The sequence below is a fragment of the Paracoccus aminophilus JCM 7686 genome (assembly GCF_000444995.1).
GTDB lineage: Bacteria > Pseudomonadota > Alphaproteobacteria > Rhodobacterales > Rhodobacteraceae > Paracoccus > Paracoccus aminophilus.
Genome location: NC_022041.1, coordinates 1,045,329 through 1,100,574 on the forward strand (window position 1 = coordinate 1,045,329; position 55,246 = coordinate 1,100,574).

At 64.5% G+C, this 55,246-nt stretch carries 52 protein-coding genes, 4 tRNA genes, 1 pseudogene and 1 riboswitch (2 of these 58 only partly in view); of the genes and pseudogenes, 33 read left to right on the top strand and 24 right to left on the bottom strand.

The window, feature by feature from the left end:
- From JCM7686_RS05200 to lpxB, 8 genes are all read left to right on the top strand, one after another.
- A protein-coding gene (locus tag JCM7686_RS05200; protein ID WP_020949812.1) for a DUF58 domain-containing protein crosses the window boundary here: on the top strand, nt 1–535 show its 3' portion. 338 nt of this gene lie to the left of the window's left edge; the window shows 535 of its 873 coding nt (coding positions 339–873); its start codon lies off the left edge, out of view; it ends in the stop codon at nt 533–535.
- Nucleotides 535–2,457 (top strand): BatA domain-containing protein, encoded by a 1,923-nt coding sequence (locus JCM7686_RS05205; protein WP_020949813.1) that lies wholly within the window; start codon nt 535–537, stop codon nt 2,455–2,457. Before JCM7686_RS05200 ends, JCM7686_RS05205 begins: the two co-directional genes overlap by 1 nt.
- 35 nt (nt 2,458–2,492) lie before the next feature.
- Nucleotides 2,493–3,347 (top strand): DUF4159 domain-containing protein, encoded by an 855-nt coding sequence (locus tag JCM7686_RS25110; protein WP_328286679.1) that lies wholly within the window; start codon nt 2,493–2,495, stop codon nt 3,345–3,347.
- Entirely contained in the window at nt 3,344–5,443 is a 2,100-nt protein-coding gene (locus JCM7686_RS05210; RefSeq protein WP_020949815.1) for a hypothetical protein, read from the top strand. The genes JCM7686_RS25110 and JCM7686_RS05210 overlap by 4 nt, the downstream gene beginning before the upstream one ends.
- Before the next feature lie 115 nt (nt 5,444–5,558).
- Nucleotides 5,559–6,038 (top strand): 3-hydroxyacyl-ACP dehydratase FabZ, encoded by a 480-nt coding sequence (fabZ, locus tag JCM7686_RS05215; RefSeq protein WP_020949816.1) that lies wholly within the window; start codon nt 5,559–5,561, stop codon nt 6,036–6,038.
- Entirely contained in the window at nt 6,031–6,816 is a 786-nt protein-coding gene (lpxA, locus tag JCM7686_RS05220) for an acyl-ACP--UDP-N-acetylglucosamine O-acyltransferase (RefSeq protein WP_020949817.1), read from the top strand. Before fabZ ends, lpxA begins: the two co-directional genes overlap by 8 nt.
- Nucleotides 6,813–7,610 carry an LpxI family protein gene (locus JCM7686_RS05225; RefSeq protein WP_020949818.1) on the top strand — a complete coding sequence of 266 codons (798 nt, stop codon included), beginning with the start codon at nt 6,813–6,815 and terminating at the stop codon, nt 7,608–7,610. The genes lpxA and JCM7686_RS05225 overlap by 4 nt, the downstream gene beginning before the upstream one ends.
- 103 nt (nt 7,611–7,713) lie before the next feature.
- Entirely contained in the window at nt 7,714–8,868 is a 1,155-nt protein-coding gene (gene lpxB, locus JCM7686_RS05230; RefSeq protein WP_041527614.1) for a lipid-A-disaccharide synthase, read from the top strand.
- On the opposite strand, the gene JCM7686_RS05235 is transcribed toward lpxB, so the two are convergent.
- Both JCM7686_RS05235 and JCM7686_RS05240 read right to left on the bottom strand, forming a co-directional pair.
- On the bottom strand, nt 8,852–9,202 hold the full coding sequence (locus JCM7686_RS05235) for a RidA family protein (RefSeq protein WP_020949820.1): 351 nt from the start codon (nt 9,200–9,202) through the stop codon (nt 8,852–8,854). The genes lpxB and JCM7686_RS05235 overlap by 17 nt on opposite strands.
- A gap of 115 nt (nt 9,203–9,317) precedes the next feature.
- A complete protein-coding gene (locus tag JCM7686_RS05240; protein WP_020949821.1) occupies nt 9,318–9,878 on the bottom strand; it encodes a HutD/Ves family protein in 561 nt (186 codons plus the stop codon).
- A gap of 139 nt (nt 9,879–10,017) precedes the next feature.
- Between JCM7686_RS05240 and JCM7686_RS05245 the strand changes: the two genes are divergently transcribed.
- On the top strand, nt 10,018–10,347 hold the full coding sequence (locus tag JCM7686_RS05245; RefSeq protein ID WP_020949822.1) for a DnaJ family domain-containing protein: 330 nt from the start codon (nt 10,018–10,020) through the stop codon (nt 10,345–10,347).
- A 56-nt stretch (nt 10,348–10,403) separates the two neighbouring features.
- On the opposite strand, the gene JCM7686_RS05250 is transcribed toward JCM7686_RS05245, so the two are convergent.
- Nucleotides 10,404–10,477, bottom strand: a tRNA-Gly gene (locus JCM7686_RS05250).
- Between the two features lie 60 nt (nt 10,478–10,537).
- The gene (locus tag JCM7686_RS05255) at nt 10,538–10,960 is read right to left on the bottom strand and encodes a DUF1489 family protein (RefSeq protein WP_041527615.1); all 423 of its coding nucleotides are present in this window, start codon (nt 10,958–10,960) and stop codon (nt 10,538–10,540) included.
- Here JCM7686_RS05255 and JCM7686_RS05260 point away from each other — a divergent pair.
- Nucleotides 10,856–12,376, top strand: a complete 1,521-nt coding sequence (locus JCM7686_RS05260) for a multidrug effflux MFS transporter (RefSeq protein ID WP_268935165.1) — start codon at nt 10,856–10,858, stop codon at nt 12,374–12,376. The genes JCM7686_RS05255 and JCM7686_RS05260 overlap by 105 nt on opposite strands.
- Nucleotides 12,377–12,533: 157 nt before the next feature.
- Here the strand turns inward: JCM7686_RS05260 and JCM7686_RS05265 are convergent.
- From JCM7686_RS05265 to JCM7686_RS05285, 5 genes are all read right to left on the bottom strand, one after another.
- A tRNA-Glu gene (locus JCM7686_RS05265) sits at nt 12,534–12,608 on the bottom strand.
- A gap of 224 nt (nt 12,609–12,832) precedes the next feature.
- Nucleotides 12,833–12,907, bottom strand: a tRNA-Glu gene (locus JCM7686_RS05270).
- A gap of 112 nt (nt 12,908–13,019) precedes the next feature.
- A complete protein-coding gene (gene recJ, locus JCM7686_RS05275; protein ID WP_041527143.1) occupies nt 13,020–14,771 on the bottom strand; it encodes a single-stranded-DNA-specific exonuclease RecJ in 1,752 nt (583 codons plus the stop codon).
- Nucleotides 14,772–14,904: 133 nt separating this feature from the next.
- Nucleotides 14,905–15,867, bottom strand: a complete 963-nt coding sequence (glpX, locus tag JCM7686_RS05280) for a class II fructose-bisphosphatase (RefSeq protein WP_020949826.1) — start codon at nt 15,865–15,867, stop codon at nt 14,905–14,907.
- A gap of 84 nt (nt 15,868–15,951) precedes the next feature.
- Nucleotides 15,952–16,203 carry a BolA family protein gene (locus JCM7686_RS05285; RefSeq protein ID WP_020949827.1) on the bottom strand — a complete coding sequence of 84 codons (252 nt, stop codon included), beginning with the start codon at nt 16,201–16,203 and terminating at the stop codon, nt 15,952–15,954.
- Between the two features lie 69 nt (nt 16,204–16,272).
- Here JCM7686_RS05285 and JCM7686_RS05290 point away from each other — a divergent pair, with 69 nt between their 5' ends.
- The gene (locus JCM7686_RS05290) at nt 16,273–16,902 is read left to right on the top strand and encodes a DnaJ domain-containing protein (protein WP_041527145.1); all 630 of its coding nucleotides are present in this window, start codon (nt 16,273–16,275) and stop codon (nt 16,900–16,902) included.
- 147 nt (nt 16,903–17,049) lie between these two features.
- Here JCM7686_RS05290 and metK read toward each other — a convergent pair whose 3' ends face one another.
- The 3 genes and pseudogenes from metK to JCM7686_RS05310 all read right to left on the bottom strand — a co-directional run.
- The gene (gene metK / locus JCM7686_RS05295; protein WP_020949829.1) at nt 17,050–18,216 is read right to left on the bottom strand and encodes a methionine adenosyltransferase; all 1,167 of its coding nucleotides are present in this window, start codon (nt 18,214–18,216) and stop codon (nt 17,050–17,052) included.
- 4 nt (nt 18,217–18,220) lie between these two features.
- Nucleotides 18,221–18,268: riboswitch (SAM-SAH riboswitch) on the bottom strand.
- Nucleotides 18,269–18,299: 31 nt separating this feature from the next.
- Complete coding sequence (lnt, locus tag JCM7686_RS05300; RefSeq protein WP_020949830.1) at nt 18,300–19,865, bottom strand: apolipoprotein N-acyltransferase; 1,566 nt, start codon at nt 19,863–19,865, stop codon at nt 18,300–18,302.
- A gap of 981 nt (nt 19,866–20,846) precedes the next feature.
- Nucleotides 20,847–22,190 (bottom strand): annotated as a pseudogene (locus tag JCM7686_RS05310) (DEAD/DEAH box helicase); the annotation flags it as partial.
- A 416-nt stretch (nt 22,191–22,606) separates the two neighbouring features.
- Between JCM7686_RS05310 and argS the strand changes: the two are divergent.
- The 6 genes from argS (at nt 22,607) to JCM7686_RS05340 (ending at nt 28,510) form a co-directional block, all read left to right on the top strand.
- The gene (gene argS, locus JCM7686_RS05315) at nt 22,607–24,352 is read left to right on the top strand and encodes an arginine--tRNA ligase (protein ID WP_041527146.1); all 1,746 of its coding nucleotides are present in this window, start codon (nt 22,607–22,609) and stop codon (nt 24,350–24,352) included.
- A 69-nt stretch (nt 24,353–24,421) separates the two neighbouring features.
- Entirely contained in the window at nt 24,422–25,573 is a 1,152-nt protein-coding gene (locus JCM7686_RS05320) for an SPOR domain-containing protein (RefSeq protein ID WP_020949833.1), read from the top strand.
- Between the two features lie 17 nt (nt 25,574–25,590).
- Nucleotides 25,591–26,574: a glycoside hydrolase family 3 N-terminal domain-containing protein gene (locus tag JCM7686_RS05325; RefSeq protein ID WP_041527618.1), complete on the top strand. Its 984-nt coding sequence runs from the start codon at nt 25,591–25,593 to the stop codon at nt 26,572–26,574.
- A gap of 141 nt (nt 26,575–26,715) precedes the next feature.
- Complete coding sequence (locus JCM7686_RS05330; protein ID WP_020949835.1) at nt 26,716–27,579, top strand: segregation and condensation protein A; 864 nt, start codon at nt 26,716–26,718, stop codon at nt 27,577–27,579.
- A complete protein-coding gene (scpB, locus tag JCM7686_RS05335) occupies nt 27,576–28,271 on the top strand; it encodes an SMC-Scp complex subunit ScpB (RefSeq protein WP_020949836.1) in 696 nt (231 codons plus the stop codon). The genes JCM7686_RS05330 and scpB overlap by 4 nt, the downstream gene beginning before the upstream one ends.
- Nucleotides 28,272–28,288: 17 nt before the next feature.
- Nucleotides 28,289–28,510: a hypothetical protein gene (locus JCM7686_RS05340; protein ID WP_041527147.1), complete on the top strand. Its 222-nt coding sequence runs from the start codon at nt 28,289–28,291 to the stop codon at nt 28,508–28,510.
- Nucleotides 28,511–28,558: 48 nt separating this feature from the next.
- Here the strand turns inward: JCM7686_RS05340 and JCM7686_RS05345 are convergent, their stop codons facing one another.
- From JCM7686_RS05345 to ihfA, 4 genes are all read right to left on the bottom strand, one after another.
- Complete coding sequence (locus JCM7686_RS05345; RefSeq protein ID WP_020949838.1) at nt 28,559–29,626, bottom strand: 2'-deoxycytidine 5'-triphosphate deaminase; 1,068 nt, start codon at nt 29,624–29,626, stop codon at nt 28,559–28,561.
- Nucleotides 29,627–29,683: 57 nt separating this feature from the next.
- Nucleotides 29,684–29,761 (bottom strand) — tRNA-Pro (locus JCM7686_RS05350).
- A gap of 114 nt (nt 29,762–29,875) precedes the next feature.
- Nucleotides 29,876–30,487 (bottom strand): MerR family transcriptional regulator, encoded by a 612-nt coding sequence (locus JCM7686_RS05355; protein ID WP_020949839.1) that lies wholly within the window; start codon nt 30,485–30,487, stop codon nt 29,876–29,878.
- A gap of 6 nt (nt 30,488–30,493) precedes the next feature.
- A complete protein-coding gene (ihfA, locus tag JCM7686_RS05360; RefSeq protein ID WP_020949840.1) occupies nt 30,494–30,796 on the bottom strand; it encodes an integration host factor subunit alpha in 303 nt (100 codons plus the stop codon).
- A gap of 298 nt (nt 30,797–31,094) precedes the next feature.
- On the opposite strand from ihfA, the gene JCM7686_RS05365 reads away from it, so the two are divergent.
- Complete coding sequence (locus JCM7686_RS05365; protein ID WP_020949841.1) at nt 31,095–31,367, top strand: DksA/TraR family C4-type zinc finger protein; 273 nt, start codon at nt 31,095–31,097, stop codon at nt 31,365–31,367.
- A gap of 3 nt (nt 31,368–31,370) precedes the next feature.
- On the opposite strand, the gene JCM7686_RS05370 is transcribed toward JCM7686_RS05365, so the two are convergent.
- The 4 genes from JCM7686_RS05370 to JCM7686_RS05380 all read right to left on the bottom strand — a co-directional run bounded on the left by JCM7686_RS05370 (nt 31,371) and on the right by JCM7686_RS05380 (nt 34,788).
- The gene (locus tag JCM7686_RS05370) at nt 31,371–32,345 is read right to left on the bottom strand and encodes a beta-ketoacyl-ACP synthase III (protein WP_020949842.1); all 975 of its coding nucleotides are present in this window, start codon (nt 32,343–32,345) and stop codon (nt 31,371–31,373) included.
- Entirely contained in the window at nt 32,342–33,484 is a 1,143-nt protein-coding gene (gene plsX, locus JCM7686_RS05375) for a phosphate acyltransferase PlsX (RefSeq protein ID WP_020949843.1), read from the bottom strand. The genes JCM7686_RS05370 and plsX overlap by 4 nt, the downstream gene beginning before the upstream one ends.
- Before the next feature lie 17 nt (nt 33,485–33,501).
- The gene (rpmF, locus tag JCM7686_RS23865) at nt 33,502–33,708 is read right to left on the bottom strand and encodes a 50S ribosomal protein L32 (protein ID WP_020949844.1); all 207 of its coding nucleotides are present in this window, start codon (nt 33,706–33,708) and stop codon (nt 33,502–33,504) included.
- Nucleotides 33,709–33,969: 261 nt separating this feature from the next.
- On the bottom strand, nt 33,970–34,788 hold the full coding sequence (locus JCM7686_RS05380) for a sulfotransferase family protein (protein ID WP_020949845.1): 819 nt from the start codon (nt 34,786–34,788) through the stop codon (nt 33,970–33,972).
- A 150-nt stretch (nt 34,789–34,938) separates the two neighbouring features.
- On the opposite strand from JCM7686_RS05380, the gene JCM7686_RS05385 reads away from it, so the two are divergent.
- On the top strand, nt 34,939–36,516 hold the full coding sequence (locus tag JCM7686_RS05385; RefSeq protein WP_020949846.1) for a DUF5928 domain-containing protein: 1,578 nt from the start codon (nt 34,939–34,941) through the stop codon (nt 36,514–36,516).
- Nucleotides 36,517–36,529: 13 nt separating this feature from the next.
- Nucleotides 36,530–36,910: an HIT domain-containing protein gene (locus tag JCM7686_RS05390; RefSeq protein WP_020949847.1), complete on the top strand. Its 381-nt coding sequence runs from the start codon at nt 36,530–36,532 to the stop codon at nt 36,908–36,910.
- Nucleotides 36,911–36,959: 49 nt separating this feature from the next.
- Here the strand turns inward: JCM7686_RS05390 and JCM7686_RS05395 are convergent, their stop codons facing one another.
- On the bottom strand, nt 36,960–37,913 hold the full coding sequence (locus JCM7686_RS05395) for an ABC transporter ATP-binding protein (RefSeq protein ID WP_020949848.1): 954 nt from the start codon (nt 37,911–37,913) through the stop codon (nt 36,960–36,962).
- Between the two features lie 69 nt (nt 37,914–37,982).
- On the opposite strand from JCM7686_RS05395, the gene JCM7686_RS05400 reads away from it, so the two are divergent.
- The 3 genes from JCM7686_RS05400 to JCM7686_RS05410 all read left to right on the top strand — a co-directional run bounded on the left by JCM7686_RS05400 (nt 37,983) and on the right by JCM7686_RS05410 (nt 41,605).
- Nucleotides 37,983–38,171, top strand: coding sequence for a zinc-finger domain-containing protein (locus JCM7686_RS05400; protein WP_020949849.1), 189 nt, complete (start codon nt 37,983–37,985; stop codon nt 38,169–38,171).
- Nucleotides 38,172–38,304: 133 nt separating this feature from the next.
- Nucleotides 38,305–41,133 (top strand): DNA polymerase I, encoded by a 2,829-nt coding sequence (gene polA / locus JCM7686_RS05405; RefSeq protein WP_020949850.1) that lies wholly within the window; start codon nt 38,305–38,307, stop codon nt 41,131–41,133.
- Between the two features lie 25 nt (nt 41,134–41,158).
- The gene (locus tag JCM7686_RS05410) at nt 41,159–41,605 is read left to right on the top strand and encodes a DUF2306 domain-containing protein (RefSeq protein WP_020949851.1); all 447 of its coding nucleotides are present in this window, start codon (nt 41,159–41,161) and stop codon (nt 41,603–41,605) included.
- Here JCM7686_RS05410 and hemN read toward each other — a convergent pair.
- On the bottom strand, nt 41,602–42,957 hold the full coding sequence (hemN, locus tag JCM7686_RS05415) for an oxygen-independent coproporphyrinogen III oxidase (RefSeq protein WP_020949852.1): 1,356 nt from the start codon (nt 42,955–42,957) through the stop codon (nt 41,602–41,604). The two genes, JCM7686_RS05410 and hemN, sit on opposite strands and share 4 nt — an antisense overlap.
- 53 nt (nt 42,958–43,010) lie before the next feature.
- On the opposite strand from hemN, the gene fnrL reads away from it, so the two are divergent.
- Nucleotides 43,011–43,760, top strand: a complete 750-nt coding sequence (gene fnrL / locus JCM7686_RS05420) for a transcriptional regulator FnrL (RefSeq protein ID WP_020949853.1) — start codon at nt 43,011–43,013, stop codon at nt 43,758–43,760.
- A gap of 40 nt (nt 43,761–43,800) precedes the next feature.
- Here the strand turns inward: fnrL and JCM7686_RS05425 are convergent, their stop codons facing one another.
- A complete protein-coding gene (locus JCM7686_RS05425) occupies nt 43,801–44,634 on the bottom strand; it encodes a universal stress protein (RefSeq protein WP_020949854.1) in 834 nt (277 codons plus the stop codon).
- 236 nt (nt 44,635–44,870) lie between these two features.
- Between JCM7686_RS05425 and ccoN the strand changes: the two genes are divergently transcribed.
- The 8 genes from ccoN to ccoS all read left to right on the top strand — a co-directional run bounded on the left by ccoN (nt 44,871) and on the right by ccoS (nt 52,969).
- Nucleotides 44,871–46,490, top strand: a complete 1,620-nt coding sequence (ccoN, locus tag JCM7686_RS05430) for a cytochrome-c oxidase, cbb3-type subunit I (protein ID WP_020949855.1) — start codon at nt 44,871–44,873, stop codon at nt 46,488–46,490.
- A gap of 12 nt (nt 46,491–46,502) precedes the next feature.
- Nucleotides 46,503–47,228 carry a cytochrome-c oxidase, cbb3-type subunit II gene (ccoO, locus tag JCM7686_RS05435; protein ID WP_020949856.1) on the top strand — a complete coding sequence of 242 codons (726 nt, stop codon included), beginning with the start codon at nt 46,503–46,505 and terminating at the stop codon, nt 47,226–47,228.
- A gap of 10 nt (nt 47,229–47,238) precedes the next feature.
- A complete protein-coding gene (locus tag JCM7686_RS05440; RefSeq protein WP_020949857.1) occupies nt 47,239–47,427 on the top strand; it encodes a CcoQ/FixQ family Cbb3-type cytochrome c oxidase assembly chaperone in 189 nt (62 codons plus the stop codon).
- Nucleotides 47,427–48,359 (top strand): cytochrome-c oxidase, cbb3-type subunit III, encoded by a 933-nt coding sequence (ccoP, locus tag JCM7686_RS05445; protein ID WP_020949858.1) that lies wholly within the window; start codon nt 47,427–47,429, stop codon nt 48,357–48,359. Before JCM7686_RS05440 ends, ccoP begins: the two co-directional genes overlap by 1 nt.
- A gap of 305 nt (nt 48,360–48,664) precedes the next feature.
- Complete coding sequence (ccoG, locus tag JCM7686_RS05450) at nt 48,665–50,140, top strand: cytochrome c oxidase accessory protein CcoG (protein ID WP_020949859.1); 1,476 nt, start codon at nt 48,665–48,667, stop codon at nt 50,138–50,140.
- On the top strand, nt 50,137–50,601 hold the full coding sequence (locus JCM7686_RS05455) for a FixH family protein (RefSeq protein ID WP_020949860.1): 465 nt from the start codon (nt 50,137–50,139) through the stop codon (nt 50,599–50,601). The genes ccoG and JCM7686_RS05455 overlap by 4 nt, the downstream gene beginning before the upstream one ends.
- Nucleotides 50,601–52,799 (top strand): heavy metal translocating P-type ATPase, encoded by a 2,199-nt coding sequence (locus tag JCM7686_RS05460; RefSeq protein WP_020949861.1) that lies wholly within the window; start codon nt 50,601–50,603, stop codon nt 52,797–52,799. Before JCM7686_RS05455 ends, JCM7686_RS05460 begins: the two co-directional genes overlap by 1 nt.
- A gap of 8 nt (nt 52,800–52,807) precedes the next feature.
- Nucleotides 52,808–52,969: a cbb3-type cytochrome oxidase assembly protein CcoS gene (gene ccoS / locus JCM7686_RS05465; protein ID WP_020949862.1), complete on the top strand. Its 162-nt coding sequence runs from the start codon at nt 52,808–52,810 to the stop codon at nt 52,967–52,969.
- An 88-nt stretch (nt 52,970–53,057) separates the two neighbouring features.
- On the opposite strand, the gene JCM7686_RS05470 is transcribed toward ccoS, so the two are convergent.
- The gene (locus tag JCM7686_RS05470) at nt 53,058–54,779 is read right to left on the bottom strand and encodes a D-alanyl-D-alanine carboxypeptidase family protein (RefSeq protein WP_020949863.1); all 1,722 of its coding nucleotides are present in this window, start codon (nt 54,777–54,779) and stop codon (nt 53,058–53,060) included.
- A 235-nt stretch (nt 54,780–55,014) separates the two neighbouring features.
- Between JCM7686_RS05470 and clpS the strand changes: the two genes are divergently transcribed.
- Nucleotides 55,015–55,246, top strand: partial view of an ATP-dependent Clp protease adapter ClpS gene (gene clpS, locus JCM7686_RS05475; RefSeq protein WP_020949864.1) — the 5' portion only. 86 nt of this gene lie beyond the right edge of the window; the window shows 232 of its 318 coding nt (coding positions 1–232); the start codon lies at nt 55,015–55,017; its stop codon lies off the right edge, out of view.

The window sequence follows — 55,246 nt, forward strand, 5'->3', positions numbered from 1 at the left end:
CGAGATTCTCGCGCTGGCCCTGACCATGGCCTTGCTGCGCGGCGGCGAGCGCGTGGCGCTTCTGGGCGAGGTCCCGCGTCCGGGCAGGCTTCAGGCCGAGCGGATCGCGCAAAGCCTGCTCGAGCCCACGCCCGCCGCGATCGGCGATGACGAGGACCCGCCTGCCGCGCTGATCCGTCCGGGCCAGCAGATCGTGCTGATCTCGGATTTCCTCGGCGATCCCGAACCGGTGATCGGCTTTCTCACCCGCGCGGCCGCGATGGGCGTCAAAGGGGCGCTGTTGCAGGTGCTCGACCCCGATGAGGAAAGCTTCCCCTTCGAGGGCGCAGTGCTCTTCCGTTCCGCCGCCGGTGGCGCCAGCCATGACACGCGCGACGCCAAGGGCCTGCGCGCGGCCTATCTCGACCGGCTGGCAGAGCGCAAAAGCCTGCTCACCCGCGCCGCGACCGAGGCAGGCTGGCATTTCAGCAGCCATGACACCTTAAGCCCGCCCTCTGCCGCGCTCTTGTGGCTTTCCGCCGTGCTGGAGGGCTGATGCTGATCCTTGGTCCCTTGGGTTTTACCGCGCCCTGGCTCTTGCTGGCGCTGGCCGCTCTGCCGGTCCTTTGGGTCATCCTGCGCGCCCTGCCGCCTGCGCCGAAGCTTCTGCGCTTCCCCGGCACGCGGCTGCTCGCCGGGCTGAAGGATCCCCATCCGGTGGCGCAGCGCACGCCGTGGTGGCTGCTCATCTTGCGCTTGGCGGCGCTTGCCGCGCTGATCCTCGCCTTCGCCGGTCCGCTCTGGAAGCCGCGCCCGGATGCGGCGGGGACGGGACCGCTGCTGGTCATGGTCGATGGCGGCTGGGCTGCGGCGCCGGGCTGGTCCGAGGTCCAGACCCGTGCCGCGCGCGAATTCGACCGCGCCGCCTCGGCGGGCCGGGCAGCGGCGCTGATCCTCGCCGATGGCCGGACCGAAGACATCGTGCCCTTCGCGGCGGGCGATGCGCTGGCCGCCCGGATCCGCGCGGCGCAACCCCAGCCCTGGGCCACGCGCTATCCCCCCGATCCCGAGGCGGCGCTGGCGGCGGTGCCTCAAGGCCAACTGCGCACCCTCTGGCTCAGCGACGGGCTCGATCATCCGGGCCGCGAGATCTGGCTCGAGGCTTTGCGCAAACGCGGCCCGGTCACCGTGGTGATGCCGGAGGCCCCGGTCCAGTCCTTGGCGCTGGCACCGGGCGATCAGCCCGTGCTCACCCACCGCGCCACCGCCACCGGTCCAGCGCCGGTGATCCGCGCGGTCGGCCCCGACCCGCAGGGCGTGCTGCGCGAATTGGCGGTGCTGACGCCCGGAGAACCCGTGACCGAGGCCGGCGTCACCCGCCGCCTCGTCCCGGTCGATCTGCCCGCCGAGCTGCGCAACCGCATCCAACGCTTTGAAATCGAAGGCCAACCGGCGGCCGGAACCGTGGTGCTCGCCGATGACCGCATCCGTCGCCGCAAGGTCGCTCTGGTCGGCGATGATCGCGCCAGCGAGGGGCAGGAGCTGCTCTCGCCGCTCCATTACCTGCGCGAGGCGATCGCGCCGAATTCCGATCTCATCGAGGGCAGCCTCGCCGAGGTGCTGCAAGCCGCGCCCGATGTCGTCATCCTCGTCGACCAGACCGGCCTCCCGGGCATGGCGGGGCTTGCTGATTGGGTCGAGCAGGGCGGCCTCCTGATCCGCTTCGCCGGTCCGCGCATGGCCGCCTCCGACCGGCTGGCTGAAGAAGAACTCCTGCCGGTGCGCCTGCGTCCGGGCGGGCGCGACATCGGTGGCGCGCTCAGCTGGGGCGAGCCGCGCCGTCTTGCCGCCTTCGACAGCACCGGCCCCTTCGCCGGGCTCAGCGCCCCCGAAGATGTCACCATCCGCGCCCAGCTCCTGCCAGAGCCCGCGCCCGATCTGCAAAGCCTGACGCTGGTCCAGCTCTCCGACCGCACGCCGCTGGTCACGCGCGAACGCTTGGGCGAGGGTCAGGTCGTCCTCTTCCACACGACGGCCAATGCGGAATGGAGCAATCTGCCGCTCTCGCTCCTCTTCCCACAAATGCTCGACCGCCTGATCCAATCGGCGCGCAGCAGCCAAACTTCCGGCGAAAGCGATGCGGCCGAACAGCCGTTCTGGACTGCGCAATCCTTGCTCGACGGCTTTGGCCGCGCCATGCCCGCGGGCGATCTCGCCCCAGTCGCGGCAGGCGATTTCGCGCAAGGCCCCAGCCCGATCGCCCCGGCGGGCATCTATGCCGCAGGCGAACGTCGCGCGGCGCTCAATGCCGGGGGCGAGCTCATCCCGGCGCGCTGGGACGGCGTCACCGTTGAGACCCGCGACATCGCGCCGGGCGTCGACCTCAAAGGCTGGCTGCTCGCGCTGGCCGCGCTCCTCCTCGTCCTTGATGCGCTGGCCAGCGCCATGCTCTCGCGTGGCAGAAAGGCGGCGGCGTGATGCGTCTTTCATGGTTAAATATCTCCGCCGGAGGCATGCTGAGGCTGCTCGCTCTGGTGATGCTGACGGCTCTCGCCCCCCTTCTTGCCCCCGCACTTGCCTCCGCGCAAAGCCTCGATCCCGACAGCCGCTTGATGCGCGCGGCCAATGCCGATGCTCTGGCCTATGTCATCACCGGTGACGCCGAGATTGACCGCGCCTCCGAGGCCGGGCTCAAGGGGCTCTCGCAGGTGCTGGCCGAACGTACGACGGTGCGGCCGGGTGCGCCGATCGGCATCGATCTCGATCAGGATGATCCGGCGCTTTTGACCTTCCTTTACTGGCCGGTCACCGACAGCCAGCCGCTACCCTCGCCTGCGGCCTATGCCCGGCTCAACCATTTCCTGCGCTCGGGCGGCATGATCCTCTTTGACACGCGCGATGGCGATATTGCGGGTCTCGGCGGGCCTGATGGCACGGCGGCGCTGAAGGCCTTGGCCGCACCGCTCGACATTCCGCCGCTCGCGCCGGTGCCCCATGACCATGTCCTGACCCGGACCTTCTATCTGCTTCAGGACTTCCCCGGGCGCTATGCGGGCAATCCGATCTGGGCCGAGGCGCCGAGTTCCGATGCCGCCGCCGCCGAAGGCGTGCCCTTCCGCAATCTCAATGACGGGGTCTCGCCGGTGATCATCGGGCCGAATGCCTGGGCCGAGGCCTGGGCCGTCGATGACCGCGGCCTGCCGCTTTACGCGGTCGGCACCGGCTTTGAGGGCGAGCATCAGCGCGAGATGGCCTATCGCTTCGGCGTCAATCTGATCATGTATGCGCTGACCGGGAATTATAAATCCGATCAGGTCCATGTCCCGGCGCTGCTCGATCGCCTCAAGGTCGAGGAGGTGCCGCAATGACCGGTCTTGGCTTCGACCCGCTTCTGCCCTGGCCGATTGTCGCGGCGCTCGCCCTGATGGCGGTGCTGGTCGCGCTTTGGGCGCTCTGGAGCGGGCTGCGCGGCTGGATCTGGCGCGGGCTTGCCGGGCTGGTCGCGGCTCTGGCCTTGGCCGGGCCGTTGATCGAGGCGGGGGTGCGCAGCGGGCTTTCCGATATCGTCATCCTGATCGACGATCGCAGCGACAGCCAGACCTTGCTCGGGCGCAGCGCCCAGACCGATCAGGCGGTGACCGAGCTGACCCAGAAGCTTCAGGCCCTGCCGAATACCGAAATCCGCCGCATCACCGTCGGCAATGACCGCGAAGGCACCCTGCTTGGCTCGGCGATCACCCGCGCGCTTGCGGCAGAGCCCGAGGCTCGGGTTGCGGGCGTCATTGCCGTGACGGACGGGCGGCTCCACGATGAGGCGATGCTTCCCGCCACTGCGCCCGCGCCGGTCCATGTGCTCCTCACCGGCAATCCCAGCGATTGGGACCGGCGTCTGGTCATCGAAGAGGCCCCGGCCTTCGCGCTGATCGGCCAGCCCGCGACCATTCGGCTGCGCATCGAGGATCAGGGCAATGTGCCCGCCTCGGTCGCCGCGCAGCCCGCCACCATCCGCCTCTCGGTCGATGGTGGCGAAAGCCAAAGCGCAGCGATCCCGCCGGGCGTGCCCTTCGAGCTGAAGGTCACTCCCGATCATGCGGGCCAAAACGTCGTCTCGATCGGCTTTGACACGCCGCAATCCGAGGTGCCGGAGCTGACCACGCGCAACAATTCCGCCGCGATCCAGATCGAGGGCGTGCGCGACCGCCTGCGCGTCCTGCTGGTCTCGGGTGAGCCCCATGCCGGAGAGCGGACATGGCGCAACCTGTTGAAATCGGATGCGAATGTCGATCTGATCCATTTCACCATCCTGCGCTCGCCCGACAACAGCGACCCGGTGCCGGTCGATGAGATGTCGTTGATCGCTTTCCCGACCCGCGAGCTCTTCATGGAGCGGATCAAGGATTTCGATCTCATCATCTTCGACCGCTATTCGGTGCGCGGCATCCTGCCCCCCGAATATTACGACAATATCGTGCGCTATGTGCAGGACGGCGGCGCGGTTCTGGTCGCGGCCGGGCCGGAAATGGCCACGGTCGAAAGCCTCAACCTCTCGCCTCTGGGCCAGATCCTGCCGGGAAAACCCACCGGGCGGCTCTTCGAGCAGCCCTTCCTGCCGCGCCTGACGCCCGAAGGCGAACGCCATCCGGTGACGGCGGGGCTTCCGGGCGCGCCGGGGCCCGAGGATAAAGGTCCGCATTGGGGGCGCTGGCTGCGCATGTCGCAGATGCAGCCCGTGCCCGGCGCCGAGGTCGTACTCAAGGGCGCCGAGGACCAGCCGCTTCTGGTCCTGAACCGCGTCGGCAAGGGCCGGGTGGCGCTGCTGTCCTCGGATCAGGTCTGGCTCTGGGGGCGTGGCTTTGAAGGCGGCGGGCCGCAGCTCGAATTGCTGCGCCGGATTGCCCATTGGACGATGAAAGAGCCCGAGCTCGAGGAAGAGACATTGCTGGCCGATGTCGGGCGCGAGCTGCGCGTGACGGTGACGCGGCGGACGATGAAGGATCAGGCCGGGCCGGTCAAAATCACCGGACCCGAGGGCTACAGCCAGGATCTGCCCCTGACCGCCGCCGGTCCCGGCGTCTTCAGCGCGGTCTGGCAGGCACCGGGCGAGGGGCTTTACCGGCTCAGCGACGGCGAGATCACCCGCGTCGTGGCGCTCGGCCCCGCCGTACCGCGTGAATTTGAGCAAACCGTCGCCAGCGGCGAGGGCTTTACCAAGCTCACCGAGGCGACACAGGGCGGGATCCTGCATCTCTCGGACGGGGTCCCGGCCTTGCGCACGGTCCGGCCGGGGCGCTCGGCCCATGGTCAGGGCGTTACGGGCGAGTGGATCGCGATCACCCCGCGCGAGGCCGCGACGGTGACCGGGCGCACCCATTATCCGCTGCTGCCGGGCTGGGCCTGGCTTGCGCTGATCGCGGGGCTGGTGCTCATCGGCTGGCTGCGTGAGGGCCGCGCCCGCGCGCTCTGAGCGCGCCTGGAACCGGGGTTTGGCAGAAAATCCTTTGCCTGCGCCGATGTCTGGGAAACTTGCCAAGGCCTCAGCCCGTTGCTAGGCAGACGAAAACGACCCGAGAGGAATGCCGATGGCCACCGAAGACAGCAGCTACGTTCCCCCGACCGAGGTGGATATCGCGATGATCAAGCGGCTTATTCCGCATCGCTATCCCTTCCTCTTGGTCGACAAGGTCAAGGACATCGTCGCGGGCGAAAGCTGCGTCGGCGTCAAGAATGTGACCTCGAACGAGCCCCATTTCGAAGGCCATTTCCCGCAAGAGCCGGTGATGCCGGGCGTGCTCATCATCGAGGCCATGGCGCAGGCGGCGGCGGTTCTGGTCGGCGCGACGCTCGATCTCGCCGACAAGGGCATGGGCACCTATTTCATGTCGATCGACAAATGCCGCTTCCGCAACAAGGTCGTGCCGGGAGATGTGCTTGAATTGCATATGAAAACCCTGCGTGGCGGCGGCAAGATCTGGAAATTCGAGGGTCGCGCCATCGTCAATGGCGTGCTGTGCGCCGAGGCCGAGGTCATGGCCATGCTGAACCGGACCGACAATGGCTGAGACCCGCATCCATCCCAGCGCGATCATCGAACCCGGCGCCGAGATCGGCCCGGGTTGCGAGATCGGTCCGTTCTGCATCGTCGGACCCGAGGTGCGTCTGGGCGCGGGGGTGACCTTGCAATCCCATGTCGTGCTGACCGGCGCGACGACCATCGGCGATGAGACCGCGATTTTCCCCTTCGCCTCGATCGGGCAGGCGCCGCAGGATCTGAAATTCAAGGGCGAGAAGACGCAGCTGATCATCGGCAAGCGCAACCGCATCCGCGAATATGTGACGATGAACCCCGGCACCGAAGGCGGCGGCGGGATCACGCAGGTTGGCGATGACGGGCTCTTCATGGCGGGCGCTCATGTCGCCCATGATTGCCGGATCGGCGACCGGGTCATTCTGGTCAACCACGTCTCGGTCGCGGGCCATTGCGTGCTTGAAGACGATGTCATCGTCGGAGGGCTCTCGGGCGTTCATCAATTCGTGCGCATCGGCCATGGCGCGATGATCGGCGCCCTGAGCATGGTCACCGCCGATGTCATCCCCTTCGGTCTGGTGCAGGGGCCGCGCGCTCATCTTGACGGGCTGAACCTCGTCGGGCTGAAGCGGCGCGGCGCCTCGCGCGATGAAATCCACGCGTTGCGCGATCTGCTGGGCAAGCTCGGCGGCGGCGCCTTCCGCGACACCGCGCGCCATATGGCCGAGGAGGAGCATCCCGCCAAGATCCGCGAAGTGCTCGATTTCATCCTCGGGCCCTCGGATCGCAGCTTTCTGGCGCCCCATCCATGAGCCGCATTGCCATTATCGCAGGCGAGGGGGAGCTCGCCCCCGCCATCGTGGCCGAGCTGGACGCGCCGCTGATCTATGCGCTCGCCGGGCTCTCGCCCAAGGTCGCGGCCGAGCCCTTCCGGCTCGAACGGCTGATCCCCTTCCTCGACCATCTCTTGGATCACGACGTGTCCGAAGTGGTCTTTGCCGGAGCGATCCGGCGGCCGAAGCTTGAGCCCGATCTGTTCGATCCGCGCACGCTGCAAATCGTGCCGCGCATCATCGCGGCGATGCAAACCGGCGATGATGCCGCCTTGCGCGAGGTGTTGGCGGTCTTCGAGGAAAGCGGGCTTGCAGTGCGCTCGGTCGAAGAGATCGCGCCGGGGCTGGTGCCGGGCGCGGGGCTGCTCGCAGGCGCGCCCTCGGACCGCGACCGCAAGGATGCCGAGGAAGCCGCGCGCATCGTCTCGGGGCTTGGCGGCTATGACATCGGGCAGGGCGCGATCGTCGCTCAGGGCCTGTGCATGGCGGTCGAGGCGCTTCCGGGCACCGATGCGATGTTGGAGTTCGCCGCGAAGTTCCGCGATCTGCGCCCCAATCCGAAAGGCGCGAAAGGCGTGCTCTACAAGGCGCCGAAGCCCGGACAGGACCGCCGCATCGACCTGCCGACGCTCGGCCCGGAAACCGTGCGCCGCGCCGCCGAGGCCGATCTGGCCGGGATCGCCTGGGAAGCGGGCGGGGTCATCTTGCTCGACCGCGCCCGCACAATTGCCGATGCCGAAGCGGCGGGGCTTTTCCTTTGGGCGCGCGACTGACACGGGCCGGATCGGGCGAGCCTCGCCCGGTCAAGCGGGCCGGATGCCCTCAACGACCCGCGCGCGGCCCGCGCCGCGGGGGTGGATGCCGCAGGAGTGGATCATGCGCTATTTCCTGATTGCCGGAGAGCCCTCGGGCGACAATCTCGGCGCGGCCCTGATGGCGGGGCTGCGCGCGCTTGACCCCGAGGCGGAATTCGCGGGCGTCGGCGGGCGCGCGATGATGGCGCAGGGGATGGAGAGCCTCTTTCCGATGGAAGAGCTCTCGATCATGGGCATTGCCGAGGTGCTGCCCAAATATTTCCACCTCAAGCGCCGCATTGCCGAAACCGCGCGCGCGGTCGCGGAATTCGCGCCCGATGCGCTGATCACCATCGACAGTCCGGATTTCTGCCTGCGCGTCGCCAAATCGGCCCGCGCGCTGAACCCGGGGCTGCGCACCATCCATTATGTCGCGCCCTCGGTCTGGGCCTGGCGCGCGGGGCGGGCGGCAAAAATGGCGAAGGTGATCGACCATGTGCTGGCGATCCTGCCGTTCGAGCCGCCGCTGATGGAGGCCGCGGGGATGAGCTGCGATTTCGTCGGCCATCCGATCGCGGCGGAAGCGCAGGCGGGCCCCGGTGAGGCCGCGGCCTTCCGCGCGGCGCAAGGCATTGCCCCGGACGCGCCGCTGCTTCTGTGCCTGCCGGGCTCGCGCCGGACCGAGGTTGGCCGTCTCGGCCCGCGCTTTGGCGAGGCGCTGCGCCTGCTTGGCGCGCAAATGCCCGCGCTGCGCGTCGTCATTCCGACCGTGCCGAATGTCGCGGCTCTGGTGCGCGAGATGACCGCCGACTGGCCAAGCGCGCCGGTCGTCATCGAGGACAGCGCGGCCAAGAAAGCGGCCTTCGCGGCGGCGGATGTCGCGCTGGCGGCTTCGGGGACGGTGAGCCTCGATCTGGCCGCCAATGGCGTGCCGATGGTGATTGGCTATGACGTCGCGCCGCTCAGCCGCCTGCTGATGGGGCTGCTTTTGAAAACCGATACGGTGACGCTGGTCAATCTGGTCAGCGAGACCCGCGCGGTGCCGGAATTTCTGGGGAAGGCCTGTCAGCCCGGCCCGCTTGCCGGGGCTCTGGCCGATCTGTGGAACGACCCCGAGGCTCGGGATCGCCAGGTGGCCGCGATGGATCTGACCATGGCGCGGCTGGGGCGCGGCGGCGAGGCTCCGGGCCTGCGCGCCGCGCGGTCTGTCCTCGACGCGATCAGAGCGCGGCGGTGACGATGACCTCGACCTTATAATCCGGGGTCGCCAGAGCCGCTTCGCCGGTGGCGCGAGCGGGCGTATGGCCTGCCGGAACCCAAGCGTCCCAGACCGCATTCATCGCCGCGAAATCGGCGTTGATATCGGCCAGCCAGATCTGCGCCTTGAGGATGCGCGTCTTGTCGGTTCCGGCGGCTGCCAGCAGACGGTCGACTTCGGCGAGGCAGGTTTTGGTCTGCTCGGTCACGGAATCGCCGGCATTGCCGACCTGACCGGCCAGATAGACGGTGCCGTTGTGCACGACGGCTCCGCTCATACGTGCGCCGACGTCGATACGCTTGATCTCCGACATGGGTAGTCCTCTCTTTGAGATGGCCGGGCCGGGGCCGCGACCGGATGAATAATGCTGTCATGCCAAAGCACGGCGCCGCGATCAATGCCGCGATCAACCTGCCGCGCGACCCGGCTTAAACCGGATCGAAGCTGACGAGATAAAGCGTGCCGGTGCCGCGGGCTTGCAGCGCGGCCTCGGGTCGTTCGAGCCGCAGGCAGTCGAGCTTGCCAAGCGCGGTCCCCGCAACCTCAACTCGACCGGTGCCGCAAAAGATCAGGCAGGTCTCGCCCGAGACCGGCAGGCTAATCTCTCCGGCGATTTCATGGCGCGTCAGGCGATGGGTGACGCGCCCGCGCCGGGACATGGCGTTGAGATCGGTGATCTCCGACCCGATCAGCCGGGCCGAGGTCGGTGCATCGGCCGGGAAGGAGAAGGGCGCGGTGTCCTGACGCAGCTCGGTCTCGCCAAGGCCTTCGACCGCAAGCAGGATGCCGTCGCCCTCAAGCACGGACAGGCTGCGGTCGATGCCCGGGAAGACCGAGAACGGCCCGTCGGTTGCGACGCTCGCCGTGCTTAGGCGCCAATCGAAATCATCGGTGCTGGCGCCTTCGGGGTGAATGGCAATCTCGATGGTGATGCCTTTGCCGTTCTTCCACGGCATACGGCGGTGATCTTCGGCGCGGAGGAGGGTCATCTTCGTCCTGTTGCTGCGATCCGGCGGGCAAACCCCGCGTCAACTGCGATCTAGCCCGCTTGGCGCGTCAAGGTCCAGTGCTGGACGCGACGGCGCATCGGACCTAGATTCGGCGCGTGGCAGCAGGGAGCACCGCCGGATGGGCTGGCTCGACCGAATCGCAGAACGGCTGATGCTCAAGGCGCGTGCCGAGGGGAAGTTGTCCGGCCTTGCCGGCGAGGGCAAACCCTTGCCCGCCCATCCCGAAGAGGCGATGATCGACACCGGCACCGCGCTTGGCTATCGCATCATGGCCGAGGCGGGCGTCCTGCCCACCGAAATCGTCATCAAGAAAGAGATCGACGCGCTGCGGCTTGCACTCGCGGATCTGCCCGAAGGCGAGGACCGCCGCGCGGCGCTGGCCCGTTTGGCCGATCTGGAAATGCGCCATGCCATGGCCCAAGAAGCCCGCCGCGCCTTCATGCGTTGAAACGCGAAGGATATGAGCCCGCGAGGAAGAATGGATTCGGATATGTCGGGAAGATCTGGAGCGGGTGAAGGGAATCGAACCCTCGTATTCAGCTTGGGAAGCTGCTGCTCTACCATTGAGCTACACCCGCGACCCGGCCCGAGTAGCGCGCCCGGCGCGGCGCGTCAAGACGGGTTCGCAGGTGGGGCGGTCAGCGCAGACCCATTTCCGCCAAAGCATCGGCGATGGCGGTGGGCAGAGAGGGCTCTTCCTCGCGGCCTTGCGGCAGGTCGGGCGGGCTTTCCTCGCCCTTGAGATAGCGCCAGCCCTGGAAGGGGCGGCGCGGGGTGGCTGCGACGCGGACAAGCTCGGGGTCGAGGACAAGAGCGCAGCGCGCGATCCCGTCTTCGCCGATCCGCTCTTCAAGCCCGATCAGCCGCTGACGCGCCAGCATCACGCCCTTGAAGACCCAATAGATCGAGCCGCCATCGAGCAGCTCGGCCTCGCGCTTGGGCCACATCCGCGTGACATGGCAGGGGGATTCGCCCTGCCAGCGTTGCTGCTGCCAGGCGGCGAGCTCGGTCGGGGAATCGCAGCCGACGCAGAGTTTGATGAGATTGAGTGGTGCGGTCATGGCCGAAGACATAGGCCCGGCCGAGAGCCGCCGCAAGCGCCTGCGCTGAATGTGACGAGGCGGGACCTAGGCCAAGCCCACACCAAGCCGCTATCAGACCGACAGCAAACCGACGCCAAACCGACACCAAACGGACGCGGGGACGGGGTTGCACCTCTGAGGCGGCGGGTTTACCGCTGGCAGGTAAGACAGGAAAACCTCATGACAACGCACGCCCCCCATCCGGTCCGCCGGCTGCCTCTGCCTGAATTCGTGGCAATGATGGCGCTGGTGTCGGCCGTCGTCGCCTTTTCGATCGACTCGATGCTGCCCGCGCTGCCCGAAATCGCGCTGGAGCTGACCCCCGGCGACCTGAACCGCGCCCAGCTGGTGCTGACCGCCTTCATGGCGGGCATGGGATTCGGCACCTTCTTCTCGGGGCCGCTCTCTGATGCGATCGGGCGCAAACCCGCGATCACCTTTGGCTTCGCGCTTTATGCCGTGGCGGCGCTGGCGGCCTCGCAGGCGCAATCGCTGGAGTTCCTGCTGGCCGCGCGTTTCGTCATGGGGCTGGGGGCCTCGGCGCCGCGAATTTCCAGCATGGCGCTGGTGCGCGATCTCTATCAGGGCCGCGAGATGGCGCGGATCACCAGCTTTGTCTCGATGGTCTTCATCCTGATCCCGGCGGTGGCACCGCTGCTCGGGCGTCAGGTCATCCATCTGTTTGGCTGGCATGGGGTCTTCGGGTCGTTCGTCGTGCTGGCGGTGATCGGGGCAACTTGGGTCAACCTGCGCCAAGCCGAGACCCTCCCGCGCGAGATGCGGCGCGGCTTCAGTGCGAAATCGCTGGTCTCGGGCATTATCGAGGTCGCGTCGAACCGGCAGGTCATGCTGATCACCGTGGTGCTGGCGCTTGGCTTTGGTCAGATGTTCGCGCTGCTGAGCTCGGCCGAACAGATCTTCCGCGTCATCTATGACCGCGGCGAGAGCTTCCCCTATTGGTTCGCGATCATGGCGCTCTTTGCCGGTTCGGCGAGCCTCCTCAACGCCAAGATGGTCTTCCGCTACGGCATGAAGCGCATGGCGCGCGAGGCCTATGTGATGCAATCGGTGATCTCGCTGGTGATGGTGGTGCTGATCTATGGCGATCTGCTGCCCGAAGTGCTGCGCTTCCCGGTCTTCTTCTTCTGGGCGGTGACGGTCTTTGCCATGGCGGGGGTGACTTTCGGCAATCTCAACGCGCTGGCGCTGCAGAAGATGGGCCATATCGCGGGCACGACGGCCTCGGTGGTCTCGGCCTTCTCGACCTTCGGCGCGGTGGCGATCGCGGCGCCGATCGGGCTGCTCTTTGACGGCACCTTGCGCCCGATGGTGGCGGCGACGCTGATCTGCTCTTGCCTCGCCACGGTGCTGATGAGCCGGATCCGCGAGGGCTGAGCCTGCGCGCAGAGCAGCGATCTTAGGCGGCGACCGCAAGGCGCCGCCTTTTTCATGGGCGCAGGCCCGCGCATTTAGACGGCAGGCGGGGCGGGCGATTTCGGGCAAAATAAAAGGCCCCGCGAGGGGCCTGAAGGTCCGGTCGATCCGGAAGGAATGGCAGCCCGTAGGGGAGTCGAACCCCTCTTTTCAGGTTGAAAACCTGACGTCCTAACCGATAGACGAACGGGCCATTCCAATCCCGTGCGGTGTAACCCGCGCGGTGTGAGGCGGTGTTTAGGCCAGCCCGAAGATGGCCGCAAGGGGGGAACTGAGCTTTTCCGACATTCCTGCGAAGATTATATGTCGCCGCGCGATTTCAAAGGCTTTCGCGCGAAGAATGTGGGAATTTTCAGGATTTTCGGCAAAATAAAAGGCCCCGCGAGGGGCCTGAAGGTCCGGTTGATCCGGAAGGAATGGCAGCCCGTAGGGGAGTCGAACCCCTCTTTTCAGGTTGAAAACCTGACGTCCTAACCGATAGACGAACGGGCCATTCCAGTCCCGTGCGGTTCAACCCGCGCGGTGTGGAGCGGTGTTTAGGGCAGGGTGCGAAAGCTCGCAAGAGGAAAAGTCACCTCGCGCGAAAATAGTTCGCACCCGCCGGTCATGCCACTTCGGCGGCATCGTCGAGACGCAGCCGCACGCGCTCTTTGCCGCCCCAAAGCGAAAGTTCGAGCTTGCCCGCCAGATGGAAGCGCCGCCCCTTGGCGCCCAGCATCCCGGGGCCAAGCGGCCCGTTCATCGCGCCCCAGGCGACGGCCTCGACCGGCTGCGAGCCGGGGCTGCGGAAGCGCAGGCGCAGGTGGCTGTCGCCCATCGTGGTGACGTTCTCGACCAGCTGCTCGGCAAAGGCAAAGCGCGGGGCGGGAGCGGCCTGCCCGAAGGGGCCAGCGCGTTCGAGCAGATGCATCATCTCGACCGAGGCACCCTGCGGATCCAAAAGGCCCGAGATCCGCAGATCATTGACGCCCGAGCGCTCGGCCATTTCGCGCGACAAGAGCTCGGCGAGACGCGCCATCGCCTGCGGGATCAGCTCTTCGGCGACGGTCAGCCCGGCCGCCATGGCATGTCCGCCGCCCTTGATCAGCAGGCCCTCGCTGGCAAGGCGCTGGATCGCACGGCCGAGATCGACGCCCGGCACCGAGCGGGCCGAGCCCTTGCCGATACCGCGCTCGACGCCGATGACGACCGAGGGCAGGTTCACCGCCTCTTTCACCCGCGCTGCGACAATGCCGACAACGCCGGGATGCCAACCCTCGCCCGCCGCCCAGGCGAGCGGGCCGGGCGCGGCGGCAAGATGAGCCTCGACCTGAGCCAGAGCCTCGTCGCGGACAGCGGCCTCAATGGCGCGGCGGTCGCGGTTGAGCTCATCGAGCTGCTTGGCCAAGGCCTCGGCGCGGCGCGGATCGGTGGTGGAAAGGCAAAGCGCGCCCAGATCGGCCCGACCGACCCGGCCACCGGCATTGATGCGCGGCCCGAGGAGAAAGCCGAGATGAAAGGCGCTCGGCGCCGAATCAAGCCGCGCGACATCCGAAAGCGCCGAGAGGCCGACACGCTCGCGCCGGGCCATGACCACTAGCCCCTGCCGGACAAAGGCGCGGTTGACGCCAATCAGCGGCGCGACATCGGCCACAGTCGCCAAGGCGACCAGATCGAGCATCGCGATCAGATCGGGCTGGGCGCGCCCGGATTCGCGCAGAAGCTTGTTCGCCTGAACCAGCGTCAGAAAGACCACGCCCGCCGCACAAAGATGGCCCAAGGAGCCGTCTTCATCCTGCCGGTTCGGGTTCACCACGGCCAGCGCCGGGGGCAGGGTTTCGCCACCCTGATGGTGGTCGAGCACAATCACATCGGTGTCCTTGGCCGCCGCTAAGGCGTCATGGCTCAGCGTGCCACAATCGACGCAGATGATCAGATCATGGGCACTGGCGAGCTGGCTGATCGCGGGCGCATTCGGGCCATAGCCCTCGTCAATCCGGTCGGGAATATAAAGCGTGGTCTCGCGCCCCTGCGCGCGGAACCAGTCGATCAGCAGCGCCGCCGAAGAACCGCCATCGACATCGTAATCAGCAAAGATCGCGACGCGCTGGCCGCTGTTCGCCGCCGCGACAATACGCTCGGCCGCGGGCGCCATATCGCGCAGGCGCAGCGGATTGGGCAGCAGATCGCGCAATTTGGGCTCTAGATAGCCCTGCGCATCGGCGGCAGTGACCTCGCGCGAGGCCAGCACACGGGCGATTGGCAAGGGCAGGGCGGACTCTTGCGCCAAGGCCTCAGCCGCGCGCTCGAGCGCAGGGTCAGGGGAAAGCCAGCGGCGGCCGGTCAGGGAGTTTTCGACATTCAGAAAAGCGCTCATGCTTGGGTTTCTGCGCCAGTCGCGGCAGGCTTGCAAGCCCGGCGGCTTGGGGGCGCGGACCGCCGCACGAAAGCCGCATGAAAAAGGCGGCATGCCCTGCGACATGCCGCCCTTGAAACGCCTACAGCGCCGATCAGCGGATCGGGTTGCGATAGATCATGCGGCGGATCGAGCCGGTTTTAGAACGCATGAGAATGGTCTCGGTCTGGAGGTAATGAGGCTGACGCTTGACGCCCTGCACGATCGAGCCATTGGTCACGCCGGTCGCGGCAAAGATCACATCGGCCGTCACCAGCTCATCGCGCGAATAGATGCGGTTGAGATCGGTGATGCCCGCCTTATGGGCGCGGCCGCGCTCATCATCGTTACGGAACAGAAGCCGCCCCCACATCTGCCCGCCCATGCATTTGAGCGCCGAGGCCGCCAGAACGCCCTCAGGAGCGCCGCCCGAGCCCATATACATGTCGATCCCAGTCAGCTCGGCCTCGGCGACATGGATCACGCCCGCGACATCGCCATCGGTGATCAGACGGATCCCCGCGCCGGTCGAACGCACTTCCTCGACCAGATCTTCGTGGCGCGGACGTTCGAGAATGCAGCAGGTGATGTCGCTGGCAGCAACGCCGCGCGCTTTGGCCAAAGCATGAACGCGCTCGGAGGGCGTCATTTCAAGGTTGACGATGTCCTTGGGATAGCCCGGGCCGATGGCGAGCTTGTCCATATAGACGTCGGGCGCGTGCAGCAGCGTGCCGCGCGGCGCCATGGCGATCACGGTCAGCGCATTCGGCATGTCCTTGGCGGTCAGCGTCGTGCCTTCCAGCGGATCCAGCGCGATATCAACCTCGGGGCCATTGCCCGAGCCGACCTCTTCGCCAATGTAAAGCATCGGCGCCTCGTCGCGCTCGCCCTCGCCAATGACGACGACGCCCTTGATGTCGAGCAGGTTGAGCTGTTCGCGCATCGCATTGACGGCCGCCTGATCGGCCGCCTTTTCATCGCCTCGCCCGATCAGGCGGGCCGAGGCATGAGCAGCAGCCTCACTGACACGGGCAAGCCCGAGAGAGAGCATCCGGTCATTGAAATCGGTGGAGGGCATCGCAATATTCCTTAGGCAATATGCTGGTTTGCCGGGGTTCTAAGCCCGAGGAGGGGGTGCAGCAAGTCTGTGTGCGCTAACGGCTCAGATTTCATGGAGTTCAAGCGCGAGGGCATGGATTCGCGGCACGATATCACCAAGCGTCTCATGGATCAGCCGGTGTCGTGCAATCCGGCTTAACCCGGCAAAACGCGGGCTCGAGATACGGATGCGGAAATGGCTCTCACCGCCGTCGCGAAAGCCGGAGTGCCCGCGATGCCCCTCGCTTTCATCAATGATTTCCAGTATTTGCGGATCGAGCGCCGATAGCCGTGCCCGCATCTCGTCGGCAATCATCCCGACCCCCCTTTTCTCAGACGTGAAATAGCCTAAACTACTGCTCCCGAATAAGACAAGGCAGGTAAAATGAGCAAGAGCGACCCGTTCGCCTTCGATATTTCGGCCGCTTCCGACAAGAAGCGCCGGGCGAAAGGACGCCGTGGCATGTCAGGTGCTTTCGAGACCTCGACACGCCGCTGCGACAAGGCAGGCTGTGAAGAGCCAGGGCAATACCGCGCCCCGAAATCCCCGCGGAACCTCGAAGATTTCTTCTGGTTCTGCAAAGAGCATGTCCGTGAATACAATCTCAACTGGAACTATTTTCAGGGCCAGTCGGAAGAGGAATTCCAGGAATTCCTCGACAATGCCACCGTTTGGGACCGCCCGACGAAACCCTTCGGCCGCGCTGCGCAGGACCAGAAATGGGCGCGCCACGGCATCGACGACCCGCTGGAGATTCTCGGCGCCAACGGCACCAACCCCGAGGTGCGCGCCAAGATGAACCTGCGTAAACTTCCGCCAACTGAGCGCAAGGCGCTGGAAATTCTCGAAGCCAAGGACAGCTGGACCCGCGCCGAGATCCGGAAACAATACAAATCCTTGGTGAAAGACCTCCACCCGGACATGAACGGCGGCGACCGTTCGGACGAGGACCGCCTGCAAGAGGTCGTCTGGGCCTGGGATCAAATCAAGGAAAGCCGCAGCTTTCGCGACTAAAAGGGCGCGCTGCCCCCGCGCGTGCCGCGCTCCCCCGGGGTATTTTTGTGATAAAGAAAGCCCGGGCCGCATTTGGCGCTCCGGGCTTTGTCTTTCATGTAAAAATATCCTGCGGGGGTTCGGGGGCGCAAAGCCCCCGATGATCGCTCAGAGCGCGGCCTTGAGGGCTTCTGCGAGATCGGTGCGCTCCCAGGAGAAGCCGCCGTCGGCTTCAGGGGCGCGGCCGAAATGGCCGTAGGCCGCCGTCCGGCGATAGATCGGGCGGTTCAGTTGCAGGTGCTCGCGGATGCCGCGCGGGGTGAGATCCATAGCTTTGGTGACGGCCTTTTCGATCTCGGCCTCAGGAACCGTGCCGGTGCCGAAGGTATCGGCATAGATCGAGAGCGGCTTGGCCACGCCGATCGCATAGCTCACCTGAATGACGCAGCGCTGCGCGAGGCCGGCCGCCACGACGTTTTTGGCGAGATAGCGCGCGGCATAGGCTGCCGAGCGGTCGACTTTGGTCGGGTCCTTGCCCGAGAATGCGCCGCCGCCATGGGGGGCGGCTCCGCCATAGGTGTCGACGATGATCTTGCGCCCGGTCAGGCCCGCGTCGCCGTCGGGTCCGCCGATGACGAAGGTGCCGGTCGGGTTGACCCACCATTCAGTCTCTTCGCTGATCCAGCCTTCGGGCAGGATTTCGCGGATATAGGGCTCGACGATCTGACGGATATCGGCAGAGGTCTGGCTTTCGAATTTATGCTGGGTCGAGAGCACGATCGAGCTGACGCCGACCGGCTTGCCATTCTCATAGCGCACCGAGAGCTGTGATTTCGCATCCGGCCCGAGGGTCGGCTCTGCGCCCGATTTCCGGACTTCGGCCAAGCGGCGCAGGATGGCATGGCTATAGAGCAGTGGTGCGGGCATCAGCTCGGGCGTTTCATCCGTCGCATAGCCGAACATGATGCCCTGATCGCCCGCGCCGTCTTTGTCGACGCCCTGGCTGATATGGGCCGATTGTTCATGCAGGACGTTCTTCACCTTGCAGGTTGCCCAGTGGAACTTTTCCTGTTCATAGCCGATGTCACGGATGACACCGCGAGCGATTTGCTCAATGTTTTCCATCTCTTGATGGAGGCGGCCCTTGTTTTCCAGACCGATCTCGCCGCCGATGACCACGAGATTGGTTGTCGCGAAGGTCTCGCAGGCGACGCGGGCGTTGGGTTCGTCAGTCAGCAGTGCGTCGAGCACGGCATCGGAAATCTGATCGCAAACCTTGTCGGGGTGGCCTTCGGAAACCGATTCCGAAGTGAAGACGAAATTTTGTCTGGACATGAAATGCTCCGTTCGATGTCATCGTCACGCCAGGAAGCCGTTGTGACGATCCCCTTCACCGTTAGGCCCTTGATCGCGTGAGGTCAACCAGCGGATTTCCGGCTTTTTCCGCGCTTTTGAAGGACTGCCCCGAGAAAAAGCGCAAGCGCTGCGAGGACGGCGGGCCAGTCTCCGGTCCGGCTCCAGAGCGTTGGCGGCAGATGAGCGGGCAGCCGGGCATCCAGGCGGCCTTCGACATTCATGTCGATTTCCTGGCGGATGTTGCCATGGGCGTCGATGACCGCCGAGACCCCGGTATTGGCGACGCGGATCATCGGCAGGCCTGATTCGATGGCGCGCAGCCGGGTCTGGGCCAGATGCTGCCACGGCCCGGACACCGTGCCGAACCAGGCGTCATTGGTGATTTGCAGCAGCCATTCCGGGCGCTCGGGGCCCGAGCGGATGACATGGCGCGAGAAAATCGCCTCGTAGCAGATCAGGACCTGAACCGGGGGCAGGCCATCGCCAAGCCCGTGGAGCGTGCGGGGGCCCACGCCGGGCGTATAGCCATTGCCATAGCGCGCCGCGAAAGCCGAGATCCCGAGCCGCGACAGCGCGTCGCCCCAAGGGGTATATTCGCCGAAGGGCACGAGGTGGAACTTGTCGTAGGTCTGGCCGATTTGGCCGTCGCGGCGGAACTCGACGAAGCTGTTGAAATAGCGCTCATCCTCGCGGCGCTGGATGCCCAGAAGCACCGGCGCATTGGCAAGGCGGGTCAGATCGGCGGGGGCAGAGCCCGCGTCTTCGAGCAGGAAGTTCACCGCAGTTTCCGGCCAGATCACGGCGGCGGGCGCGCTGCCATCTGCGGTCGGACCGGCCGAAAGATCGACCAGCCGCTGAAAAAAGACCTGGCTCCAATAGGGATCCCATTTCAGCCGCTGCTCGGCATTGGGCTGGACCAGACGCAGCACCTCGGGGCGGTCGGGGGGCAGTGGCGCGGCAAGGCGCGTGGTGCCGTAAAACCAGGCGCTGGCGATGAGGAGGGCGGAGAGGATGGTGCCGCGCACGGCTCCGGCCGGGGCACGCGCCTTACCGCGCCACAGCGCGACTGGCAAAGCGGCGGCGAGCATGGTCAGGGCCGACAGGCCCGTGCTGCCAAAGAGCGCGGCGGTTTGCGCGGCGGGCGTGTCGATCCAGATATGGCCGGTCAGCGCCCAAGGCAGGCCGGTGAAAAGCCAGCCCCGGCACCAATCGGAAAGCACGATGACGGCGGCAAAGGCCACGCCGCGCGCGCGCCAGCCCGAGGTCAGACGCGCCGCAAGCCAGCTCGGCACCGCCCAGAAGAGCGCGCCGCCCAGAGCCATGAAGAACAGCGCGAAAGGTGCCATCCAGCCATAGATCTCTGGCTCGACGAGAAAAGGCTCGACGATCCAGGACATGGCCAGCGCGAAATAGCCAAAGCCTGCGGTCAGTGCCCGGAAGCTTGCAATTCGTGGGGTTGCAGCATGTCCGACACGCCAGGTGATCCCGGCGAGGCCCAGAACCGCGAGCGGCCAGAGCCCCCAAGGGGCCTGGCCAAACGCGCCCGCGACCCCAAGGAGGAGGTCAAGCCCGATCAGCGCAATCCGGCGCTGACGCGAGGGCCGCGACGTGGCGGGCTGGTCCTGCATGGCCGGGCCTCTGGATCAGGCCTCGCTCGCCGTCGGATCGACGGCGGCCGCTGCTTCTGCCTCGGCTTCTGCCGCTTTGGCCGCAGCAGTCTTGCGGGGCGCGCGCTTGCGCACGGGCTTGGCCGGAACGTCCACCGCTGCCGCCTCGGGGGCTGCATCGGTTGCCGCAGCGACCGGCTCGGCCTTTTTGGCGCGGCTGCGCGGTTTGCGGGCAGGCTTGGCTTCGGCGACGGGGGCCTCAGCGGGCTCTGCCGCGGCGAGAGCTGCGGTTTCGGCCTCGGCTGCGCTCGGGCTTTCTGCCGGAGCGGCTGCGGCTTTGGCCGGTTTGCGGGGCGCACGTTTGCGCGGCGCTTTGACTGGAGCGGCAGGCTCGGCCACGACCTCAGCCGGGGTAGCGGTGGTCGGGGCTGCGGTTGCCTCGGACACAGGCGCCGTGGCGGCGACAGGTGCAATCGGCTCGGCACTTGCGGCCGGGCTTGCTGCGGCCTCAGTGGTCGGGCGGTCGGCAGCTTGCGGTGCCGCAGGCGCTGCGGCGCGCGGGGTGGCTGCCGGGGTCTTGATCGGGATGATCTCGACCTTTTCGGAGCGCGCCGGTGCTTCGCTGGTGTGATCGCTCGATTCGCTCAGCAGGATCGAGGGGCGGAAGCTGCGCAGCATGAAGTCCGGGACATGGTCGCCCATGCCGAGAACCGGATTGCGATCATCGCGACGGTTGTCACGTCCGCGCTCGCCGCGCTCATGGCGATGCTCGCCACGGGTCTCGCGCCGGTCTTCACGGTTGTCACGATTGTCGCGCCGATCTTCGCGGCCACGACCACGGTTCTGCTCGGAGCGGGCGTTATCGCGGCCTTGCTCGTGCCGGCCTTGCTCGTTGCGGGACTGATCCTGACGACCTTGCTCGTTGCGGTTCTGCTCGTGACGACCCTGATCTTGGCGGCCCTGATCGTTCCGCACCTGCTCATGGCGGGGCTGGTCGGCCGGGCGCTCGTCACGCGGTGCCGGAGCTTCTGCCACCGGGGCGACATCGGCAATCGGCGCCATCGCGGCGACATGCTCGTGCTCATGATCGCGATCGCGGCTGCGGCCACGGCGGCCACGTTCGCGCTCTTTGCCCTTGCGCTCATGGCGACCATTCGCCTGACGCGGCGCATCTTGCGCGGCTGCCGACAGGTGGAAATTGTCCGGGATCGAGGTGCGGGGCAGGGTCTGCTTCACCAGGCTTTCGATTGCGGAAAGGTATTTCTCATCCATCGGCGTCGAGATCGAAATCGCGGTGCCAAGACGGCCCGCGCGACCGGTGCGGCCGATGCGGTGGACGTAATCCTCGGCATGGCTCGGCAGGTCGAAGTTGAAGACGTGGCTGACCGCCGGAATGTCGAGACCGCGCGCGGCGACATCCGAAGCGATCAGGAAGCGCAACCGCCCGTCGCGGAAATCGTCGAGCGTTTTCATCCGCTGGCTTTGATCGAGGTCGCCATGGATCGGCGCCGCATCATAGCCATGCACTTTCAGCGATTTGGCAACGATATCGACATCGGTCTTGCGGTTGCAGAAGATGATCGCGTTGTTGAGCGCCTCGCCTTCGCTGTCGATCAGCGCGCGCAAAAGCTCGCGCTTTTGCTTGGCGCTTTGATCTTTGCGGGTGGGCGTGATCTCGACCAGACGCTGGGTGATGGTTTCCGAAGTCGTCGCCTGACGCGCCACTTCGATCCGCTCGGGCGAGTGCAGGAAGGTGTTGGTGATGCGCTCGATCTCGGGCGCCATCGTCGCCGAGAAGAACAGCGTCTGGCGCGTGAAGGGCGTCAATTGGAAGATGCGCTCGATATCCGGGATAAAGCCCATGTCGAGCATCCGGTCGGCCTCATCGACAACCATGATCTGGACGCCGGTCAGCAAGAGTTTGCCCCGCTCGAAATGGTCGAGCAGGCGGCCGGGCGTTGCAATCAGCACGTCGACACCACGGTCGATGAGCTTGTCTTGCTCGGCGAACGAGACGCCACCGATCAGGAGCGCCTTGGTCAGTTTGGTGTGCTTGGCATAAACGTCGAAGTTCTCGGCGACCTGCGCGGCGAGTTCGCGCGTCGGAGCCAGAACGAGGCTGCGCGGCATACGTGCGCGGGCGCGGCCGCGGCCAAGCAGGGTAATCATCGGAAGCGTGAAGCTTGCTGTCTTGCCGGTGCCGGTCTGGGCGATGCCAAGCACGTCACGGCCTTCGAGGGCCGGAGGGATCGCACCCGCCTGAATCGGCGTCGGGCTGTCATAGCCCGCTTCGGAGATGGCTTTGAGGACCTTCGGGTCCAGCTTCAGGTCGGAAAATTTGGTCATATGGGCTTTCGTTCGGAAATCAGGCGTCCAACCAGCGTGTCCAGCCCCGCGCCAGATCGCCATTTTCGGGACGCATGTTTCAAACGCCCCAGTTTCCCGCCGGATGCAGGTAGGTGCGGCCTATCTCAAAGCCGCGCTTTCGTCAATTGTCTGTGGGAATTAGCGCTTCGCCGATCAAGATAATCTTCGCACGAGCGGTCCGTCTGATGCAAAGAAAACAACGAGGCTTGTGGGTTTTCAGGAAAATTTCTGCGTGAACGGCGCGTGATCCGCTTAAGCGGTTTGCGCGACGACATCTGCGAATTGCCGCAAAAACCATGGAAAAAGCGCGCGCTCTGTGGCTGGATCTTGGGCGCGCAGGTTGACTGTTCCTTACCCGGAAGGCTAATCCCGCAGGTAATCACTGGATGGAACCCATGAACCTGTTTTCGGAAATTCGCGCGCTTGTCCTTGAGGCGCTGAACAAGATGGTGGCCAGGGGCGATCTGCCCGAGGGGCTCGATATGGCGGCGGTCGCGGTCGAACCCCCCCGAGATCCGGCGCATGGGGATATGGCCACCAATGCGGCGATGGTGCTGGCCAAGCCTGCCGCCAAAAAGCCGCGCGACATTGCCGAGGCTCTGGCCGCGCTTTTGGCTGAAGATCCGCGCATCACCTCGGCCGAAGTTGCGGGCCCGGGCTTTCTGAACCTGCGCCTTGCCGCCGCCGAATGGCAGGGCGTGGTGCGTGCCGCTTTGCAAGAGGGTCGCGATTTCGGTCGCTCGACGCTTGGCGCCGGCCAGAAGGTCAACGTCGAATTCGTCTCGGCCAACCCGACCGGCCCGATGCATGTCGGCCATACGCGCGGTGCGGTTTTTGGCGATGCGCTTTCGGCGCTTCTGGATTTCGCGGGCTATGACGTGACGCGCGAATATTACATCAATGACGGCGGCGCGCAGGTCGATGTTTTGGCGCGCTCTGCCTATGAGCGTTACCGCGAGGCCAATGGCCTTGATCCGGTCATTGCCGAGGGCCTTTATCCCGGCGATTACCTGATCCCGGTCGGTGAAAAGCTCAAAGAGAAATACGGCGCAAGCCTGCTCGATCAGCCCGAATCCGAATGGCTGGCCGAGATCCGCGAATTCGCCACCGCTGAAATGATGGCGATGATCCGCGAGGATCTCGATCTCCTTGGCATCAAGATGGATGTCTATTCCTCGGAAAAGGCGCTTTACGGCACCGGCCGGATCGAGGCCGCGATTGCGCGCCTTCAGGACGCCGGGCTGATCTATGACGGTGTGCTTGAGCCGCCGAAGGGCAAAACCCCCGAGGATTGGGAGCCGCGCGAGCAGACGCTCTTCCGCTCGACCCTGCATGGCGATGATGTGGACCGCCCGGTCAAGAAATCCGACGGCAGCTGGACCTATTTCGCCCCCGATATCGCCTATCACTGGGACAAGATCGACCGCGGCTTCGACCTGCTGATCGACGTTTTCGGCGCCGATCACGGCGGCTATGTCAAACGGATGACCGCCGCCGTGAAGGCTTTGTCGGACGGGCGCGTGCCGCTGGACGTGAAGCTGATCCAGCTCGTGAAGCTCTTCAAGAACGGCGAGCCCTTCAAGATGTCGAAGCGGGCCGGGACCTTCGTCACCCTGCGCGATGTCGTCGAGCAGGCGGGCGCGGATGTGACGCGCTTCCATATGCTCACGCGCAAGAACGACGCCGCGCTCGATTTCGATTTCGACAAGGTGCTCGAGCAGTCCAAGGACAATCCGGTCTGGTATGTGCAATATGCCAGTGCCCGGGTGAACTCGGTTCTGAAACGCGCGGCCGAGATGGGCGTCGACACCTCTGACGCGGCGCTTGCCGGGGCGGATCTTGCGAAACTCGACCATGCCGCCGAGCTGGAGCTTGCCAAGAAAGTTGCAGAATGGCCACGCATCGTCGAGATCGCGGCCCGCGCGAACGAGCCCCATCGCATTGCATTCTTCCTATATGACCTCGCTTCCGACCTGCATTCCTTGTGGAACCGCGGCAACGAAGACCTCTCGCTGCGCTTCATTCAAGAGGGCGATCAGGCAGCCACGGCGGCGAAAATTGCGCTGGTCCGTTCTGTCAGCGTTGTCATTTCGGCAGGTCTTGGTATTCTTGGGGTGACGCCTGCCACGGAAATGCGCTGAGACAAGGCGCCCGGTCAGGTGTTGAGCAGTCAACGATTCAGGCCGGGTTAACCGGCAGGCAGGCAGGACATGGCAGTGGTTGATTTCCGCTCGGGCGGTTATGCTGGTGCGCAGCCCCGGCAGGCGCGCGACTATTCTCAAGATCAAAACGCGCAACAGCGCGACGACTCCGACGATTGGTCGCAGAGCGGTCATTGGGACGAATCCCGCTACCATACCGATGCCGATCACGGGCTTCTTGCCGGTGATGCCTCGGTCGCGGGCAAGATGCGACGGCTGACGCAATATGTCGGCGCGCTGGTCTCGGTCGCGCTGATGCTGATGCTCGCGGTCTGGGGCTACAAGCTCGTGGTGCGCGATGTCTCGGGCGTTCCGATCATCCGCGCGATCCAGGGCGAGGCCCGCACCGCACCCGAAGATCCGGGCGGAGAGCTGACCCGCAACACCGGCCTTGCCGTCAATGCGGTGGCTGGTGGCGCGCGCGAACGTCCCGCCTCGCAAGTCGCGATCGCACCGGGCGCCACGGCGCTTGGCAGCGAGGATGTCGCCATGGGCGATCTTGGCGCGACCGCGCGGCGTCCGTCGCGGGAAACCGAGCTGCCGGTGACGGCGCCGCTCAACCCGGTGATCGCGCGCCCCGATTCCGAAGTGCGCGCGGCCCAGATCGAAGACACCACCGAGCCGACCGGCCAAAGCGGGCTCGAAGCGCCGGGCAATGAAGCGGTCACCGATCTCGCCGGGGCCGCGGCCGCAACCGGCGACATCAATGCTGCGCTGACCGAAGCGGCGGCTGCCGCTGCCCCGCCGCCGGCGACGATCGTCGCCTCAACCCGGCCCGCACCGCGTCCGCGTCGCGCCGTGGCCGCTCCGGCCCCGGTCCAGCAACCGGCGCAGGTGACCGAAGTTGCCGCAGCTCCGGCTGCACCTGCCGCCGCACCGACCCAGAAGGTTGCCCCTTCGGCAATCGCCTCGGGCGCGGCCATGGTCCAGATCGGCGCTTTCGACAGCAACGCGCTGGCGGATGGCGAATGGAAGCGCGTTTCTGGCAAATTCGGCTCGCTCTTCTCGGGCAAGGCGCAGGTCATCCAGAAAGCCGAAACCGGCGGGCGCACCTTCTGGCGTCTGCGCGCCGCGGGCTTTGAAAGCCGCGACGAGGCTCGCCGCTTCTGTGCCGCGCTGATCGCCGAGGGCATCGACTGCATCCCGGCGACCTCGAAGTGAGCCATCAGACAACGACCGTGACCGGCGCGACCATCCTCGGAGGCATCGCCGGTCCCGACCTTTCCCCCGAAGAGCGCGCCTTCTTTCGTGCCGCCAACCCCTGGGGCTTCATCCTCTTCGGCCGCAATATCGACACGCCCGAGCGCCTGCGCCGCCTGACGGCAGAGCTGCGCGAAAGCGTCGGGCGCAATGCCCCCGTGCTCATCGATCAAGAGGGCGGCCGCGTCCAGCGCCTGCGCGCGCCCCATTGGACCGAGTTTCCGCCGCCGCTCGATCAGGCGGCAAAAGGCGAGCGCGCGATCTGGCTGCAATATCGCCTGCTCGGACAGGAACTCCACGAGATGGGCATCGATTGCAATTGCGCACCCGGCCTCGACATCGCCTATCCCGAGACCCATCCCTTCTTGCGCAACCGTTGCTTTGGCACCGATGCGGCGACCGTGACCCGAATGGGCCGAGCTGCCGCCGAGGGCCTCCTTGCCGCGGGCGTCCTACCGGTGATGAAACATCTGCCCGGACATGGCCGCGCCCATGTCGACAGCCACCACGATCTGCCGCAGATCGATACGAGCCTAGCTGAACTCGACCAGACCGATTTCGCGCCCTTCCGCGCTTTGTCCGATCTGCCGCTCGCCATGACCTGCCACATCCGCCTGACCGCGCTGGATGAGGCCCCGGCAACCGCCTCGGCCCCGGCGATTCGCCTGATCCGCGAGCGCATCGGCTTCGACGGGCTGCTGATGACCGATGACATCGGCATGAAGGCCCTCTCGGGCACTGCCGGTGAACGCGCCGCCGCCGCGATCCGCGCGGGCTGCGACATCGTCCTCAGCTGCAACGAATCCATCGCTGAGATGGAGGCAATCGTCGCCGCCTCGGGCGATCTCACCCCCGAGGCCGCCCGCCGCGCTGACGCAGCCCTCGCCGCGCGCCGCAGCCCCGAGCCCGCCGATCTCGCCGCACTTCGCGCCGAACTCGCTGCTCTGGGCGGGATCGCCTGATCCTGTCTTTCATGCCGAAATATCCCGGGGTCCGGGGCAGCGCCCCGGCTCTGCTCACCACCGACCCGGCGTGGCGCGCAAGTTGACTCGCGCCCGCCTTTCCCCGATTCTGCGCCCAGTCGCCATCCCGATCCGATCCCCATGACCAAAGTGCCCTATCTCACCCCCGTGCCAACGGAGACGGCGTCGGCCGCAGAGCCCGTCGCCGATATCGGCGCGAAAGCACGCACCGAGACCGGCGCGAAGACGGTTGCCGAGCGTCGCGCCGAAGAGGTGCTTCTCGTCGATGTCTCGGGCTTCGAGGGGCCGCTCGATCTGTTGCTGACGCTTGCGCGCACGCAGAAGGTCGATCTCATGCAGATCTCGGTGCTTGATCTTGCCGAGCAATATCTGGGCTTTGTCGATCAGGCCCGCGAGCTCCGGATCGAGCTTGCTGCGGATTATCTCGTCATGGCGGCCTGGCTCGCCTTCCTGAAATCGCGCCTGTTGTTGCCGCCCGATCCCGAGGCCGAAGGCCCCTCGGCCGAGGATATGGCGGCGCATCTTGCCTTCCAACTCGAACGGCTCGATGCGATGCGAGAGGCTGCGGCGCGGCTGATGGCGCGCGACCGCTTGGGCCATCAGCGATTCGCGCGCGGCGCGCCCGAGCGCGTCACCCGCAACCGCCAGACCCAGTGGCAGGCCGGGCTTCTCGATCTGATGCGCGCCTATGCGCGTCTGCGCACCCGTGACGAATTCCGCCCCTATGCCTTCGATCGCCGCGATGTCTTCACCATGGAACAGGCGCTCGAGCGGATGCGCGGCCTGATCGGCTATGTCGGGGACTGGACCGCGATTGCGGATTTCCTGCCCGAAGGCTGGGAGGATCAGGGACCACGCCGGCGCTCGGCCACGGCTGCGACCTTCGCGGCCTCGCTCGAACTTGCCAAACAGGGGCTGATCGAGCTCCATCAGACCGAAACCTTCGCGCCGATCTCGATTCGGCGCAAAAGCCCGACAGCATGAGCAATTTGACCAAGACCAGCCCGACCCCAGATGATGCCGCCGCAGACGCGGATCCGAACCGCTTTCCGCCGCCGCCGCTTTTCGAGCAGGAGCGTATGGTCGAGGCGATTCTTTTTGCCTCGAATGCGCCGATGACCATGCGCCAGATCGCCGCGCGGATGCCTGCCGGCTGCGATCCGGCCGAGGTGATCTATGGGCTCAAGGTCCGCTATGAGGGCCGGGGCGTGCATCTGGGCAAGGTCGGCGATGCCTGGGCCTTCCGCACGGCGGGCGATCTTGGTTTCCTGATGGAAGAGGATGCGATCGAGAATCGCCGCCTCTCGCGCGCCGCGACCGAGACCCTCGCGGTAATCGCCTATCACCAGCCCGTCACCCGCGCCGAGATCGAAGAGATCCGGGGCGTGACCGTCAATCGCGGCACACTCGATCAGCTCATCGAAATGGGCTGGGTCCGGATCGGGCGGCGGCGGATGTCGCCGGGGCGGCCCTCGACCTTTGTCGTCACCGAAGAATTTCTCGACCATTTCGGGCTCGAAAGCGCCCGCGATCTGCCCGGATTGACCGAATTGCGCGCGGCCGGGCTGCTCGAATCGCGCCCGCCCGCCTCTGCTTTGCCAGCCGATCTTTTCCCCGAGCGTCAGCCCGAGGACGAGCCGACCGGCCCCGCTGACGACCTTTTTGACGACGAATGAGCCAGAGTGTTCACACCATGAGCCAGATTTTCAACCGGATCTCCCGGATGCTGACCAACAAGCTGATGAATTGGGGGATGCGCCGCGCCACCAAGGCCGCGACCCAGCCCGCCAAAACCGCGCCCAAGGATGCGCGCGCGCCGGTCTCGAGCCAGCAGGCGCAGCGCCAGAAGGCACAGCGCGAGGCCGCCAAACGCGCCCGTCAGGCCGCGCAGATCACGCGGCGAATCGGCAAGTAAGCCCGCGACAGGACGGCGACAGGCGAGGCTGAAGGCCTCGCCACCGCCTCAGCGGAACTGTTTGGCGAGCTTCAGCCCCTGTCCCTGATAGTTCGAGGCGATGCCCGTGCCGTAAAGCCGTTCGGGCCGCGCCGCCATGCGCTCATAGACCAAGCGCCCGACGACTTGGCCGTGTTCCAGCGCGAAGGGTGCTTCGTGGCAGCGCACCTCCAGCACACCGCGCGCGCCGGTTCCTGCCGTGCCATAGCCAAAACCCGGATCGAAAAAGCCCGCATAATGGACGCGGAACTCGCCGACCATGGCGAGATAGGGCGACATTTCGGCGGCATAATCGGGCGGGATCGCCACGGCTTCGCGGCTGACCAGAATATAGAAAGCGCCGGGATCAAGAATCAGACTGCCGTCTTCGGTGCGCAGCTCATCCCAGAAATCGCGCGCCGGATAGGCGCCGATCCGGTCGAGGTCGATCACCCCGGTATGGGGCCGCGCGCGATAGCCCACGAGATCGCCCGCAGCGGGCCGCAGATCGACCGAGAAGCCCAGACCCTCGTCGATCAGCGCCGTGCCATTGACCAGCGGCTCTGCGCTGTGGAGCGCGCGCAGCTCGGCATCCGAGAGCACGGCCTGTCCCTGCCGCAACCGCAGCTGGTTCAGCCGCATCCCCGGCCGCACGAGGACCGAGAAGGAGCGCGGGCAGATCTCGGCGTAAAGCGGGCCGTCATAGCCTTCGGGCAGGCGGTCGAATTCGGTGCCATTGTCGGTCACAAGCCGGGTCAGCAAATCGAGCCGCCCGGTCGAGGATTTCGCATTGGCGACCGCATCGAGCCCGTGGGGCAGGCACAGCCGCTCCATCAGCGGGACCAGATAGACGCAGCCCTTTTCAAGCACCGCGCCGCCCGAAAGATCCATCCGGTGCATTTCGAAATCGGCGAGGCGATCCTCGACGCGGCGATCCTTGCCCGAGAGGAACGAGGCCCGCACCCGCCAGGCGCTGGTGCCCAGACGCAGGTCGAGGCTCGCAGGCTGGATCTGCTCGGGCAGAATCGGCTGGCTGGCTGAGATTGCGCCGCTTTCGATCAGCTGGCGCAGGGAAAGATCGGGCAATACGCCGTTCATGATGGCTCCGCAGAAACGGAAAGGCTCACCCCGAGACCGGAGTGAGCCTTTCTGATTTGGTCGGGCCGGAGAGATTCGAACTCTCGACCTTCCGCCCCCCAGACGGACGCGCTAACCAGGCTGCGCCACGGCCCGAACGAGGCCATATAGTGCGATCCCGGCGCAGAGCACAAGAGGCGAAAGCCTGATTCTTCGCGGTAATTTTTCGCGCGGGCCAAAGCCCCTGAAATGACGCGCGACATGGCGTGCTCAGTCGGCGTTGCGCAGCCCGTCGCGCAGCGCGCGCGCGCCTGCGGGCAGGGGATCGGCATGAGGATCGCGACGCCCAAGCGCGGCGGCGGTCGCGACAAGGCGGCCGAGCCATTCGTTTTCGGGAATGATCGCAATCTCGGGAAAAAGCGGCAAAGACTCGTCTTCGGGCGCAGGGCGAGACCGTTTGCGCGCGATTGACGTCTCGGCTCGCGCAGGTGGCGCGGGGGCGTCGGTCAGGTCGAGTTGCAGCGTCAACGCCGCCTCGGCAGGCTCATCGGCAAGGACAAGGCGAGGGGTCGCCAGCGCCTCGGTCTGGTCGGTTGCGCCATCGCCCAGACGCAGCGCGCCAAGCCGACGCAGGGCCGCGCCCCGGTCTTCGGCGATCAGGCGTTTCGCGCCCCGGATCGACAGCCCTTCTTCGCGCATGACCTGACACAGGCCCGCGACCAGACGCACATCATCGGGGCGGTAATAACGCCGGCCATCGGCGCGTTTGACCGGGGAAAGCTGGCTGAACTGGCCTTCCCAATAGCGCAAGACATGCGGCGCGACGCCTACGAGGCGAGAGACCTCACCGATGGAGCGGAAGGCGTCGGGCGATTTGGTCATGTCATCCTAGCGCTTGTTTCCCTCGGCCACGCGATCCTTCATCAGATGCGAGGGCCGGAATGTGAGCACCCGCCGGGGGGTAATCGGCACTTCTTCCCCGGTTTTGGGGTTGCGGCCGATCCGCTCGTTCTTGTCGCGGACCGAAAACGTGCCAAAGGACGAGATCTTGACCTGCTCGCCGCGCACCAGCGCGTCAGAGATATGGCCAAGGACGCTTTCGACAAGCTGAGCCGATTCGTGGCGGGAAAGTCCCACGTCGCGGAATACTGCTTCTGCCAGATCCATGCGGGTCAGGGTGGAGTCGCTCATCAGGTCAACCTTTCGAATGGATGTCAGGATGCGGATTTTGCTGTGCCGAGTCAACATCGCACCAAGCAATCTGTTCCCGCATCTATACGGAATTCAACGATTATTCGAGGCATCCGATTGCATTTCGGGGGGGAAACGGTTGGCTCTGTGCCAAAATCTGCCGAACTGTTCGGTTTGGTTTTGCCCCCAGCTCTGCTGTGATCGCGCCAATCGGCCGCCTTTTGACGGATTTGAACTTTGGCGTGGACTGCCTAAATTGGGAGTTTCAGCCGTTCGGTGGCGAGATTGTGAGGAGACTATGGCCGGAGGATGGGCGCGCGACGGCGCGGTGAATGAACAGATCGAGGCCTCGATTGCCGATGAGCTCGCCCGGATGCGGGCCGAGCGTGAGGCATTGCGCGGCGAAAGCCTTGAGGTATGTGAAGAATGCGGCGAGCCGATCCCGCTTGCCCGCCGCAAGGCGGTGCCGGGCGTGCGGCTTTGCGTGTCCTGTCAGCAAAGCCGGGATGGCTCTTTTCGATCCCGCGCCGGGTTCAACCGTCGCGGTTCGAAGGATTCGCAGATGAAATAGGCGTTACCAGCGCAGAACGACGGCGCCCCAGGCAAGACCGCCGCCGATCGCCTCGGCCACCAGAATATCGCCGGGGTTGAAACGACCCTCGGCATTGGCGACCGACATCGCCAGCGGAATCGAGGCCGCCGAGGTATTGCCGTGATCGGCCACGGTCAGCACGACCTTGTCCATCGGCAGGCCCATGCGCTTCGCGGTGGCCTCGATGATCCGGATATTGGCCTGATGCGGCACCAGCCAATCGACATCGTCTTGCGCAAGACCGGCGCGCTCGATCGCGCGATGGGCGGTTGCGGCGAGTTTCTCGACGGCATGGCGGAAGACGAGATTGCCCTGCATCCGCAGATGACCCGCCGTGCCGGTGGTGGCAACGCCGCCATCGACATAAAGCAGATCGCGGTATTGGCCGTCCGAATTCAGATCGAGCGCCAGAATGCCGCGATCTTCCTTGGTGCCCTGACCGTCCTGCGCCTCCAGAATGACGGCGCCCGCGCCATCGCCGAAAAGCACGCAGGTGCCGCGGTCGCTCCAGTCGAGGATTCGGCTGAAGACCTCGGCGCCGATCACCAGAATGCGGTCGGCCTGACCGGCGCGCAGCAGGGCATCGGCGGTCGAAAGCGCATAGACAAAGCCCGCGCATACCGCCTGAACGTCAAAAGCAAAGCCGCGTTTCATGCCGATCCCGGCTTGAATCATCGTCGCGACAGAAGGGAAGGTCAGATCGGGGGTCGAGGTCGCGACGATAATCGCGTCGATGTCATCGGCGGTCAGCCCGGCATTGGCCAAAGCGGCCTTAGCCGCTTCAATGCCGAGATCGCTGGTGGTTTGACCTTCGGCCGCGAAATGGCGCCGCTCGATCCCGGTCCGGGCACGGATCCATTCATCGGTCGTGTCGAGATTTTGTTCAAAGAACGCGTTCTCTTCAACGCGTTCGGGGAGATAGTGACCGGTTCCCCGAACGACCGAGCGACGAATCATGCCTTGTTCTCCGATACCGGCTGATCGGCCTGCTGTGCCGTCGCCGATTGTTCTGGGCCATCCTCGATCGAGGTGGCGGATTGTGCGACGCGCGCGGCGAGCCGGTCCTGAAAGCCCGATTGCACGAGCTGAACGGCCAGACGGATCGCGGCGGCAACGCCTGTCGAATCGGCAGAGCCGTGCGATTTCACGACCGTGCCGTTGAGCCCCAGAAAGACGCCGCCATTGACACGGCGGGGATCGATCCGGCGCTGCAGGCGCTTGAGCGAGGTCATCGCCAGAAGGGCCGCGAATTTCGACAGGATCGAATTGCTGAAAGCGTCCTTCAGGAACTCGCCGACCAGCTTGGCGGTTCCCTCGCCGGCTTTCAGGGCGATATTGCCGGTGAAACCGTCCATGACGATGACATCGACCTTGGACGAGGCCAAATCGCCGCCTTCGACAAAGCCGATATATTCGAAATTGGCATCCGCTGCGGCCTTGGAGATCAGCTCTCCGGCCAGTTTCAGCTCTGCCTTGCCCTTATGCTCTTCGGTCCCGACATTCATCAGGCCGATGCGGGGGCGCTCGACGCCAAGCCCGTTGCGGCAATAGGCCGAGCCCATCAGGGCGTATTGAAGAAGATCTGGAGCATCCGCCCGGATATCGGCACCGACATCGAGCATGATGTTGAAGCCCTGCGGATTGCGCGAGGGCCAGAGGCAGGCGATGGCGGGGCGGTTGACGCCCGGAAGCTTGCGCAACCGGATCATCGACAGCGCCATCAACGCGCCGGTATTGCCGCAGGAAACGGCAACAGAGGCTTCATGCGTGCGCACCGAATCGATGGTCGACCACATGCTGGTGCCATCGCCATTGCGCACGACCTGACTGGGCTTGTCACTCATCGTGACAACGCCAGCCGCATCGCGGATGGTGCAACGGGCCGACAGCCCGCTATGCTGGGCAATCAGCCGTTCAAGCTCGGCTTGGGGACCGTGGACGATATACCGGATATCCGGATTCTCGGCCGCACTTTCGGCAATGCCGGAAATGACCGCGGTCGGACCGCGATCGCCTCCCATGGCGTCAACCGATACCACCACGCTTCCACCGGAAGAGGAGGTAAGCGCCGGGTTTTTCAGCTCGACCGAGGACATGTCCGCGGGACTACCGATTATGCCGCGTCGTCGTCCAGATCGACGGCATTCGCCTGCGCGACGACTTCACGGTCAGCATAGTGACCGCAAGACGGGCAGACGTGGTGCGGGCGCTTGAGCTCACCGCAGTTGGTGCATTCGTTCGGATTGCCAGCAACGAGAGCGTCGTGCGAACGACGCATGTTACGGCGGGACCGGGTAACTCGGTTCTGAGGGACGGCCATGTCTCAACCTCGGGTGGTTCGGGGGGCTGGGTCCAAAATGGACGGCCCCGTGTTATGCGTTTCGGATCGATGCAAGGCATTAGGCTAGGACGCTCATGCCCGCAAGTCGAAAGGGCAGGACCGGCCTGAGGAAGTACCCCACCGCTCGAATGAACGCGCGAAAATAGCGGGATTCCCGTTTTTCGCAAGTCCATTCTCGAAAAAAAGCCCGGTCACCGGCGATCACGCCAAAGCGGCGCTGCCTTTCACCGGGCCTTGGCTTTATTTTCCAAGCTTGGCGTGGACTTCGTCGATGTCGATTTCGCCCAGAGGCAGCTTGTTATCGGGATTGTCGAAATCATAGCGGAAAAGCTTGAAGTCGCGTTTGTAGATTTCCCAGACGAGATGGCGCGAAAGATCGTCGAAATAATCGCTGACCTTATGGGCGCGCTTCGGGCCGTGGCCTTCGGATTCGTTGAACCGCGGCACCTTGGTCAGATCGACGTTGACCGGGGTCTCGGTCGCGGCGAGCACCTTGGCCATGCCCTCGTCAAACTTCTCGGTAAAGAAGATCTGGTCGTAACGTCCGCCATTGGCGATGAAGGTCGCGACATGGCCCGAGACGGCGGACCAGTGAATGTCGGGCTCCATCGGGCGGCGCCAACGGATGGTGTCGCGCGCAAACAGCAGGAAGCGGCGGAAGCTCTTGATCTGGTCGAAGTCGAAATTGTCCTCGGGGCTGCCGACCTCGATGCCGTAACGCTGCAAGAGCTGGGGCACGAGATTGCCGCGGTAGCGTTTCCCGTTGCGCTGGATCCCGGCGATCTTGTCGAAGAAGGACGACAGAATCCGTGCATAGGGGTTTCTGACGCAGGTGAAGGTCACGCTGTCATGGTTGCGCACGGCCTCTTCGATCGGGGCGCGGCTCTGGTCCTGAGACCATTTGTGCAGGCCATCCTTGCTGTCATGGATATCGCCTTCGAAATAGCGTCCATGATCCGAATAGAACATGATCTGGCCAATGGATGAGCAGGCACATTTCGGGACGACCCGATAGACCATGCTACCACTCTCGGTCATCCAGGTTCCGGGAAATTCCATCGTCGGCTGCCTTTCGCGTTCAGGGGGACGGACACCTGCCCGTCGAGCTTGCTCTACCTGCTAAAATCGTTAGAGACAGAAAGCAATTCGATCACGGGCTTTCACGCGTTTGTCCCGGATTTTATTCGATACAACAGAACTTTGAGACTTATGGCGAGAATTGCGTTCATTCTGCTGTGCCACAAGGACGCCCCGGGGGTCATTGCACAGGCCCGGCGACTGACAGCCTCGGGCGATTATGTTTCGATTCATTTCGATCCGCGCGCCGATCAGGCGGCTTTCGCCCAGATTCGCACGGCCCTCGCCGACAACCCTTCGGTGACATTTGCGAATCGGCGCCACAAATGCGGCTGGGGCGAATGGTCCTTGGTCGCGGCCACGCTTGAAGCGGTGCGCGCCGCCGTCGCAAGCTTTCCGGCGGCGACCCATTTCTACATGCTCTCTGGCGATTGCATGCCGATCAAATCGGCCGAATATGCCCATGAGTTGCTCGATTCCGACGAATGCGACTATATCGAGCACAATGATTTCTTCGGCTCGAACTGGATCAAGGTTGGCCTGAAGGAAGAGCGGCTGATCTATCGCTTCTGGTTCAATGAACGCACCCAGCCGCGGCTCTTTTACACCTCGCTGGCGCTTCAGCAAAAACTGGGCCTGTCGCGCAAGATCCCGGGCGATCTCAAGATCATGATCGGCTCGCAATGGTGGTGCCTCAGGCGCCAGACCATCGAGAAGGTGCTGGCCTTTTGCGATTCGCGCCCCGATGTCATGCGCTTCTTTTCGACGACATGGATCCCGGACGAGACCTTTTTCCAGACCATCGTGCCCCATGTCGTGCCGCGCAACGAGCTGCGTAACCGCACGCTGACCTATCTGATCTTCACCGATTACGGTATGCCGGTGGTCTTTTATAACGACCAGTATGACCTGCTCTTGCGGCAGAATTATCTGTTCGCGCGCAAGATCAGCCCCGAGGCGCTTGAACTCCGCGCCCGGCTTGGCGCGCTTTGGGCGACCGAGGGCGTGCATTTCTCGACCGCGAACGAGGCGACCGAGCTTTACCGCTTCTTTACCGGACGCGGTCGAATCGGGCGGCGCTTCACTCAGCGTTTCTGGGAAAGCGAGGGGATGCTTGGGCGCGACAAGGCGCTTTTGCTGGTGGCCTCGAAGAAATGGCATGTCGCCAAACGGCTGACCGCCGCGATCCGGGCTGACACGACGATTCCCGCCGTCGATTATCTGTTTAACGAGCACGAGGCCCATCTGCCGGATATGGGCGGCGTTGAAAGCTCGGTCGGCAAGCGCGACCGCCATCGCCGTGCGGTGGTCAAGCTGCTGTTCGAGCAGTTCAAGAGCGATCGGCTGGTGCTGTGTCTCGACAGTTCGGCGCTCAGCCTCATCGAGGATTTTGTCGCCGACAAGGCCGATACCCGGGTCCTTCTCATCGAGACAAATTTCGACGACGATTATCTGCGCGGCCATATCGGGCGGGTTGGTCTTGCCGGAGGCTCGGCCGATCCCGAGCTGATCGAGCGCCTGCTGCCGATGGTGCGGCGCGATCTTGAACATGAAGCCGACCGCTTGCGCGATATGGAGTTCGAGCGCTTCCATGTGATTTCGCCGCTGGCCAAACCCGAAGACAATGCGGCCGAGCTGGCGCGTTTCCTTGGCATTTCCGCCGAATGTGCTGCGGGACTTGCCGCGACCCCAGATCTGTTCATCGACTGACCGGAGAGTGACCATGGCTACCTACGACGACCAGAACATTTTCGCCCGTATCCTGCGCGGTGAGATCCCGAATGATACGGTGACCGAGACCGAACATACGCTGGTTTTCCGCGACATCCGCCCGCAGGCGCCGGTCCATGTGCTGGTGATCCCGAAGGGCGCCTATGTTAGCTTCGAGGATTTCGCCGCGAATGCCTCGGAGGTCGAGATCATGGATTTCATGCGCACGGCAGCCAAGGTCTCGCATGATCTCGGGATCTCGATGGACACCGGCAAGGGCTTCCGCGCCATCGCCAATTCGGGCGAGCATTCCCATCAGGAAGTCCCGCATTTCCACCTGCATCTGCTGGCGGGCCGCCCGCTTGGCGCGATGCTGGTTCACCCCGAAGCCTAAGCAAAGGCCGGTTTCGACCGGCTCTTTTCGTTGGCCTTTCGGGCTGATCCTAGCGTGAGGTCAGCCGCAGGAAGACATCTTCCAGATCCGGGCTTTCGGTCGCGACATCGATGATCGGAAGCCCCGCCGCGCGCACCGCGTCAATCATGGCATCAGCGCGCAGTTGCGAGGGCGCATAGCTCAAGGCGAGCCGCCCATCCGCGCGCCGCTCGGCCCGCACGCCTTCTGGCAGGGCGGGCAAAGCATCGCCTTCTCCGGTATCGAGAATCAGCGTCTTTTGATCGGCGCGGCCCAGAATCGTCTCGGTCGTCTCGCTGACGATCAGCTCGCCCCGGTCGATGATCGCGATCTGGTCGCACATCTCTTCGGCCTCTTCGAGATAATGCGTCGTCAGGATGATCGTCATGCCGCGCTCGTTGAGCTGGCGCACATTGGCCCAAAGCATTTCGCGCAACCCGATATCGACCCCGGCGGTCGGCTCGTCGAGGACAAGGATGCGCGGCTTGTGAACCAGTGCCTTCGCCAGCAAAAGCCGCCGCTTCATGCCGCCCGACAGATGGCGCGAATAGCTTTCCGCCTGATCGCTGAGCCCGACCAGCGCAAGCAGCTCATCGGTCCAGCGCTCGGATTTCGGGACGCCGTAGAGCCCGGCCTGCACCTCAAGGCTGGCGCGCGGCGTGAAGAAGGGGTCGATGTTCAGCTCTTGCGGCATCACCCCGATGGCCGCGCGCGATTGGCGCGGGTTCTGGTCCTGATCGAAACCACAGATCCGGACCTTGCCGGCGGTCTTGTTGACGAGACCGGCCATGATATTGATCGTGGTCGATTTTCCTGCACCATTCGGCCCCAGAAGCCCGAAGATGCTGCCCGAGGGAATCGCAAGATTAAGCCCCTTCAACGCCTCCTTGGCCGGGGCGGAGCCCGCAGCGGCATAGGTTTTGCGCAGATCGGTGATCTCGATCGCGGCGGGACGGGTGGGATTGGAACGATCGGGGGCTGGCATCGGCGACGGGCTCTGGCTAATATCTGGCGCGGTTTACACCCGTTTCGCGTCAAAGCTCAAGGAATCGCCATGACTCTTCCGGCCCCGGAAATTCAGATCGTCACGTCCTGGAAAGTTGCCTGTGATGGCGACGAGAGCAAGGGCCTCGGCCATCCCCGCGTCTGGCTGGCGATTCCGGCAGAAACCGGCTTTGTCGAATGCGGCTATTGCGACAAGCGTTTCGAGATCGACCGCGATCATGCCCACGACGATCACTGATCACCGGGCGGGATTTCCCGTTCCGTCGTGACCTCTCCGGCCCGCGCCCCCTTGCGCGGGCTTTTGCATTCCGCGCGGGCTTGGCCCCTCGGCCCAGTCGTGGCAAAACGGATGCCAATCGAAAGGACCGACCATGACCCAGAGCAATGACGCCCCCGCCAAATTCGGCAAGGGCAGCCACCTTCATCTGATCGATGGCTCGGCCTTTATCTTCCGCGCCTATCACGCGCTGCCGCCGCTGACGCGCAAATCCGACGGCACGCCGATCGGGGCGGTGGCGGGGTTCTGCAATATGCTGTGGAAATACATCCAGGACAGCAGCGGCGCCGATGCCCCGACCCATGCGGCGGTGATCTTTGACCATTCCTCGAAGACCTTCCGCAACGAGATCTATCCCGAATATAAAGCCAACCGCCCCGAGCTGCCCGAGGATCTGCGCCCGCAATTCCCGCTGACGCGCGAGGCGACCCGCGCCTTCAATATCGCCTGTATCGAGCAGCAGGATTACGAGGCCGACGACATTATCGCGACGCTCGCCTGTCAGGCCCGCGCGGCAGGCGGCACGGCCACGATCATCAGCTCGGACAAGGATCTGATGCAGCTGATCGGCGACGGCGTCGATATGATGGACCCGATGAAGAACAAGCCCATCGGCCCCGATGAGGTCTTTGAGAAATTCGGCGTCACTCCCGACAAGGTCGTGGATATTCAGGCGCTTGCGGGCGATTCCGTTGACAACGTGCCGGGCGCGCCGGGGATCGGGATCAAGACGGCGGCGCTCTTGATCAACGAATATGGCGATCTCGAGACGCTGCTTGCCCGCGCAGGCGAGATCAAGCAGCCCAAGCGCCGTCAGGTGCTGCAAGACAATGCCGAGCTGATCCGCATCTCGAAGCGGCTGGTTCAGCTCGATTGCAACACGCCGGTGGAATTCACCCTCGAGAGCCTTGAGGTGCAGGAGCCCAACCACGAGGCTTTGCTCGATTTCCTGTCGCGGATGGAGTTCCGCACCCTGACCAATCGCGTGGCCGACCGCTTCGGCAAAGAGGCTCCGGCGGTCACAGTCTCGACGCCCGCCGCGGTGACTGCGCCTGCGGGCTCGGTCGAGCTGCCTCCGATCAACCGCGAGGCCTATGTCACCATTCGCGACGCGGCGACGCTCAAGGACTGGCTGGCCGAAATCGCGACGCTTGGCGCGGTTGCCGTCGATACCGAGACCTCGGGGCTGGACGAGATGGAGGCCGATCTCGTCGGCGTCTCGCTCTCGACCGGGCCGGGGCGCGCGGCCTATCTGCCGCTTGGCCATGTCGATGGAGCGGCCGATCTTTTCGGCTCGGGCGATCTGGCGCCGGGGCAGATGGCCCTGGCCGAGGCGCTCGCGCTGCTGAAGCCGATGCTGGAAGACCCGGCGACGCTGAAGATCGGCCAAAACGTCAAATACGACTGGAAGATCTTTGCCCGCCACGGCATCCGCATGACCCCAGTCGAGGACACGATGCTGATGTCCTTCGCGCTGAACGCGGGGGGCGGCATTGGCCACGGCATGGACGCTTTGGCCGAGGCGCATCTTGGTCATCAGACCATTCCGATCAAGGAGCTGATCGGCTCGGGCAAATCGCAGATCACCTTCGCGCAGGTGCCGATCGACAAGGCCGCGCCCTATGCGGGCGAGGATGCCGAGGTGACCTGGCGGCTTTGGCATTTCTTCCGGCCCCAGCTTGGCCCGAATGCGGTCACGACCGCTTATCGCACGCTGGAAGTGCCGATGATCCCGGTTCTCGCCGATATGGAAATGGCAGGCGTCAAGGTCGATACCGACCATCTCGCGCGCATGTCGAATGCCTTTGCCCAGAAAATGGCCCAGCTCGAGGATGAGATCCACGGGCTTGCGGGCGAGAAGTTCAACGTGGGCTCGCCGAAGCAATTGGGCGAGATCCTCTTTGACAAGATGAGCCTGCAGGGCGGCAAACAGGGCAAGACCGGCGCTTATTCGACCAGCGCCGACGTGCTTGAAGATCTCGCCGCCGAAGGCCACGAGCTGCCCGGCCGCGTGCTCGACTGGCGCCAGATCTCGAAGCTCAAATCGACCTATACCGATGCGCTCCAGACCCATGTCAACAAAGAGACGGGTCGCGTACACACTTCTTATTCGATCACCGGTGCGCAGACCGGGCGTCTGGCCTCGACCGATCCGAACCTGCAAAACATCCCCGTGCGCACCGATGAGGGCCGCCGCATCCGCGAGGCCTTTATTGCGCCTGCGGGCCATAAGATCGTCAGCCTCGACTATAGCCAGATCGAACTGCGCATTCTCGCCCATGTCGCGGATATTCCCGCGCTGAAACAGGCGTTTCGCGATGGGATCGACATTCACGCCATGACCGCGAGCCAGATGTTCGGCGTCCCGGTCGATGGCATGGATCCGATGATCCGTCGCCGCGCGAAAGCGATCAACTTTGGCGTCATCTATGGGATTTCGGGCTTTGGTCTGGCGCGGAACCTGCGCATTCCGCGTGCCGAGGCGCAGGCCTTCATCGACACCTATTTCGAGCGTTTCCCGGAAATTCGCGCCTATATGGACCGCACGGTCGAGGATGCCAAACGCGACGGCTATGTCCGCACGCTCTTTGGCCGCCGGATCATGACGCCGGGGATCAACCAGTCAGGGCCCGCCGCCGGGGGCGCACGCCGCGCCGCGATCAACGCGCCGATCCAAGGGGCGGCGGCGGATATCATCCGTCGCGCGATGATCCGGATGCCCGAGGCGATCCGCGGCATTCCCGCGCGGATGCTGTTGCAGGTCCATGATGAATTGGTCTTCGAGGTCGAGGACGGCGCGGTCGATCAGCTGATCACTGCTGCGCGCGCGATCATGGAAAACTCGCCCGATCCGGCGGTGAAGCTGTCAGTGCCTCTGGTGGTTGACGCGGGGCAGGGCGCGAATTGGGCGGCTGCCCATTGAGCACGCCCGGTTCGGGGGGCAGGCCATGAGCCTTGCGCCGCTTTGGGCCGCACCCATGGCGGTCCAGATCCATGTCGTCGCGGCGCTGGCCGCGACGGTGTTGGGCGCGGTCCAAATCCTGAGGCCGAAAGGCGGGCGGGGTCATCGGCTGACCGGCTGGCTCTTTGTCGGCGTGACCGTGGTGGTCGCGCTGAGCTCGTTCTTCATCCATACGATCTGCCAGCTCGGCGGCTTTTCGGCGCTGCATCTGCTGTCGATCTTCACGCTGGCGATGCTGCCGCTCGGCGTGATCTCGGCACGACGCGGCAAGATCGCGCGACATGCGCGCATCATGGTGCTGACCTATGTCTTCGCGCTGGTCGTGGCCGGGCTGCTGACACTGCTGCCCGGCCGGCTCCTGCATGACGTGGTCTTCGGCTCGCATCTCTCGGGCAATCTCTGCCCGATCGCAGCGGGCCAGATCGCCCCCTAGATCGCGGTCGAGTGACCGGCTGACGCCATGTCATAGGCGTCAAACATCTGGGCGATCATGCGGGTCAGCGGGCGGCCCTTGTCCACGATCGCAAGTCCGTCTGCGTCGATGTGGATCATCTCGCCAAAGCGGGCGCGGATCGGGGCGAAGATCCGCGCGAGATCCTCGCCCGAGAGCCCGAAGCGGCGCGACATCTCGGTGGCAGAGATGCGGAAATCGCACATCAGCGCCTCGATCATGCGCGCGCGCCATTGGTCCTCGGCGCTGAAGACATGGCCGCGCAAGGTCGGAAACGCGCCCGAGCGGATCGCGGCGGTATAAGCGCGCGTCGCGGGGTCGTTCTGCGCATAGCCCTGCGGGAAATGCGAGATCGACGAGGCGCCAAGCCCGATCAGCACCTGGGCGGCATCGTCGGTATAGCCCTGAAAGTTCCGCCGGAGTCGCCCCTCGGCCTGCGCCTTGGCCAAACCGTCGCCGGGCCGCGCGAAATGGTCGATGCCGATCTCTTCATAGCCATCGGCCAGAAAGAGCGCGCGGGCGGTCTCGAACAGCTCGAGCCGCTCCTCTGGGCCGGGCAGGGTCTCGGCCGGGATCATCACCTGACGTTTCGCGACCCAAGGCACATGGGCATAGCCGTAAAGCGCAATCCGGTCGGGCGAGAGCGCCAGCAGCTTCTGCACCGATTCCGACATCTTGCGGCGATCCTGTCCGGGCAGGCCGAAGAGGATGTCCGCATTCAGGCTTTCGATATCATGGGCGCGCAGCAGAGAAACCGCGCGAGCCGTCGTCTCGAAACTTTGCTCGCGACCGATGGCCTTCTGGATCTCGGGGTCGAAATCCTGAATGCCGATGCTGGCGCGGGTCAGACCGGCCTCGGCCAAGGCGCCAAGGCGTTCGGCGTCAATCTCATTCGGGTCGATCTCGACCGAGAACTCTGCCTGCGCGTCCAGAGGCAGGGCCGAGGTCATCGCGCCGACCAGCCGGGCCATCACATCGGCGGGCAAAAGCGTCGGCGTGCCGCCGCCCCAATGCAATCGCGACAGGCGAATCCCCTTGGGAAGATTCTCGCACAGGATGCGCAGCTCTTGCAGCAGGACTTCGGCATAGGCGCGCAGGGGCGCCTCGGTCCGGGTGCCCTGAGTCCGGCAGGCGCAAAACCAGCAGAGCCGCGAGCAGAAGGGCACGTGAACGTAAAGCGAGACCTTTGAATTTTCAGGAATTTCTTGCAGCCAACTCCGGTAGGTGGCCCCGGTCACATCGGGCTTGAAATGGGGTGCGGTGGGATAGCTCGTATAGCGCGGCACGCGCGCGTCAAAGAGACCCAATTGCTCAAGTTGCGATTTATTGTCCATGGGGTTATGTTGTCAAAAGCTCAATCTTCAAACCTTGACGCAGGTCAATCTCCATGCCTGAAGATGTCGCCTTAATCGCGCCACAAGCCGCCTGTGTAAAATGCCCGATCCGCTATCGCGCGGTCTGTGCCCATTGCGAAAAAGACGAGCTCGATATTCTCGAGGACGCCAAGGTCTATCGCACCTATTCCGCCGGTCAGGTGGTCGCCTGGTCGGGGGATCGCATGGATTTCGTGGCCTCGGTGGTCTCTGGGGTCGCGACGCTGACCCAGACCATGGAGGACGGGCGCACCCAGATGGTCGGGCTGTTGCTGCCGAGCGACTTCCTTGGCCGCCCCGGGCGTGAGCGGGTGAGCTATACCGTCACCGCGACCACCGATCTCTTGCTGTGCTGTTTCCGGCGCAAGCCGTTCGAGCAATTGCTGGCGCGCACGCCGCGTCTGACTCAGCGCCTGCTCGAGATGACGCTGGACGAGTTGGATGCCGCGCGCGAATGGCTCTTGCTGCTCGGCCGCAAAAGCGCGCGCGAAAAGATCGCCTCGCTGCTGGCGATCCTGTGCCGGCGTGAGGCGGCGCTGAACAAGGATGTGGCGACGGGCCGCATGACGGTTTTGCTGCCGCTGACGCGCGAGGCCATGGCCGATTATCTTGGCCTCACGCTCGAAACCGTCAGCCGCCAGATCACCGCGCTGAAGAAGGACGGGATCATCGACATGGTCGGCAAACGCCAGATCAATGTCCCCTCCTATCAGGATCTGGTCGCCGAAAGCGGCGATGATGCGGATGGCGGGCCGCTGATCTGAGGCCCGCCTTCAAGACCCTGATCCGGGTCAGCACGCCCTGTCAGCGCGCCATGAAGATCGGGATCGTCGCCGCTTCCAGCATATTGCGCGTGGCGCCGCCAAGGATCGCTTGGCGGAAGCGCGAATGGCCATAGGCCCCCATCACGATCATATCGGCGCCGATCTCGGTGGCGCGGCGCGCAAGGATCTCGCTGATCTTCGGCAAGGTCCGGGCCAAAACCGCGATCTCGGCCTTGACGCCGTGACGCGTCAGCATCTGGCAAAGCGTGCCGCCGGGGTCCGAGCGCTCGGGGCTGTGGGGCGAGGGGTCAACCACGGTGATCTCGACCGAATCCGCGGCTTGCAGTAAGGGCAGGGCGCGCCGGGTCGCGACCAGAGCCTCATTTGACTGGTCCCAGGCCACAAGGATCTTCTTGCCAAGGTTTTCAGGCAGTTCGCTCGGCACGATCAGGACCGGAGCGCCGCCTTCGAACAAAGCAGCCTCGGTGATCGCCTCGCCATCGGCGCTGCTTTCGCCCTCATAGGGACGGCCAAGCACGACGAGATCCGAATAGCGTGCCCTGCTGCCAACCAGCGCGCCGAGCCCGCCGATCTGAGCCACCGCCGAATCCACCGACCAGCGGATGTCCTTGGGTTCCAGCGCCGCCTGAACCTTGCCCTGCAAATCGCCCGCTGCCGCCATGGCGCGGTCGATTGCCTCTTGGAAGACATAGGCCGAGGCCCCCGCATAGTAAAAGCCGCTCTGCGTGTGATCGACCCCAAGGCAGAACACATCGAGATGGGCATCCTCGCGCCGCGCCAGATTGACGGCTGCGTCAAACTGCGCCTTTTGCCCGGGGTTGGTCAGGACGGTCAGAATGGATTTATAGCCCATGGCTGTTCCTTTCTCTTTGATCTTTCAAGCATAAAGGCCGGTCAGATGGCCTGCCTTGATTTCGGTCAAACGCGGCCTCGTCTTGGGTGGCTGCGGCAAAATGCCGGTCTGTGCGCGGATTGACCCAGATCAAGGCAAGGCTTACCCGGCCCGCAATATTTGCAATCGTCGGAAGTGGAACCGAATGCCTGCAGGCTTTCGGAGCGGAAGACCATTGACGAAGGGACTCTTTACTCATGTGGGACACCATCAAGCTGATCGTGCTTGGAGCGATCGCGGTCACTGCCGCGATCGCCGCCAATTACGCTCGCCCGGACGACCCGGCATATCTGGTCAACGCGCTGATCGTGATGCTGGTTTCAGGCTTTCTCTTTATTCGTGTGCTGCGCAGCTCGGGCAATGCCCAGCCCGGCCTCGATCCGCACCCTGAAACCGAATATATGGATGATGTCATCCGGGCCGGGGTGATCGCCACCACCTTCTGGGGCGTGGTCGGCTTTCTGGTCGGTGTGGTCATCGCCTTCCAGCTCGCCTTTCCGGCGCTGAACTTCAGCGATCTGACGCAGGGCTATACCAATTTCGGAAAATTGCGCCCGCTGCATACCTCGGCGGTGATTTTTGCCTTTGGCGGCAACGCTTTGATCGCAACCTCGTTCTATGTCGTCCAACGCACCTCTGCGGCGCGGCTTTGGGGCGGCAATCTCGCGTGGTTCGTATTCTGGGGCTATAACCTTTTCATCATCATGGCCGCTTCGGGCTATATCCTTGGCGCGACGCAGTCCAAGGAATACGCCGAGCCGGAATGGTATGCCGATTGGTGGCTGGTCGTGGTCTGGCTGGCCTATCTCGCAGTCTTTCTTGGCACGGTCATCAAGCGGCGCGAGCCCCATATCTATGTCGCGAACTGGTTTTACCTCTCGTTCATCGTGACCATCGCGATGCTGCATGTCATCAACAACCTCGCGCTTCCGGTCTCGCTCTTCGGGTCGAAATCGGTGCAGCTGTTCGGCGGCGTGCAAGATGCGATGACGCAATGGTGGTATGGCCATAATGCGGTCGGCTTCTTCCTGACGGCGGGTTTCCTCGGGATGATGTATTACTTCATTCCGAAACAGGCCGAGCGTCCGGTCTACAGCTACAAGCTGTCGATCATCCACTTCTGGGCGCTGATCTTCATGTATATCTGGGCCGGCCCCCACCACCTGCATTACACCGCATTGCCCGAATGGGCAGCGACGCTGGGGATGGTCTTCTCGATCATGCTGTGGATGCCCTCGTGGGGCGGCATGATCAACGGCCTGATGACGCTCTCGGGCGCATGGGACAAACTGCGCACCGATCCGATCATCCGCATGATGGTTGTCGCGGTGGGCTTTTACGGCATGGCGACCTTCGAGGGTCCGATGATGTCGATCAAAGCCGTGAACTCGCTGTCGCATTACACCGACTGGACCATCGGTCACGTCCATTCCGGCGCGCTGGGCTGGAACGGCATGATCACCTTTGGCGCGCTTTACTATCTGACGCCGCGCCTCTGGGGTCGCGACAAGCTCTATTCGCTGCAACTCGTCAGCTGGCACTTCTGGCTCGCGACCATCGGGCTGGTGCTTTACGCGGCCTCGATGTGGGTCTCGGGCATCATGGAGGGACTGATGTGGCGCGAAGTCGACAATCAGGGCTTCCTCGTCAACGCTTTCGCCGATGTGGTTCAGGCCAAATTCGCGATGAACGTGGTGCGGGCTCTGGGCGGCTGCCTCTATCTCACGGGCGGGCTGATCATGGCCTACAACCTCTGGGCCACGGTTGCCAAACAGCCGAAGACCCAGTCCACCCTCGTCGCAGTCCCGGCAGAATAAGGGGAACGGATCATGGCCATTCTTGAAAAGCACAAGATCCTCGAAAAGAACGCCACGCTGTTGCTGGTTTTCTCGTTCCTTGTCGTGACCATCGGCGGCATGGTGCAGATCGCGCCGCTGTTCTATCTCGAAAACACCATCGAGAAGGTCGAAGGCGTGCGTCCCTACACGCCCCTCGAGCTTAAAGGCCGCGACATCTATGTCCGCGAGGGCTGCTATGTCTGCCACAGCCAGATGATCCGTCCGATGCGCGACGAGGTCGAGCGCTACGGCCATTACAGCCTTGCCGCGGAATCGATGTATGACCACCCGTTCCAATGGGGCTCGAAGCGGACGGGGCCTGACCTCGCCCGCGTCGGCGGCCGCTATTCGGACGAATGGCACATCGACCACCTGACCAACCCGCAAGCGGTGGTGCCGGAATCGATCATGCCGAAATACGGCTTCCTCCTGAATCGCATGATCGAGCCCTCGAATATGAAAGAGCGTTTGGCGACCGACCGCGCCGTCGGCGTGCCCTATGACGACGAGATGGTCGCCAATGCGGTGGCCGATTTCCGGGCGCAAGCTAATCCCGATGCGGACAGCTCGGGGCTTGAGGCGCGCTATCCCGGCGCCCAGCAGCGCAATTTCGACCGCCAGCCCGGGATTTCCGAGATGGATGCGCTGATCGCCTATCTGCAAGTGCTCGGCACGATGGTTGATTTCTCGACCTTCGAGCCCGATCCGAACCGCTGAGGAGGCGCCGATGGATACCTATTCCTTCCTGCGCTTTCTCGCCGACAGCTGGGTGCTCTTGCTGCTCACGTTGTTCTTCATCGGCGTGCTGATCTTTGCCATGCGCCCCGGATCGAAACCCCTGCACCGCGATGCGGCCGAAAGCATCTTTCGGAACGAAAAGAACCCGGCCTCGTCCGGGGAGTTGGAGGTCAAGTGATGACCGGACATAACGACGAACTCAGCCAATCCGCTGCGGCCCCGCGGGAAACCCGGGTGGTGCGCAATGCCAAAGGTCGCCGTGAAAAGGTCGAGGTGCCCTCGACGGGCCATGAATGGGACGGGATCCGCGAATATGACAATCCGCTGCCGCGCTGGTGGTTGTGGGTGTTCTTCGCGACCGTCGTCTGGGCGGTCGGCTATGTCATCGCCTATCCGGCGATTCCGATGCTGACCAAGGCCACGCAGGGCATTTTGGGCACCACGCCGCGCAAGGAAGTGGCCGCCGATATCGCCCGCTTCAACGAGGCCAATGCGCCGATTCAGGCCAAGCTTGTCGCGACGCCGCTGGATGACATCGCGAAAAACCCTGATCTGGTGAATTACGCCAACAATGCTGGGGGCGCGATCTTCCGGACTTGGTGCGCGCAATGTCACGGCTCGGGCGCGGCCGGGGCGCCGGGCTATGCGAACCTGCTGGACAACGACTGGCTCTGGGGCGGCACGATCGACGAGATCTATACGACCGTCCTGCACGGCATCCGCGATCCCCATGATCCGGACACGCGCTATTCCGAGATGCCGCGCTTTGGCATCGACGAGCTGCTGACCAAGCGCGAGATTGATCAGGCGGTGAACTATGTGCTCGAGATCTCGGGTCAGCCCCATGACGCGGCGCTGGCGAAGGCGGGCGAGACGGTCTTTGCCGACAATTGCGCCTCGTGCCACGGGGCGGACGGGCAGGGCGATCGCGCGCAGGGTGCGCCGAACCTGACCGACGCGGTCTGGCTTTACGGCTCGGACAAGGCGACGATCACGCGCATCGTCACCAATGGTCCCTTCGGCGTCATGCCGTCGTGGCAAAGCCGTCTCTCGGACGCCGATATCCGTGCGGTTGCCGCCTATGTTCACGGTCTCGGAGGCGGCGAGTAAGCCCCGCCCCTTCTCCCGCTTCCCCGCCGCTTCGGTGGCGGGGGAGGCCGCCGGTCCTCACCTGTTCGCGCGCTTCACGAGGGCCGGCGCGCCTTTTTTCTATGAAAATTCCGCCGCTTAATTCCCAGAAGCGGCGCTTTGACGCAGGTTGCCCCTGGGCCGGGCCTTTTGGCCTGACTGCGACAAAGAGGCTGATCGCGGCGCCCGGATGACGGGCCTAGGTTCCGCGCCAGCAAATCTGATGCAGGTCAAGGCGCACCCTTCTTGAAGCGCCTATCGAGGACCTGCGAACAAGGAGAGCCAGCATGTCTTCCCCCGAAATCGAGCCGCCTGCGTTGTACCAGGCGCGCGAGCCGATTTTTCCGCGACGGGTCAAGGGCAAGTTCCGCAATCTCAAATGGGCGATCATGGCGATCGCTCTGACGATCTATTACATCACGCCCTGGCTGCGCTGGGATCGCGGACCGAACCTGCCCGATCAGGCGGTTCTGGTCGATATCGCCAACCGCCGTTTCTTCTTCTTCATGGTCGAGATCTGGCCGCATGAATTCTATTTCATCGCGGGCCTTTTGATCATGGCGGGGCTTGGCCTGTTTCTCTTTACCTCGGCCTATGGTCGGGTCTGGTGCGGCTATGCCTGTCCCCAGACGGTCTGGACCGATCTCTTCATCCTGACCGAACGCTGGGTCGAGGGCGACCGCAATGCCCGCGTCAGGCTGTGGAATGCGAAATGGGACGCCCATAAGCTGCGGCTGCGGCTGACGAAATGGGTGATCTGGCTGGTGATTGCCGCGCTGACCGGCGGCGCATGGGTGTTTTACTTCACCGATGCGCCGACGCTTCTGGGCAATCTCGTGACCGGCCATGCCCATCCGGTCGCCTATCTGACCATCGCGATCCTGACCGCGACGACCTTTGTCTTCGGCGGCTTCATGCGCGAGCAGATTTGTATCTATGCCTGTCCGTGGCCGCGCATTCAGGCGGCGATGATGGATGAAAACACGCTGACCGTCGCCTATCGCGACTGGCGCGGAGAGCCGCGCGGCAAAGGTCAGAAAGCCCCGACCGAGCCCGAGGCTCTGACCACAGCCCCGGCGCTCGCCAAAGGCGATTGCATTGATTGCATGGCTTGCGTGAACGTCTGCCCGATGGGCATCGACATCCGCGATGGCCAGCAGCTCGAATGCATCACCTGTGCTCTGTGCATCGATGCCTGCGACGAGGTCATGGACAAGATCGGCAAGCCGCGCGGGCTGATCGATTATCTCGCGCTGCAAGACGAAACCGCCGAGCGCGCGGGCGAGGCGCCCAAACCGCTGACCCGCCATATCCTGCGCCCGCGCACGATCCTTTATTTCACGCTTTGGGCGGGGATTGGCGTTGGGCTGATCGTGGCGCTGTTCATGCGCTCGCCCTTCGATCTCAACGTCACGCCGGTGCGCAATCCGCTGTTTGTGACCCTCTCGGACGGCGCGATCCGCAACACCTATGAGATGCGTCTGCGCAACAAACGCGGCAATCCCCATGACTTCACCATCGTCGCCACCGATCGTCAGGGCGCGCCGTTGCCCGATATCGTGCTGACGCTCGAAGGGCTTGGCGCGGATGATGTCGAGGTGCCTGCGGATGCCACCCACACTCAGCGCATTTATCTGACCGCCGCGTCGGGCTCGGCTTTGGCGGGCCGCGAACGCAGCGATATCCAGCTTTGGGTCGAGGACCGGACCGATGGCGTCCGCAGCTCGGTCAAGACTGTCTTCCACGGAAAGGAAAAACCATGAGGCGCGAACTCACGGGGCGGCATGTTCTGGGCATAACCGTCGGGGCTTTCGGCATTATCATTGCCGTCAATCTTTACATGGCGTCGCAGGCGGTTGGCACTTTCCCGGGGCTCGAGGTCTCGAACAGCTATGTCGCCTCGCAAAGCTTCGACCGCGAGCGCGCCGCACAAGAGGCGCTCAACTGGACGGTCCGGCCAAGCTATGACGGCAAGGTCATGGAGCTGAAGATCACCGATGCGCAGAACCTGCCGGTCAAGGTCGAGGATCTGCGCGTCACCATCGGTCGCCCGACCCATGTCCGCGAGGATCAGAGCCCGGTCTTCACCTTTCAGAATGGGGTTTATACCGCTCCGGTTGCATTGGCCCCCGGGGCGTGGAACATCCATCTGAGCGCAAAAGCGGCGGATGGAACCGTCTTCCGCCAGCGGCTGGACCACTATCACGGCGCGAGGGTTGAGTAATGAGCGATGCGACGGCCCAGGATTTCGAGGCGCGGCTTTCGGCCTGTCCGGCCTGTGATGTCGTGCCTCTGGCCCTGCATGTCGCCGCGAAAGAGGTGCCGGGCGATGTCATCCTGTCGCTGCCCGGCATCCATTGCGCGACCTGTATCACCGATGTCGAGCGCGCGCTGCGGGCCCATGACGGCGTCAAAAGCGCGCGGGTGAACCTGACGCTTCGCCGCGTCAATATCGACGCGCCGGGTTTGACTGCCGCAGAGCTTATCCCTGTGATCGAGCGCGTCGGCTATGAGGCGCATGAGCTTGACCCTTCCGCGCTCAGTTCGACCGCCGCCGAGCGTCAGAGCCGCGATCTGCTGATGCGCCTCGGCGTCGCGGGCTTCGCCATGATGAACGTGATGATCCTCTCGGTCGCGGTCTGGTCGGGCGCGGATCATGCCACGCGCGATCTCTTCCACTGGATCTCGGGCGCGATCGCGCTGCCGACCGTGGCCTTTGCCGGCAAGCCCTTCTTCGAGAGCGCCTGGCGCGGGCTGAAACATGGCCGGCTCGGCATGGATTTCCCGATCTCGCTGGCGCTGGTGCTGGCCAGCGCGATGTCGGTCTATGAAACCTGGCATTCGGGGCCACATGCCTATTTCGACGGCGTGGTTTCGCTGTGCTTCTTCCTGCTGATCGGGCGCTACCTCGATTTTCGTGCCCGTGCGGTGGCGCGTTCGGCCGCCGAACAGCTGACCGCGCTTGAAGTGCCCCGCGCCATCCGCCTGAACGGCGATCTCGAAGAGGTTGTCGCGCTGGCCGATCTGGCTCCGGGCGAGCTGGTGTTGGTCCGTCCGGGCGCGCGCGTGCCTGCCGATGGGATCGTTCTGACCGGGCACAGCGAAATCGACCGCTCGCTTCTGACCGGGGAAAGCCTGCCGGTCGCGGCGGGGCCGGGGCTTGCGCTGTCGGCGGGCGAGGTGAACCTGACCGGGCCCTTGCGGATGCAGGTGACGGCGGCGGGGCGCGACAGCTCGCTCTCGCGGCTGACCGAGCTGGTCGCGGCGGCGGAATCGGCGCGCGGCCATTACACGACGCTCGCGCAGAAAGCCTCGGAATTCTACACGCCGGTCGTGCATATTCTGGCGCTGGCGAGCTTTGGCTATTGGTTCTGGTCCTCGGGCGGAGATCTGCGTCTTGCGGCCAATATCGCGGCGGCGGTGCTGATCATCACCTGTCCCTGCGCGCTGGGGCTTGCGGTGCCTGCTGTGGTCACGGCGGCCTCGGGGCGGCTTTTCCGCAAGGGGCTTCTGATCAAGGACGGCACCGCGCTCGAGCGTTTGGCCGAGGTCGAGACGGTGGTCTTCGACAAGACCGGCACGCTGACCATGGGAACGCCCCAGCTCATCTCTCCGGCGAGCTTGCCCGATGATGCCGCGCCGGTGGCGCTGGCGCTGGCGCGGGTCTCGTCCCATCCGCTATCGCGCGCGTTGGCGCTTGGTCTGGGCGAGGCGGGCGTCGAAGCGGCAGGGCTGACCGGTTTGCGCGAGGTGCCGGGCTTTGGCGTCGAGGGGCGCTGGCAGGGCATTCCGGTCCGGCTGGGTCGGCTCGGCTGGGCGGGCGAGGGTGAGAGCCTTGGCACGGCACCTGCGAGTTGGCTGACAATTGGCAATGAGCCCGCAATCCGCATCGATTTTGCGGATCGCTTGCGGCCCGGCGCCGAGAGCTGCATCGCTCAGATCCGGGCGACGGGACGGCGGGTTCTGCTGCTTTCGGGCGATACCGAGGCGGTGGTTGCCGATACGGCGGCCCGGCTTGGTATCCCGGAATGGCAGGCCGCGATGACCCCCGAAGAAAAGGCCCACCGCATCGCCGCGCTGCGGGCTGACGGCGCTCAGGTGCTGATGGTCGGCGACGGGCTGAACGACACGGCGGCGCTTGCGGCGGCCTCGGTTGCGATTTCTCCGGCAACCGCGCTGGATGCGGCGCGCGTCGCCTCGGATATCGTGCTGCTCGGCCATGACCTCGCCCCGGTGGCGGAGGCGTTGGACGTGGCCCGCCGCGCTCGCAAACGGATCAAGGAAAACTTCGCAATCTCAGGCATTTATAATATCGTTGCCGTGCCGATTGCGCTTCTGGGGTTTGCGACGCCACTCCATGCCGCCTTGGCGATGTCGCTCAGCTCGATTACCGTGACCCTGAACGCGCTGCGGTTGAGATAGGAGACGCCATGTCCGTTGTCGGTTTTCTGATCCCGGTTTCGCTGGCGCTTGGCGGCCTCGGTCTTTGGGGCTTCATCTGGTCGCTGCGCCGCAATCAATATGATGATCCCAAAGGCGACGCCGAGCGCGTCTTGAGCAGCGAATGGGATGATAAGCCGCGCCCGCGCTGATCGTTGTTTCTTTGAACCAGAGAGCGCCAATGTAAAAGCGCGGCCCCTCGGCCGCGCTTTTTGCATGTCTTGGTGAAAGGAGGCGCGCTCAGTTGCCGAGCACGCGGCATTCCTGCTGGCGGGCGTGAAGGCGGTCGCAGGCAAGTTGCGCCGTCGATTTGGTCATGCCCGAGAAATTGGCCTCGAAGCCACGCTTGGTATCGCCGACCCGGCGAGAAGCATTGCCGAAGGCCGCGCTTTCTTGCAGCGCGGTCTGAACCAGAACCTGCTCGGCTTCGCTGCGCGATTTGAAGAGCCCAAGGCTCACGCCATAGCCTTTGCCGCCGCCGCTGATCCGCGAGACGACCTCGGTCGCTTCCTGCGGCGCGGGCTCGTCGGTGGCGAGCGAGGCGAGGATGATGCTTTCCTCACGACGTGCCGGGGCCATCGACGAGGCCAATTCAACGGTTTCCGGCTGAGGCTCTTGCGATTGCACGAAGAGCGAGCCGGGGGTCGAGGTCGCGCCGGTGTCAAGCTGGCTGACCTTGTCATTGGCCTTGCCGCTGCGCCGGATCGGCCGGGGCGAGCTGGTCAGGCCGCCCGTGCTGGTGGCTGCGGCGCTGTCGCCTTCGGGCTTGCTTTCGGGCCGGGCTGCGACCTCGACCTCTGCCGATTTGGTGGCAATCGAGGCGGTGGCCGTGGCGCCCGGACGGCGCTGGGGCCGCGTGCTGGTGCCAAGGTTAGCGACCTCTTGATCCGCCGGGGCCGAGGCGCGGCGCACCGCGGCGGCCACGGCAGCCGGATCGGCGACCGACGCGCTGTTGGTTTTTTGGGCCGGGCGCGCCGAGGTCGAGATCTTGAAAGGAGCGGGGGCAGCAGGCTGCGGTTCGGCCCGAGCGACCTGGACGGTGCGCTTAATTTCGCGCTCGACCATATACTGGGGCGGCTCGGGCTTGACCTCCTTTATGTTGTTCGGCGCCTGTCCGAACCCCGCGTCAAGCAGCTGGGACATGACCTGATTGCGGTGCGCCGTCGATTGCCCGCCCAACACGGTCGCAATCAGGCGCTTGTTGCCGCGCTGCGCCGAAGCGGTGAGGTTGAAGCCCGCAGCCCGGGTATAGCCGGTCTTGATCCCGTCAGCGCCTTCATATTCTTCAAGAAAACGGCGGTTGGTGCTGGCCACATTGGCGATCCCGGCATCGGCGGTGCGACGCGAGAAGATCGAGTAATATTGCGGAAAATCGTAGAAAAGATGGCGACCGAGCAGCGATAGATCGCGGGCCGAGGAATAATGGCCGCTCGCGGTCAGGCCGTTCGCATTCGCGAAATGGGTGTTTCGCATGCCAAGATTGCGCGCCATCGTGTTCATTTGCTGAGCAAACACGGCCTCGGATCCACCACCCAAGCCTTCGCCGATCGTGGTCGCGGCATCATTGGCGGATTTCACGGCGGCGGCGCGGATGAGATAGCGCAGCTCGATCCGTTGACCGGGCTTCAAGCCAAGGCGCGAGGGCGGCTGGCTGGCGGCATGTTCAGAGACAAGGAATTTCGTATCGAGCCGCACCTGCCCGCGCTCAATCGCGGTAAAGGCAAGATACAGCGTCATCATTTTGGTCAAAGAGGCAGGATGCAGTCGAGTATCCGCATTCTGCGCATAGATTTCTTTGCCGCTTCGTGCATCCATCACATAGGCGGCAAAAGGCGCCGCAGCTGCTGCAAAGGGCAGGAAACAAGCCAACAGGACCAATAGTCCCGCGCGAAGGCGTTTGGTGAATCTGCTCACTGTCCGATCTCTTCTGCCTGTGCAGACCCGTTCTATTATGCGGGTCATTGTTTAATTTGATCATAATAACACGCCAGCCTTTGTCCGCAAACTGCCGTTTTGCAAAAGATCCGGGCTTTGCCGGGGTTCTGGCCGAAACCTGCCGTATCCCCGAGGCGGGGCCCGCGCCGGGTGGTCCCGGATCGGACCTTGGCCGGGCGAGATGCGGGCAGGGCTTACATCGGGCGGGAAAATCCCTATATTCCGCAAAACCTCCTTCATATTCCGCCGTGACCGAAGCCATATGACGAGCATTCCGAACGATCGTGACGACGCTGACCTCGCGGTCAAGACCAAGCCCAAGACGCAGCGACCGCCTATGTATAAGGTGCTGCTTCTGAACGATGATTTCACACCGATGGAGTTTGTCGTCTATGTTCTTGAGCGGCTTTTCTCGATGACGCATGGGCAGGCGATCGAAATCATGCTGACCGTTCACCGCAAGGGGGTTGCGGTCGTGGGCGTCTTCTCGCACG

Coding starts and splice junctions, on each gene's coding strand:
- JCM7686_RS05205 (WP_020949813.1), top strand. CDS start 535: ATGCTGATCCTTGGTCCCTTGGGTTTTACCGCGCCCTGGCTCTTGCTG.
- JCM7686_RS25110 (WP_328286679.1), top strand. CDS start 2,493: ATGCTGAGGCTGCTCGCTCTGGTGATGCTGACGGCTCTCGCCCCCCTT.
- JCM7686_RS05210 (WP_020949815.1), top strand. CDS start 3,344: ATGACCGGTCTTGGCTTCGACCCGCTTCTGCCCTGGCCGATTGTCGCG.
- fabZ (WP_020949816.1), top strand. CDS start 5,559: ATGGCCACCGAAGACAGCAGCTACGTTCCCCCGACCGAGGTGGATATC.
- lpxA (WP_020949817.1), top strand. CDS start 6,031: ATGGCTGAGACCCGCATCCATCCCAGCGCGATCATCGAACCCGGCGCC.
- JCM7686_RS05225 (WP_020949818.1), top strand. CDS start 6,813: ATGAGCCGCATTGCCATTATCGCAGGCGAGGGGGAGCTCGCCCCCGCC.
- lpxB (WP_041527614.1), top strand. CDS start 7,714: ATGCGCTATTTCCTGATTGCCGGAGAGCCCTCGGGCGACAATCTCGGC.
- JCM7686_RS05235 (WP_020949820.1), bottom strand. CDS start 9,202: ATGTCGGAGATCAAGCGTATCGACGTCGGCGCACGTATGAGCGGAGCC.
- JCM7686_RS05240 (WP_020949821.1), bottom strand. CDS start 9,878: ATGACCCTCCTCCGCGCCGAAGATCACCGCCGTATGCCGTGGAAGAAC.
- JCM7686_RS05245 (WP_020949822.1), top strand. CDS start 10,018: ATGGGCTGGCTCGACCGAATCGCAGAACGGCTGATGCTCAAGGCGCGT.
- JCM7686_RS05260 (WP_268935165.1), top strand. CDS start 10,856: ATGGCAGGGGGATTCGCCCTGCCAGCGTTGCTGCTGCCAGGCGGCGAG.
- JCM7686_RS05255 (WP_041527615.1), bottom strand. CDS start 10,960: ATGACCGCACCACTCAATCTCATCAAACTCTGCGTCGGCTGCGATTCC.
- recJ (WP_041527143.1), bottom strand. CDS start 14,771: ATGAGCGCTTTTCTGAATGTCGAAAACTCCCTGACCGGCCGCCGCTGG.
- glpX (WP_020949826.1), bottom strand. CDS start 15,867: ATGCCCTCCACCGATTTCAATGACCGGATGCTCTCTCTCGGGCTTGCC.
- JCM7686_RS05285 (WP_020949827.1), bottom strand. CDS start 16,203: ATGATTGCCGACGAGATGCGGGCACGGCTATCGGCGCTCGATCCGCAA.
- JCM7686_RS05290 (WP_041527145.1), top strand. CDS start 16,273: ATGAGCAAGAGCGACCCGTTCGCCTTCGATATTTCGGCCGCTTCCGAC.
- metK (WP_020949829.1), bottom strand. CDS start 18,216: ATGTCCAGACAAAATTTCGTCTTCACTTCGGAATCGGTTTCCGAAGGC.
- lnt (WP_020949830.1), bottom strand. CDS start 19,865: ATGCAGGACCAGCCCGCCACGTCGCGGCCCTCGCGTCAGCGCCGGATT.
- argS (WP_041527146.1), top strand. CDS start 22,607: ATGAACCTGTTTTCGGAAATTCGCGCGCTTGTCCTTGAGGCGCTGAAC.
- JCM7686_RS05320 (WP_020949833.1), top strand. CDS start 24,422: ATGGCAGTGGTTGATTTCCGCTCGGGCGGTTATGCTGGTGCGCAGCCC.
- JCM7686_RS05330 (WP_020949835.1), top strand. CDS start 26,716: ATGACCAAAGTGCCCTATCTCACCCCCGTGCCAACGGAGACGGCGTCG.
- scpB (WP_020949836.1), top strand. CDS start 27,576: ATGAGCAATTTGACCAAGACCAGCCCGACCCCAGATGATGCCGCCGCA.
- JCM7686_RS05340 (WP_041527147.1), top strand. CDS start 28,289: ATGAGCCAGATTTTCAACCGGATCTCCCGGATGCTGACCAACAAGCTG.
- JCM7686_RS05345 (WP_020949838.1), bottom strand. CDS start 29,626: ATGAACGGCGTATTGCCCGATCTTTCCCTGCGCCAGCTGATCGAAAGC.
- JCM7686_RS05355 (WP_020949839.1), bottom strand. CDS start 30,487: ATGACCAAATCGCCCGACGCCTTCCGCTCCATCGGTGAGGTCTCTCGC.
- ihfA (WP_020949840.1), bottom strand. CDS start 30,796: ATGAGCGACTCCACCCTGACCCGCATGGATCTGGCAGAAGCAGTATTC.
- JCM7686_RS05365 (WP_020949841.1), top strand. CDS start 31,095: ATGGCCGGAGGATGGGCGCGCGACGGCGCGGTGAATGAACAGATCGAG.
- JCM7686_RS05370 (WP_020949842.1), bottom strand. CDS start 32,345: ATGATTCGTCGCTCGGTCGTTCGGGGAACCGGTCACTATCTCCCCGAA.
- plsX (WP_020949843.1), bottom strand. CDS start 33,484: ATGTCCTCGGTCGAGCTGAAAAACCCGGCGCTTACCTCCTCTTCCGGT.
- rpmF (WP_020949844.1), bottom strand. CDS start 33,708: ATGGCCGTCCCTCAGAACCGAGTTACCCGGTCCCGCCGTAACATGCGT.
- JCM7686_RS05380 (WP_020949845.1), bottom strand. CDS start 34,788: ATGGAATTTCCCGGAACCTGGATGACCGAGAGTGGTAGCATGGTCTAT.
- JCM7686_RS05385 (WP_020949846.1), top strand. CDS start 34,939: ATGGCGAGAATTGCGTTCATTCTGCTGTGCCACAAGGACGCCCCGGGG.
- JCM7686_RS05390 (WP_020949847.1), top strand. CDS start 36,530: ATGGCTACCTACGACGACCAGAACATTTTCGCCCGTATCCTGCGCGGT.
- JCM7686_RS05395 (WP_020949848.1), bottom strand. CDS start 37,913: ATGCCAGCCCCCGATCGTTCCAATCCCACCCGTCCCGCCGCGATCGAG.
- JCM7686_RS05400 (WP_020949849.1), top strand. CDS start 37,983: ATGACTCTTCCGGCCCCGGAAATTCAGATCGTCACGTCCTGGAAAGTT.
- polA (WP_020949850.1), top strand. CDS start 38,305: ATGACCCAGAGCAATGACGCCCCCGCCAAATTCGGCAAGGGCAGCCAC.
- JCM7686_RS05410 (WP_020949851.1), top strand. CDS start 41,159: ATGAGCCTTGCGCCGCTTTGGGCCGCACCCATGGCGGTCCAGATCCAT.
- hemN (WP_020949852.1), bottom strand. CDS start 42,957: ATGGACAATAAATCGCAACTTGAGCAATTGGGTCTCTTTGACGCGCGC.
- fnrL (WP_020949853.1), top strand. CDS start 43,011: ATGCCTGAAGATGTCGCCTTAATCGCGCCACAAGCCGCCTGTGTAAAA.
- JCM7686_RS05425 (WP_020949854.1), bottom strand. CDS start 44,634: ATGGGCTATAAATCCATTCTGACCGTCCTGACCAACCCCGGGCAAAAG.
- ccoN (WP_020949855.1), top strand. CDS start 44,871: ATGTGGGACACCATCAAGCTGATCGTGCTTGGAGCGATCGCGGTCACT.
- ccoO (WP_020949856.1), top strand. CDS start 46,503: ATGGCCATTCTTGAAAAGCACAAGATCCTCGAAAAGAACGCCACGCTG.
- JCM7686_RS05440 (WP_020949857.1), top strand. CDS start 47,239: ATGGATACCTATTCCTTCCTGCGCTTTCTCGCCGACAGCTGGGTGCTC.
- ccoP (WP_020949858.1), top strand. CDS start 47,427: ATGACCGGACATAACGACGAACTCAGCCAATCCGCTGCGGCCCCGCGG.
- ccoG (WP_020949859.1), top strand. CDS start 48,665: ATGTCTTCCCCCGAAATCGAGCCGCCTGCGTTGTACCAGGCGCGCGAG.
- JCM7686_RS05455 (WP_020949860.1), top strand. CDS start 50,137: ATGAGGCGCGAACTCACGGGGCGGCATGTTCTGGGCATAACCGTCGGG.
- JCM7686_RS05460 (WP_020949861.1), top strand. CDS start 50,601: ATGAGCGATGCGACGGCCCAGGATTTCGAGGCGCGGCTTTCGGCCTGT.
- ccoS (WP_020949862.1), top strand. CDS start 52,808: ATGTCCGTTGTCGGTTTTCTGATCCCGGTTTCGCTGGCGCTTGGCGGC.
- JCM7686_RS05470 (WP_020949863.1), bottom strand. CDS start 54,779: ATGACCCGCATAATAGAACGGGTCTGCACAGGCAGAAGAGATCGGACA.